At 59.9% G+C, this 56235-nt stretch carries 56 protein-coding genes and 1 tRNA gene (1 of these 57 cut by a window edge); 27 read left to right on the top strand and 30 right to left on the bottom strand.

Annotation, left to right across the window (positions count from 1 at the left end; genetic code table 11):
* The 3 genes from FBZ97_RS13985 to FBZ97_RS13975 all read left to right on the top strand — a co-directional run.
* A protein-coding gene (locus FBZ97_RS13985) for a DUF2339 domain-containing protein (protein ID WP_246661767.1) crosses the window boundary here: on the top strand, positions 1-1372 show its 3' portion. It extends 1391 nt beyond the left edge of the window; 1372 of the gene's 2763 nt are visible here — the last part of the coding sequence; the start codon falls outside the window, past its left edge; its stop codon occupies positions 1370-1372.
* A gap of 85 nt (positions 1373-1457) precedes the next feature.
* Positions 1458-2096: an HD domain-containing protein gene (locus FBZ97_RS13980; RefSeq protein WP_145320960.1), complete on the top strand. Its 639-nt coding sequence runs from the start codon at positions 1458-1460 to the stop codon at positions 2094-2096.
* 9 nt (positions 2097-2105) lie between these two features.
* Positions 2106-2954: an MOSC domain-containing protein gene (locus FBZ97_RS13975; protein WP_145320605.1), complete on the top strand. Its 849-nt coding sequence runs from the start codon at positions 2106-2108 to the stop codon at positions 2952-2954.
* A gap of 30 nt (positions 2955-2984) precedes the next feature.
* Here FBZ97_RS13975 and recO read toward each other — a convergent pair whose 3' ends face one another.
* The 11 genes from recO to rpoZ form a co-directional block, all read right to left on the bottom strand.
* Positions 2985-3764, bottom strand: coding sequence for a DNA repair protein RecO (gene recO / locus FBZ97_RS13970; RefSeq protein WP_145320607.1), 780 nt, complete (start codon positions 3762-3764; stop codon positions 2985-2987).
* A gap of 58 nt (positions 3765-3822) precedes the next feature.
* Positions 3823-4305, bottom strand: coding sequence for a response regulator (locus FBZ97_RS13965; RefSeq protein ID WP_229002074.1), 483 nt, complete (start codon positions 4303-4305; stop codon positions 3823-3825).
* A gap of 219 nt (positions 4306-4524) precedes the next feature.
* Entirely contained in the window at positions 4525-5280 is a 756-nt protein-coding gene (locus FBZ97_RS13960) for a Crp/Fnr family transcriptional regulator (protein ID WP_113351664.1), read from the bottom strand.
* An 84-nt stretch (positions 5281-5364) separates the two neighbouring features.
* Positions 5365-6309 carry a GTPase Era gene (era, locus tag FBZ97_RS13955; RefSeq protein WP_113329122.1) on the bottom strand — a complete coding sequence of 315 codons (945 nt, stop codon included), beginning with the start codon at positions 6307-6309 and terminating at the stop codon, positions 5365-5367.
* Between the two features lie 20 nt (positions 6310-6329).
* On the bottom strand, positions 6330-7049 hold the full coding sequence (gene rnc / locus FBZ97_RS13950; protein WP_113351662.1) for a ribonuclease III: 720 nt from the start codon (positions 7047-7049) through the stop codon (positions 6330-6332).
* Positions 7046-7792 carry a signal peptidase I gene (gene lepB, locus FBZ97_RS13945; protein ID WP_113351661.1) on the bottom strand — a complete coding sequence of 249 codons (747 nt, stop codon included), beginning with the start codon at positions 7790-7792 and terminating at the stop codon, positions 7046-7048. Before lepB ends, rnc begins: the two co-directional genes overlap by 4 nt.
* 114 nt (positions 7793-7906) lie before the next feature.
* The gene (gene acpS / locus FBZ97_RS13940; RefSeq protein WP_145320609.1) at positions 7907-8311 is read right to left on the bottom strand and encodes a holo-ACP synthase; all 405 of its coding nucleotides are present in this window, start codon (positions 8309-8311) and stop codon (positions 7907-7909) included.
* Positions 8312-8350: 39 nt separating this feature from the next.
* The gene (locus FBZ97_RS13935) at positions 8351-8938 is read right to left on the bottom strand and encodes a DUF2062 domain-containing protein (RefSeq protein WP_069616144.1); all 588 of its coding nucleotides are present in this window, start codon (positions 8936-8938) and stop codon (positions 8351-8353) included.
* 221 nt (positions 8939-9159) lie between these two features.
* Positions 9160-9309 carry a DUF3563 family protein gene (locus FBZ97_RS13930; protein ID WP_015339295.1) on the bottom strand — a complete coding sequence of 50 codons (150 nt, stop codon included), beginning with the start codon at positions 9307-9309 and terminating at the stop codon, positions 9160-9162.
* Positions 9310-9501: 192 nt separating this feature from the next.
* On the bottom strand, positions 9502-11724 hold the full coding sequence (locus FBZ97_RS13925; RefSeq protein ID WP_113329125.1) for a bifunctional (p)ppGpp synthetase/guanosine-3',5'-bis(diphosphate) 3'-pyrophosphohydrolase: 2223 nt from the start codon (positions 11722-11724) through the stop codon (positions 9502-9504).
* Positions 11725-11824: 100 nt separating this feature from the next.
* Positions 11825-12223: a DNA-directed RNA polymerase subunit omega gene (gene rpoZ, locus FBZ97_RS13920; protein WP_069616142.1), complete on the bottom strand. Its 399-nt coding sequence runs from the start codon at positions 12221-12223 to the stop codon at positions 11825-11827.
* A gap of 311 nt (positions 12224-12534) precedes the next feature.
* Between rpoZ and FBZ97_RS13915 the strand changes: the two genes are divergently transcribed.
* A complete protein-coding gene (locus FBZ97_RS13915) occupies positions 12535-13119 on the top strand; it encodes an NYN domain-containing protein (RefSeq protein ID WP_069616141.1) in 585 nt (194 codons plus the stop codon).
* Between the two features lie 300 nt (positions 13120-13419).
* Here the strand turns inward: FBZ97_RS13915 and smpB are convergent, their stop codons facing one another.
* The gene (smpB, locus tag FBZ97_RS13910) at positions 13420-13899 is read right to left on the bottom strand and encodes an SsrA-binding protein SmpB (RefSeq protein WP_069616140.1); all 480 of its coding nucleotides are present in this window, start codon (positions 13897-13899) and stop codon (positions 13420-13422) included.
* Positions 13900-14027: 128 nt separating this feature from the next.
* Positions 14028-14912: a 4-hydroxy-tetrahydrodipicolinate synthase gene (gene dapA, locus FBZ97_RS13905; RefSeq protein WP_145320611.1), complete on the bottom strand. Its 885-nt coding sequence runs from the start codon at positions 14910-14912 to the stop codon at positions 14028-14030.
* 217 nt (positions 14913-15129) lie between these two features.
* On the opposite strand from dapA, the gene FBZ97_RS13900 reads away from it, so the two are divergent.
* Both FBZ97_RS13900 and FBZ97_RS13895 read left to right on the top strand, forming a co-directional pair.
* Positions 15130-17181, top strand: coding sequence for a lytic transglycosylase domain-containing protein (locus FBZ97_RS13900; RefSeq protein ID WP_113333820.1), 2052 nt, complete (start codon positions 15130-15132; stop codon positions 17179-17181).
* Between the two features lie 126 nt (positions 17182-17307).
* Entirely contained in the window at positions 17308-18201 is an 894-nt protein-coding gene (locus tag FBZ97_RS13895; RefSeq protein WP_145320613.1) for an alpha/beta hydrolase, read from the top strand.
* 126 nt (positions 18202-18327) lie between these two features.
* Here FBZ97_RS13895 and FBZ97_RS13890 read toward each other — a convergent pair whose 3' ends face one another.
* The 4 genes from FBZ97_RS13890 to FBZ97_RS13875 all read right to left on the bottom strand — a co-directional run bounded on the left by FBZ97_RS13890 (position 18328) and on the right by FBZ97_RS13875 (position 22494).
* Positions 18328-19395: a porin gene (locus FBZ97_RS13890; RefSeq protein WP_145320615.1), complete on the bottom strand. Its 1068-nt coding sequence runs from the start codon at positions 19393-19395 to the stop codon at positions 18328-18330.
* Between the two features lie 447 nt (positions 19396-19842).
* Positions 19843-20904: a porin gene (locus tag FBZ97_RS13885; RefSeq protein ID WP_145320617.1), complete on the bottom strand. Its 1062-nt coding sequence runs from the start codon at positions 20902-20904 to the stop codon at positions 19843-19845.
* A gap of 541 nt (positions 20905-21445) precedes the next feature.
* The gene (locus tag FBZ97_RS13880; RefSeq protein ID WP_246661782.1) at positions 21446-21730 is read right to left on the bottom strand and encodes an Atu4866 domain-containing protein; all 285 of its coding nucleotides are present in this window, start codon (positions 21728-21730) and stop codon (positions 21446-21448) included.
* A gap of 35 nt (positions 21731-21765) precedes the next feature.
* Entirely contained in the window at positions 21766-22494 is a 729-nt protein-coding gene (locus FBZ97_RS13875) for an SDR family oxidoreductase (RefSeq protein WP_145320621.1), read from the bottom strand.
* Positions 22495-22612: 118 nt separating this feature from the next.
* Between FBZ97_RS13875 and FBZ97_RS13870 the strand changes: the two genes are divergently transcribed.
* The gene (locus tag FBZ97_RS13870; protein ID WP_145320624.1) at positions 22613-23527 is read left to right on the top strand and encodes a LysR family transcriptional regulator; all 915 of its coding nucleotides are present in this window, start codon (positions 22613-22615) and stop codon (positions 23525-23527) included.
* Positions 23528-23599: 72 nt separating this feature from the next.
* Here FBZ97_RS13870 and FBZ97_RS13865 read toward each other — a convergent pair.
* The 3 genes from FBZ97_RS13865 to FBZ97_RS13855 all read right to left on the bottom strand — a co-directional run bounded on the left by FBZ97_RS13865 (position 23600) and on the right by FBZ97_RS13855 (position 26291).
* Positions 23600-23689, bottom strand: a tRNA-Ser gene (locus tag FBZ97_RS13865).
* Between the two features lie 129 nt (positions 23690-23818).
* Positions 23819-25036 carry an FAD-dependent oxidoreductase gene (locus tag FBZ97_RS13860; protein ID WP_145320625.1) on the bottom strand — a complete coding sequence of 406 codons (1218 nt, stop codon included), beginning with the start codon at positions 25034-25036 and terminating at the stop codon, positions 23819-23821.
* A gap of 136 nt (positions 25037-25172) precedes the next feature.
* Positions 25173-26291 (bottom strand): Gfo/Idh/MocA family oxidoreductase, encoded by a 1119-nt coding sequence (locus FBZ97_RS13855; protein ID WP_145320626.1) that lies wholly within the window; start codon positions 26289-26291, stop codon positions 25173-25175.
* Between the two features lie 234 nt (positions 26292-26525).
* Here FBZ97_RS13855 and FBZ97_RS13850 point away from each other — a divergent pair, with 234 nt between their 5' ends.
* The 5 genes from FBZ97_RS13850 (at position 26526) to iolB (ending at position 33343) form a co-directional block, all read left to right on the top strand.
* The gene (locus FBZ97_RS13850) at positions 26526-27398 is read left to right on the top strand and encodes a MurR/RpiR family transcriptional regulator (protein WP_145320627.1); all 873 of its coding nucleotides are present in this window, start codon (positions 26526-26528) and stop codon (positions 27396-27398) included.
* Positions 27399-27577: 179 nt separating this feature from the next.
* The gene (iolC, locus tag FBZ97_RS13845) at positions 27578-29512 is read left to right on the top strand and encodes a 5-dehydro-2-deoxygluconokinase (protein ID WP_145320628.1); all 1935 of its coding nucleotides are present in this window, start codon (positions 27578-27580) and stop codon (positions 29510-29512) included.
* Between the two features lie 25 nt (positions 29513-29537).
* Positions 29538-31388 (top strand): 3D-(3,5/4)-trihydroxycyclohexane-1,2-dione acylhydrolase (decyclizing), encoded by a 1851-nt coding sequence (gene iolD, locus FBZ97_RS13840; protein WP_145320629.1) that lies wholly within the window; start codon positions 29538-29540, stop codon positions 31386-31388.
* Between the two features lie 63 nt (positions 31389-31451).
* Positions 31452-32369 (top strand): myo-inosose-2 dehydratase, encoded by a 918-nt coding sequence (gene iolE / locus FBZ97_RS13835; protein ID WP_145320630.1) that lies wholly within the window; start codon positions 31452-31454, stop codon positions 32367-32369.
* Between the two features lie 176 nt (positions 32370-32545).
* The gene (gene iolB / locus FBZ97_RS13825; protein WP_145320632.1) at positions 32546-33343 is read left to right on the top strand and encodes a 5-deoxy-glucuronate isomerase; all 798 of its coding nucleotides are present in this window, start codon (positions 32546-32548) and stop codon (positions 33341-33343) included.
* Between the two features lie 461 nt (positions 33344-33804).
* Here iolB and FBZ97_RS13820 read toward each other — a convergent pair whose 3' ends face one another.
* Both FBZ97_RS13820 and FBZ97_RS13815 read right to left on the bottom strand, forming a co-directional pair.
* A complete protein-coding gene (locus FBZ97_RS13820) occupies positions 33805-35172 on the bottom strand; it encodes an MATE family efflux transporter (RefSeq protein ID WP_145320634.1) in 1368 nt (455 codons plus the stop codon).
* 64 nt (positions 35173-35236) lie between these two features.
* Entirely contained in the window at positions 35237-35671 is a 435-nt protein-coding gene (locus FBZ97_RS13815; RefSeq protein WP_145320636.1) for a glyoxalase superfamily protein, read from the bottom strand.
* A 310-nt stretch (positions 35672-35981) separates the two neighbouring features.
* Between FBZ97_RS13815 and FBZ97_RS13810 the strand changes: the two genes are divergently transcribed.
* Positions 35982-36380 carry a PilZ domain-containing protein gene (locus FBZ97_RS13810; RefSeq protein WP_173002491.1) on the top strand — a complete coding sequence of 133 codons (399 nt, stop codon included), beginning with the start codon at positions 35982-35984 and terminating at the stop codon, positions 36378-36380.
* 16 nt (positions 36381-36396) lie between these two features.
* Here FBZ97_RS13810 and FBZ97_RS13805 read toward each other — a convergent pair whose 3' ends face one another.
* Complete coding sequence (locus FBZ97_RS13805; RefSeq protein WP_145320638.1) at positions 36397-37305, bottom strand: AraC family transcriptional regulator; 909 nt, start codon at positions 37303-37305, stop codon at positions 36397-36399.
* Positions 37306-37402: 97 nt separating this feature from the next.
* Here FBZ97_RS13805 and FBZ97_RS13800 point away from each other — a divergent pair, with 97 nt between their 5' ends.
* Positions 37403-38155, top strand: coding sequence for an SDR family oxidoreductase (locus FBZ97_RS13800; protein WP_145320640.1), 753 nt, complete (start codon positions 37403-37405; stop codon positions 38153-38155).
* A 121-nt stretch (positions 38156-38276) separates the two neighbouring features.
* On the opposite strand, the gene FBZ97_RS13795 is transcribed toward FBZ97_RS13800, so the two are convergent.
* A complete protein-coding gene (locus FBZ97_RS13795; protein ID WP_145320642.1) occupies positions 38277-38867 on the bottom strand; it encodes a formyltransferase family protein in 591 nt (196 codons plus the stop codon).
* 179 nt (positions 38868-39046) lie between these two features.
* Here FBZ97_RS13795 and FBZ97_RS13790 point away from each other — a divergent pair, with 179 nt between their 5' ends.
* A complete protein-coding gene (locus FBZ97_RS13790) occupies positions 39047-40159 on the top strand; it encodes a pyridoxal phosphate-dependent aminotransferase (protein ID WP_145320644.1) in 1113 nt (370 codons plus the stop codon).
* Positions 40160-40289: 130 nt separating this feature from the next.
* On the opposite strand, the gene FBZ97_RS13785 is transcribed toward FBZ97_RS13790, so the two are convergent.
* Positions 40290-40553 (bottom strand): sel1 repeat family protein, encoded by a 264-nt coding sequence (locus tag FBZ97_RS13785; RefSeq protein WP_015339268.1) that lies wholly within the window; start codon positions 40551-40553, stop codon positions 40290-40292.
* 463 nt (positions 40554-41016) lie between these two features.
* Here FBZ97_RS13785 and FBZ97_RS13780 point away from each other — a divergent pair, with 463 nt between their 5' ends.
* The 3 genes from FBZ97_RS13780 to FBZ97_RS13775 all read left to right on the top strand — a co-directional run bounded on the left by FBZ97_RS13780 (position 41017) and on the right by FBZ97_RS13775 (position 43355).
* Complete coding sequence (locus tag FBZ97_RS13780) at positions 41017-41355, top strand: DUF2147 domain-containing protein (RefSeq protein ID WP_113330837.1); 339 nt, start codon at positions 41017-41019, stop codon at positions 41353-41355.
* Between the two features lie 202 nt (positions 41356-41557).
* Entirely contained in the window at positions 41558-41734 is a 177-nt protein-coding gene (locus FBZ97_RS34415; RefSeq protein ID WP_167376563.1) for a hypothetical protein, read from the top strand.
* 118 nt (positions 41735-41852) lie between these two features.
* Entirely contained in the window at positions 41853-43355 is a 1503-nt protein-coding gene (locus FBZ97_RS13775; RefSeq protein WP_145320646.1) for an AMP nucleosidase, read from the top strand.
* A 16-nt stretch (positions 43356-43371) separates the two neighbouring features.
* On the opposite strand, the gene FBZ97_RS13770 is transcribed toward FBZ97_RS13775, so the two are convergent.
* The gene (locus FBZ97_RS13770; RefSeq protein ID WP_246661766.1) at positions 43372-43680 is read right to left on the bottom strand and encodes a hypothetical protein; all 309 of its coding nucleotides are present in this window, start codon (positions 43678-43680) and stop codon (positions 43372-43374) included.
* A 76-nt stretch (positions 43681-43756) separates the two neighbouring features.
* Between FBZ97_RS13770 and FBZ97_RS13765 the strand changes: the two genes are divergently transcribed.
* The 4 genes from FBZ97_RS13765 to FBZ97_RS13750 are packed head-to-tail and all read left to right on the top strand — an operon-like array spanning position 43757 to position 46140.
* Entirely contained in the window at positions 43757-44116 is a 360-nt protein-coding gene (locus tag FBZ97_RS13765; protein WP_145320648.1) for a YciI family protein, read from the top strand.
* A gap of 10 nt (positions 44117-44126) precedes the next feature.
* Positions 44127-44489: a YciI family protein gene (locus FBZ97_RS13760; RefSeq protein WP_113330852.1), complete on the top strand. Its 363-nt coding sequence runs from the start codon at positions 44127-44129 to the stop codon at positions 44487-44489.
* A 17-nt stretch (positions 44490-44506) separates the two neighbouring features.
* The gene (locus FBZ97_RS13755) at positions 44507-44884 is read left to right on the top strand and encodes a YciI family protein (RefSeq protein WP_113330833.1); all 378 of its coding nucleotides are present in this window, start codon (positions 44507-44509) and stop codon (positions 44882-44884) included.
* Between the two features lie 11 nt (positions 44885-44895).
* Positions 44896-46140, top strand: a complete 1245-nt coding sequence (locus FBZ97_RS13750) for an RNA polymerase sigma factor (RefSeq protein ID WP_186449504.1) — start codon at positions 44896-44898, stop codon at positions 46138-46140.
* A gap of 16 nt (positions 46141-46156) precedes the next feature.
* Here FBZ97_RS13750 and FBZ97_RS13745 read toward each other — a convergent pair whose 3' ends face one another.
* Positions 46157-47125 (bottom strand): lysylphosphatidylglycerol synthase domain-containing protein, encoded by a 969-nt coding sequence (locus FBZ97_RS13745; RefSeq protein ID WP_145320653.1) that lies wholly within the window; start codon positions 47123-47125, stop codon positions 46157-46159.
* A gap of 96 nt (positions 47126-47221) precedes the next feature.
* Here FBZ97_RS13745 and FBZ97_RS13740 point away from each other — a divergent pair, with 96 nt between their 5' ends.
* Both FBZ97_RS13740 and FBZ97_RS13735 read left to right on the top strand, forming a co-directional pair.
* Positions 47222-48241: a glycosyltransferase family 2 protein gene (locus FBZ97_RS13740; RefSeq protein ID WP_173002505.1), complete on the top strand. Its 1020-nt coding sequence runs from the start codon at positions 47222-47224 to the stop codon at positions 48239-48241.
* Between the two features lie 50 nt (positions 48242-48291).
* Positions 48292-48912 carry an NUDIX hydrolase gene (locus tag FBZ97_RS13735; RefSeq protein ID WP_246661765.1) on the top strand — a complete coding sequence of 207 codons (621 nt, stop codon included), beginning with the start codon at positions 48292-48294 and terminating at the stop codon, positions 48910-48912.
* Here the strand turns inward: FBZ97_RS13735 and FBZ97_RS13730 are convergent, their stop codons facing one another.
* Positions 48913-50280, bottom strand: a complete 1368-nt coding sequence (locus FBZ97_RS13730; RefSeq protein WP_145320655.1) for an aspartate aminotransferase family protein — start codon at positions 50278-50280, stop codon at positions 48913-48915.
* Between the two features lie 287 nt (positions 50281-50567).
* Between FBZ97_RS13730 and FBZ97_RS13725 the strand changes: the two genes are divergently transcribed.
* Complete coding sequence (locus FBZ97_RS13725; RefSeq protein WP_145320657.1) at positions 50568-51908, top strand: glutamine synthetase family protein; 1341 nt, start codon at positions 50568-50570, stop codon at positions 51906-51908.
* Between the two features lie 5 nt (positions 51909-51913).
* Here FBZ97_RS13725 and FBZ97_RS13720 read toward each other — a convergent pair whose 3' ends face one another.
* A complete protein-coding gene (locus FBZ97_RS13720) occupies positions 51914-52861 on the bottom strand; it encodes a diacylglycerol kinase family protein (RefSeq protein ID WP_145320659.1) in 948 nt (315 codons plus the stop codon).
* A gap of 321 nt (positions 52862-53182) precedes the next feature.
* Between FBZ97_RS13720 and FBZ97_RS13715 the strand changes: the two genes are divergently transcribed.
* Complete coding sequence (locus tag FBZ97_RS13715; protein ID WP_145320661.1) at positions 53183-54400, top strand: MFS transporter; 1218 nt, start codon at positions 53183-53185, stop codon at positions 54398-54400.
* Here the strand turns inward: FBZ97_RS13715 and FBZ97_RS13710 are convergent.
* Complete coding sequence (locus FBZ97_RS13710) at positions 54365-54769, bottom strand: helix-turn-helix domain-containing protein (RefSeq protein WP_069616108.1); 405 nt, start codon at positions 54767-54769, stop codon at positions 54365-54367. The two genes, FBZ97_RS13715 and FBZ97_RS13710, sit on opposite strands and share 36 nt — an antisense overlap.
* A 105-nt stretch (positions 54770-54874) precedes the next feature.
* Here FBZ97_RS13710 and FBZ97_RS13705 point away from each other — a divergent pair, with 105 nt between their 5' ends.
* Entirely contained in the window at positions 54875-55888 is a 1014-nt protein-coding gene (locus tag FBZ97_RS13705; RefSeq protein WP_113330824.1) for a zinc-binding alcohol dehydrogenase family protein, read from the top strand.
* The last annotated feature ends 347 nt before the right edge of the window (positions 55889-56235 follow it).

Here is a 56235-nt window from a genome sequence, read left to right as displayed (position 1 = left end):
GGTGCTCTATGAGGTACTCGGCATCGGCGCCCTCTTCGTACTGATCGGCGCCTTTTTCCTCAGGCGCTTCGCCCGGGCGGAGAAACCCTATGCCGCACTTTGGAGCCTCGTCATGGCCGCCACGCCGCTGGCGATCGCGACGATCAGCTTCGTCAACTTCGGCAACTGGACGCTCGACTGGCTGCATGGGCTTTACGGCTTCGGATTGGCCCTGGTTCTCATCGGGCTTGCGGAATGGCAGGATCGCCGAGACGGAGAAGCGTTTAAGCTGCCGACGAATATCCTGGCGGCCGGCTCTTTTGCCGCCGCAGTCTTCGCCCTGCATACGCTTGCGCATCATGCCACCGCGACGATCCTGCTGCCGGTTCTCGGCATCGTCTATCTGCTGGCGGGACGTCTGCGCAACTGGCCCGTTCTGCCATGGACCATGGTTGCTGCGCTGGTCATCGCCATGGGGCGCATCGCCTGGCAGCCGACGATCGTCGATCCCTCGGAACTTGGCACGACGCCGGTCTTCAATATGCTGCTTGCCGGCTATGGCATTCCGGCCGCCCTTGCCGTCCTTGCGGCGTTCATCACGCGTCATTCGCCAAGCCTGCGGCTGCGCAACGCTTTGCAGGCGCTCGCCTGCTTCCTCGTGCTGCTGACGATCGCTATCCTCGTGCGCCATGCCATGAATGGCGGCGTCCTGAACGATGCGGTTCCGACGCTCGGCGAACAGTCGATCTACACGCTGCTGGCGATCGGTGCCTCGGCGACGCTGATGGCGCTCGACCTCAGCGCCGCAAGCCCTGTCTTCCGCTATGGCGGCATGGCGCTCGGCGTCATTTCGGTCTTCATGATCCTGACCCTGCATCTGCTGGGGCTGAACCCGTTCATGACGGGTGAGAGCACAGGTGGCATCCCGCTCTTCAACCTGCTGCTGCTCGCCTATCTCCTGCCAGCCATCGCTTATGCCGGCCTGGCGCTCTTTGCCCGCAATCGTCGTCCCCTGCCCTATGTTGGCATGCTGGCGGTCGCGGCGGCCGTCATGGCCTTCGCATGGGCGACCCTGTCGGTGCGGCGCTTCTGGCAGGGCGAGTACATTCCCTTCTGGAACGGTTTCATCCAGGGCGAGCTCTATTCCTATTCCGTCGTCTGGCTGCTGATCGGCATCGCGCTTCTCGGGCTCGGGACCCGCCTCGAGGCCCGGAGCCTGCGCATCGCCTCGGCGGTGCTGGTCTTTATCGCCGTCGTGAAGGCCTTCCTGATCGACATGGCGAACCTTGAAGGCTTCCTCCGGGCGCTATCCTTTATTGGCCTCGGCGCTGTCTTGATCGGTATCGGCCTGTTCTACCAGAGAATCCTGACACGCAAGAAAGCGACGGAGTGATTGCGGCGAATCCATTCGCCCGGTAGGAGGAAAGAACCTGCCGACTGATCATCCCGGAGCAAGTGCGACCATGAATACCGACAAGATGGCGCGGGCTTTCGCCCCGTTCGAAGCACTGGCTGCGGATCTCATTCCCCACGCCGCGGATGGCGATGACGGTTCGCACGATATTGCCCATATCCTGCGCGTCTTCCGCAATGCCATGGCCATCCAGGCCGAGGAAGGCGGCAATGCCCGTATTCTCGCCGCCGCCGTGCTGCTGCACGATTGCGTTGCCGTCGAAAAGAATTCGCCTCATCGCGCGCAGGCCTCGCGGCTCGCAGCCGAGAAAGCTTCGGGCATTCTGCGGCAGCTCGGCTGGGCGGACGACGATATTGCGGCTGCCGCGCATGCGATCACCACGCATAGTTTCTCCGCCAACCTGCAGCCGGAAACGCTCGAAGCGAAGATCCTGCAGGATGCCGACCGGCTGGATGCCATCGGCATGATCGGTGCGGCACGTTGCTTCTACATTGCAGGCCGTCTCGGTTCCGGTCTTTACGACCCGTTCGATCCGCTTGCGACAGAGCGGCCGCTTGACGACAAGCGCTTCGCCATTGACCATTTCGAGACAAAGCTGTTCAAACTTGCGGATGGATTCCAGACCGAGACCGGGGCCAGGTTTGCCGAAGCGCGGCATGACCGGCTGAAGACCGTGCTGGCAATGTTCATCGACGAAATCTGAGGGCCACCCATGCGCGTCAGCGATCTTTTCATCTATCCCCTCAAGAGTGCCCGCGGCATCGCCATTCCGTCGGCAGCCATCGATGCCTTCGGTCTCGCGGGCGACCGCCGCGCCATGCTGGTCGATCCCTCGGGCAACTTCATCACCCAGCGCGAATTGCAGGCACTCGCCCGGATCGATATCCAGCCGGCGCCTTCCTATCTGCGTCTGAAGATGGAGGGCAAGGCTGACATCATCGTTCCGCCGCCACACCCCGACAACCGCATGGATATCATCGTCTGGAAATCAGCCGTCAACGCCTCCGTCGCGGATGAAGAAACCAACAAGGCCCTGTCGGCCTGGCTGGATCGCGAGGTCAGGATGGTGTTCTTCGACAGGCTCGCGAAGCGCATCGCCAACCCGGAATGGGCCGGCGAGGATACGCCTGTTACGTTTTCCGATGGCTACCAGATTCTGGTCACCACCACCGGCTCGCTGAAGGCGCTCAACGCCAATCTTGCCGCGCACGGCGAAGGCGCAGTCGGCATGGAGCGCTTCCGCCCCAACATCGTCATCGATATCGACGAGGAATGGCCGGAGGATCACTGGGCCGCCATCGAAATCGGGGGTATCCGCCTCGATCTCGTCAAGCCCTGTTCGCGCTGCATCATGACGACGCAGGATCAGCAGACCGGTTCGCGCGACGTGCCGAACCCGATGCCCGCCATGGGCCGTATCCGCATGTCCGCCGACCGGCGCGTGCCCGGCCCGCTCTTCGGCTGGAATGCCGTGCCGCGTGGCGAAGGCGCTGTGAAGATCGGCGATACGGTGACGGTGCTCGAGGAACGGCCGGAAGGCTGGGCACTCAAGCGGCGCTAAAACTGACCCTCTGTGCAGGCCTTTTACTGCTCAGCCTTTGACGACAAGGCCCGGGGATGCCATGCCCTCGTTCAGCGAAGCGACGGCAACCGCCTTCAGCGCGGCTTGCATAAAGCCGTCGCGCGCCGCGGCGATCTCTATGCCGCGCGGTTCGTAGACGTGTCGATGCAGAAAGAAGCCAGTGAGACGGAAAGCGGCGGAAAGGCTTTCCCTATCTGCGGCGATCATGGCCCCTGTCGCCAGAAACGGCGGCAATGCCAACATCTTGTCCGCCCAGGGCATGCCGGCTGCCCGGCAGACGGCACGCCCGGACTTCGGCGAAACGAAAGCCAGATCCTCACGCACGCCAGTTGCCGCGCATTCCGTCAAATCGAGGCCGAAACCAAGATCATTCAACACGGCAAGCTCGAAGCGCACGAAGAGTTCACCCGCGTCGGCGGGATTCTGCAGGTTTTCAAGGATGACATCGAGGGCATCGTAGAGGTGCGGGTGCGGATCGCGCTCCGGCAGCAGCCGCAGCAAAGCGGCCATCGCCTGCACGCCATAGACAGCGGTCGCTGTCTCCATCAGCCGCGCAGCCCTCAGTGTCACCGGCTCCATGCGAAATTCGCCGAGATGCTCATGCAGTCTTGCCCGCCAGGTGACTTCGACGAGATTGCCGGCCTGCAGCACCGGCTGCATGGCGCGCGAGCGGCCGGATCGTACCAATCCCATATGGCGACCGCGGGTACGCGTCATCACCTCGGCGACGACGCTGGTCTCGCCGAGACGTTTGACGCCCAGAATGATCGCATGGTCCTGCCATTGCATCGGCCGGTTGCCCCGAAAGATTTCTGCGATTCGAGTTTAGGACAAATGACTGCCGCTGTCACATGGCGAGCGGGGAACTGCCGGCCAGCGTCTCGACGAAGAGGCGCATGGATTGCTCGTCGAAAGGCTTGTTCAAAAGCGGCACATGCCGCAGATCTGCCGGAAAATCGAGTGTATCGGAATAGCCGCTGACGAAGCCGAAGGAAATGCCGCGTTCCATCAGCAATCGGGCAAAGCCGAAACTGGTCGACTCCCCAAGATTCACGTCGAGCATTGCAAAATCATAATGTTCCGAATGAATGGCGTTGACCGCCTGCTCCAGATTCGAAGCAATCTCAATTTGTTGAATTCCGACGAGGTGAAGAATTTCCTCCGCCTCCATGGCAATGATAAGATTATCTTCCAGTATAAGGACGCGCTGAAACGTCATATCAGCGCCATCCTTGCACGTACGCGCCAATTGGCGCACCCCGTAAAAAGTCCCGCATCTATCCCTCCGGCGCCAATCATCGGCCCGTCTTGAATGGATGGCTTTGCCCATCCGTTTTGGCTTAGTCTCTTGTGACATGACTTCGCCTCCAATCCGCTTCGCACTTTTTGCACTGCGGGACTATGGGCTCGTCACCATGCTCCAATCGCTTTTGCCGCCGCGGTTAGTAAAAGGTGAAACTGGTCGAAAAGTGACGATAACAATAATCTATGCTGATACAGTTGTCGTCAGCATTTAAAAAAGACATGTCGTTTGTGCAAAAGGCTGCCCTCAAATGAAGGGGCGCCTGACCGAATCAAGGCCGTCCCAACCGGCGAGCTCAGCAAGACCTTCGCTGTCTAAAACCTCACAGCCTCGCTCGTTCCAGAGCAGCAGCTTCCGCGCCGCCAACTTTTTCAATGTCTTGTTGGTATGAACCACCGAAAGACCAAGCGTGTCGGCGACGTGCTGCTGCCGGATGGGGATGGTCTTGCTGCCATTGAACAAGCGGAGTGCGCGGGCGCGCTGATGCAGATACGCGATCAGATAGGCTGCACGCTCGAGCGCGGAGCGGCGACCTATGCTTAGGAGATGTTCATCCAGTATCCGCTCCTCCCGCGATGCGATCCAGGTCAGATCATAGGCCAGCGAAGGATGGGAATTGTAGAGCGTCATCAATTCCGTGCGCTCGAAGACGCAAAGCGATATCGGCGAAAGCGCCTCCGTCGAGTGCTGCATCTCGCCCATGATCGAACCTTGCAATCCGATGAGGTCGCCGGGCATCACATAGTTCAGAATCTGGCGGCGCCCATCCTCCAGCGTCTTGTAGCGGAAGCCCCAACCGGAGAGGATGGTGAAAAGGTGGGCGCTATGCGCGCCTTCAAGAAAGATCGTGGCACCGGCGTCGACGAGAAGTTCGCCCTTCTTGAAACCGCTGATGAAATTCAGCTCGTCGCGCTCGAATTCTCGGAAATGCGGCAGGGATCTTAGTGGACATTGCTGGCAGGGCGTGCGTTGTCCATGCACAGTCGCAGCTGCCTTCGTCATGAAATGCTCCCCTCAGTTGCAGCGGCAAAGCGACATGCCCGATAAACCGCTGCAATATAAAGCGCTCAGGGAAGCAAAGTTCCATCAATGCGGGAAATCGAGCCCCATCTCCCGGAAACGCTCGGGATCGTCTCCCCAGTTTTCGCGGACCTTGATGAAGAGGAAAAGGTGCACGGGCTGTTCCAGAATTTCGGAGAGTTCCTTGCGCGACGCGGTCGAGATCGCCTTGATCGTCTCGCCACCCTTGCCGAGCGCGATCTTCTTCTGGCTCTCGCGCTCGACATAGATCACCTGTTCGATGCGCACCGAGCCATCCTTGCGCTCCTCCCATTTCTCGGTCTCGACATGCGAGGAATAGGGAAGCTCCTGGTGCAGGCGCAGGAACAGCTTTTCCCGGGTAATTTCGGCGGCGAGCTGGCGCATCGGCAGGTCCGAAATCTGATCCTCGGGATAGTACCAGGGGCCTTCCGGCAAGGTCTTTGCCAGATAATCCATCACGTCGTCGCAGCCGGAGCCGTTCTCCGCCGAGATCATGAAGGTCTGCTCGAAGGCGATCTTCTCGTTGGCGGCGGCGGCAAGTGCCAGCAGATCCTCGCGGCGGACGCGGTCGATCTTGTTCAAAACCAGGATCTTCGGCTGGGAAACGTCCTTCAAACCTTCCAGAATGGCCTCGGCATCGCCGCGCAAGCCGCGCTCGCTGTCGATCAACAGCATGATGAGGTCGGCATCCTTGGCTCCGCCCCAGGCAGACGTCACCATGGCGCGATCCAGCCGGCGGCGCGGCTTGAAGATGCCCGGCGTGTCCATGAAGACGATCTGCGCATTGTTGTGAATGGCAATGCCGCGCACGATGGCGCGCGTCGTCTGCACCTTGTGGCTGACGATCGAAACCTTGGCGCCCACAAGCCGGTTGACCAGCGTCGACTTGCCGGCATTGGTGGGGCCGATAAGGGCGACGAAGCCTGAATGCGTCGGACCGATATGTTCAGCCGCGCCGTCTTCGGCTGAGGTATCCTGCTGATTGCTCATTTGTCACTATTCCCCGGCAGTCACTTCTCAGTCAACTGAGGCTGCCATACACCTTCGCGCTCCAGGATCCGTGTCGCCGCCATCTGTTCGGCCGCACGTTTGGAGCGCTCTATTCCCGTTTCGGGCGCTGTACCCTTGACTTCCACGGTCACCGTGAAGCGCGGATCATGATCCGGTCCGCTGCGATCATCAACCCTATAGACCGGAGTGACGCCGAATTTCGCATGCGCCCATTCCTGCAATTCCGTCTTTGCATCGCGCCTTGCGCCTTCCGGCCGAATAGCCCGGCGCTCCCAGAAACGCAGGATGAACGCGCGGGCGACTTCAAGGCCGCCATCCAGATAAAGCGCGGCAATCAGGCTTTCGACGACATCGGCGCGCACGTTGAGCATGCGCTTGCCCGTGAGCTTCTTCACGTCGGCGCCAGTGCGGATGTAAAGATGCAACTCCATCTCATCGGCAACTTCGGCGCAGGTCTCTGCACTCACCAGCTGGTTGAGACGTACCGAAAGCTCGCCTTCCGTCGCCGCGCCGAAGGTCTTGAAAAGCAATTCTGCAATGCACAGGCCGAGAACACGGTCGCCGAGAAATTCCAGCCGTTCATAGTTGCCCGTCTTGTGCGTCCGCGCGCTGGCATGGGTCAGCGCGCGATCGAGACGCTCCTTTTCGGCGAATTCATGGCCTATAACGACCTCAAGCTTGGCACGATCCGCCTGGGAGAGCGTCTGCGCCTTCGTCATTCGACAACCTTGAAAATACGGTCCCAACGCATGTTGGTCGGCCATTTCCAGACTTCGCGAAACGAGGTGTCGTGGCCCAGCGAGAAGAAGATGATGCTGGCGCGGCCGATCAGGTTCTCGGCAGGGACATAGCCGACATCGAAACGGCTATCGTCGGAATTGTCGCGATTGTCGCCCATCATGAAGTAATGGCCCGGCGGAACGACATATTCCTGGGTATTGTCGCCACGCGAATTCGGCGAAAGATCCAGCGTGTCATAGACCTTGCCGGTATCAGGCAGGCGCTCGCTGTAGACGGCGATGTTGTCGCCCGGCTCCTGACTGTAGTCCGAGGAGAAGGTGCCATGCGGCTCGCGCGGAACGGCCTGACCGTTGATGTAGAGGATATCGCTCTTCACCTGGATGCGGTCGCCCGGCAGACCGATCACGCGCTTGATGTAGTCTACATCCGGATTCGGCGGGAAGCGGAAAACCACGACGTCGCCACGCTTCGGTTCGCTGCCCAGGATGCGGCCGCTAAACAGATCCGGCGAGAACGGCATCGAATACTTGGAATAGCCGTAGGCGAACTTGTTGACGAAGATGTAATCGCCGACAAGAAGCGTCGGCATCATCGAGCCTGACGGGATGGTGAATGGCTGAAAGAGAAACGTGCGGATGATCATGGCCAGGACGAGCGCCTGTACGATGACCTTGATGTTCTCCCACAGGGCGTTCTGCTGTTTTACGGCTTTCTCGGACACGCAGTCTTATTCCTTTTTCGCACCCCACCGGCGCACTTGCATTCAGGCACTGTCTACTCGCTTCACATCATCGCGGCAATGGCGCGGTTGCCAAAAGCGACATACAGTCGTGATTCAGGCATCCACCGGCAGCGCTTCGATGATCACAAAAGCCTGAGCAAGAGGAAAATCATCCGTTATAGTCAAATGAATGGCGGCGCGATGATTTGGTGGCAGCATGGCCGCCACTCTTTCGGCGGCACCGCCGGTCAATTGCATCGTCGGCTTGCCGCTTGGCAGATTGACGACCCCCATGTCGCGCCAGAAAACACCCTGCGCCAACCCCGTGCCCAAAGCCTTGGAGCAGGCTTCCTTGGCAGCAAAACGCTTGGCATAGGAGGCCGCCTTGTTCTTGCGGCGCTCGGACTTGGCGCGCTCAATATCGGTAAAGCAGCGCTCGGTGAACCGGGCGCCGAAACGTTCGATCGTCTTCTCGACCCGGCGGATGTCGATAAGGTCGCTGCCTATGCCGATAATCATGGGAAGGCCCTCCTGGCGGCCCGGACACGGTCAGGCACGTCAGACGCTCGATGCGTTTTCGGCGAGCGCGAGCCGCTCGCGCGCACGTTCCATCAGACGCTCCTTGCGGCGCGTCTTGAAGGTCTTCACACCATAATAGGTAAGCGCATAGACGATCACACCCGTCACGATGGCGGGCGGAATGCCGCCGATCAGCATCGGCTTCAAAACCGGGTCCCAGATTTGCGTGAGATCGCCCTTGTGCCACAGCGCCGGCAGATCGATGCTGCCGCCCTGGCCGCCACTGTCGCGCGCCAGGATCAGATGACCGATTTCCCAGGTCAAAGCCCAGATGAAAGGGTAGGTAATCGGATTGCCGGCAGCCAGACAGCCGAGCGCGGAGGCAATGACATTGCCGCCGACGAGATAGGCTATGATGATCGCCATGACGAAATGTACACCGATGAACGGCGTCCAGGACACGACAATGCCCGCCGCAAAGCCGGCCGCAACCGAATGCGGCGAGGCGGCGAGGCGAACGAGGCGCTTACCGAAATATTGGAACGAACGGACGAAACCCTTGCGGGGCCAAAGGTGTTCCCGCAGTTTTTCCTTGAATGTCAGTGGTTTTCGGCGACGAAACAGCATGCGGCTTATCTAGTGCAATGGAGGCCGTCGTGACAAGAGCGGCCGAACGTATCCTGCACTGATTAAGAACCGAAAGTGCGGCTCTTTTTGGGAACGTCATCTGCACGGCACGCACAAAATGGACGCTCTCCTCATTTGCAGGAAGCGATCCTGCAAGATCGGGATGCTCCAAGGGCGCAACAACGACGCGCCCCTTCTGGTCTTTCAAGTATTAACAGCGATTAACGCGTGCGGAACAGACCGCGGTCGACCTGACGCTGACGATACTCAAGGTCAAAACGGTCATGCGAACCATTCAGGTAAGCCATTTCGCGTTCTTCAACACTCGGAACACGCAGGGCACGGGCGATTTTCTTGATCGGGCTAAACATTGTCTTCTCTCATCTCAGTTTCGTTTCTTCGATGATCAGAAGATAGGCGTGACAAAGGTTAATTACCACCGCTCTAAAATATACACAGCCATGCGCTCAATGCATATCTATCCAAAAAGGCGCTCGGATTTGGTCATAAAATGATCACAAAATATGCAGCCTGCCTCGGATCGACAGCAATCCCGGTGGATCTCATTCGTAGAGGCGCTTTACTGTCGCGATGCAGTCGAGTTCCTTGAGCTGCACCAGAAGCTGATTGAGCTGGCGCAGATCCCAAACTTCGACGTCGAGGGCCATTTCGGTGAAATCGGCTGCAACCCGAACGGTGTTGAGCACCCGGATATTGACGTCCACGTCCGCCACGGTTTGCGCCACCTTCGCCAGGGTGCCCGGCTCATTGAGGGCATTGATCAGGATGCGGGCGGCAAAGCGGGACTTGTTGGCCTCGTCCAGATCCCAACGCACATCGATCCAGCGCTCCGGCTCGTCATCGAACCGCTGCAGAACAGGCGACTGGATCGGATATATGGTGATGCCCTTGCCTTTTTCCATGATGCCGACGATGCGGTCGCCGGGGACAGCGCCGGTCGGCGCGAAATGCACCTCGACATTCGAGGAGATGCCGCGGATCGGCGGCGCATCGAGATCGGCACCGTCGGAAACCTCGGCCTTGTTCTTGCCGGGGATCTTGAAGATCATGCCCGAGGCGCTGCGAACGTTGAACCAGCCCTCGTCGCCGGCGGGCTTCACGGTCACGCGTTCGTCCTGATGATCCGGGTAGACGGCGCGTAAGACATCAAGCGACGACATCTCCCCTCGCCCGACTGCGGCAATCGCATCCTCGACGTCCTTCTGGCCGAGACGATGCAGGGCCGGCTTCAGGGCATCGCGCGAGAAGACCTTGCCGGCGCGCTCGAAGGTACGCTCCAGAATGCGATGGCCGAGGCCGGCATATTGCTTGCGGATGGCAAGGCGGGTGGCGCGGCGAATGGCGGCGCGCGCCTTGCCGGTGACCACGATCTCTTCCCAGGCGGCCGGCGGCACCTGCACGCCCGAGCGGATGATCTCGACCTCATCGCCATTGTTCAGCCGCGTGACGAGCGGCATGATGCGGCCGTTGATCTTGGCGCCGACCGTGGTGTCACCGATATTGGTGTGGACGGCATAGGCAAAGTCGATCGGCGTCGCGCCGCGCGGCAGGGCGATCAGCTTGCCCTTGGGCGTGAAACAGAAGACCTGGTCCTGGAACAGTTCGAGCTTCGTGTGCTCTAGGAACTCTTCAGGGCTATCGCCCTCGGCCAACGCCTCGATCGTATGACGCAGCCAGGAATAGGCGTTGCTTTCCCTCGACAGGAGCTCGCTATCGCCATTGGTGTTGGCGCCATCCTTATAAAGCGTGTGGGCGGCAATGCCGAATTCGGCGATCTCATGCATGCGCTTGGTGCGGATCTGCAGTTCGATGCGCTGGCTCGAAGGGCCGACGATCGTCGTGTGCAGCGAGCGGTAATCATTCTGCTTTGGCGTCGAGATATAATCCTTGAAGCGGCCGGGAACGACGCGCCAGCGGGTATGGACGATGCCGAGCGCCCGATAGCAGGAGGGAATATCGTCGACCAGAAGGCGGAAGCCGTAGACATCGGAGAGCTGCTCGAAGGAGAGCGACTTCGACTGCATCTTGCGAAAGACCGAATAGGGCTTTTTCAGCCGGCCCTTGACCATGGCGTTGGCAAGGCCATTGGCGACAAGCAGATCGCGCAACTCGGTCTCGATCTTCTTGACCAGGCCCTCGTTACGGCGCGACAGTTCCTCAAGGCGCTTGGTGACGGTATCATGCGCTTCGGGATTGATATGGCGGAAGGAAAGCTCCTCCAGCTCCTCGCGCATGTCCTGCATACCCATGCGGCCGGCAAGCGGCGCATAGATTTCCATCGTCTCCTCGGAAATGCGCGCGCGCTTTTCCGGCGACATGTGATCGAGCGTGCGCATATTGTGCAGGCGGTCGGCAAGCTTCACCAGAAGCACGCGCACATCGTCGGAAATGGCGAGCAGCAGTTTGCGCAGATTTTCGGCCTGCTTGGCCTTCTTGGTGACGAGATCCAGCTTCTTGATCTTCGTCAGACCCTCGACCAAGCGACCGATGTCTTCGCCGAACATCTCATCGATTTCGGCGCGCGTCGCCGTCGTATCCTCGATCGTGTCGTGGAGAAGAGCGACCGCGATGGTCGATTCATCCAGGCGCATATCCGTCAGGATCGCAGCAACTTCGAGAGGATGGGAAATATAGGGGTCGCCGCTGGCACGTTTCTGCTGGCCATGCTTCTGCATCGCATAAACATAGGCTTTGTTGAGGAGAGCTTCGTTGGCATCGGGCTTGTATTTCTGCACGCGCTCAACAAGCTCGTATTGCCGCATCATTCCAAAGCTACTCCAGCAAAAACAAAAGCGCGCCAGTCATATGACCGGCGCACGCATTTTCCCATCATATCGCTCCTGCCCGGAGCATCAAGATCGACGATCAGTAATCGTCGCTTTTTTCCGGCGGAACCAGACCTTCGATACCGGCCAGAAGCTCTTCTTCCGACATCTGATCGAACGTAACAGTTTCCGGCAGATCTTCCTCCTCGTCGCTGGAGGCGGAAGCGCCGGCGGCGAGCAGGCTTGCGGGATCGGGCTCAGGCTCATCCACTTCGACATGCTTCTGCAGCGAATGGATGAGATCTTCCTTGAGATCGTCCGGCGACAGCGTCTCGTCGGCGATTTCGCGCAGAGCAACAACCGGGTTCTTGTCGTTGTCGCGATCGATGGTGATCGACGAGCCCTGCGAAATCAGGCGGGCGCGATGGCTGGCGAGCAGCACGAGCTCGAACCGGTTCTCTACTTTATCAATGCAATCTTCTACTGTGACACGGGCCATTGCCTGTCCTTTGCGGTCGTGATGTCGTCATCATGTCTCGGAGTAGCACGCCGATACAAGCAAACGATGGCAAATTCAAGTTTTTCCTGTTTCAGCGCCTTTGCACCCTTCCGGAAAGTGCTAAAATTCTCCCAGACAAACAACGATTTCTACCTTGGATTGCTTGGAATATCGCATTGCGTGCCCTAAATCTGGGTTATATGAATAATTCATAAAGTAATACGAATTATTCTGCAACGCCCTACAAGGCATTGTTTTAGCTTGTGTTTGAATGAAGTGATTACGTTTTTATAACAGTGGATATGTAAGAGATGTTTGACCCACGCGAAAAAATTGCACTCTTTATAGATGGCGCCAATCTCTACGCTGCATCCAAGAGCCTCGGCTTCGATATCGACTACCGGAAGCTCCTGAAAGCATTTCAGAAACGCGGCTATCTGCTGCGCGCTTATTATTACACCGCCCTCATCGAAGACCAGGAATATTCCTCCATCCGGCCGCTGATCGATTGGCTCGATTACAATGGCTACAAGGTCATTACCAAGCCGGCCAAGGAATTCACCGATTCCATGGGACGCCGAAAGATCAAGGGCAATATGGACATCGAGCTGGCGATTGACGCCATGGAGCAGTCCGAAACCGTCGATCATCTGGTGATCTTTTCCGGCGACGGCGATTTCACGACCCTCGTTGAAGCTCTCCAGCGTCGCGGACGCAAGGTATCGGTCATCTCGACCATGGCGACCCAGCCGCCGATGATCGCCGACGATCTGCGCCGCCAGGCCGATCATTTCATCGATCTCGTATCGCTGAAGGCCGAAATCGGCCGCGAGGCTTCCGAGCGTCCACAACGTCCCGCCGAACCGACACCGGCCGCTTCGGATGACGAAGAATAATTGGGACTGGCTGCATCTGACAGGTTCGCTGGCCGCCGGAGAGTAGTTGCGCGCAGCGGAAGCGTTTGCAGTTGCCGCGGCAGTTGGCCCTTCGCTAGGGCATCCTGAGCTCGCCGAAGGGGCGTTCGTCGCTGCAATCGACTGACGCGCAGCTGTGGTTGCGCAGGGGATGGTTGTGGACGCCGGGAAGCGTTTCGTATTTGCCGCGACAGCCGGCCCTTCGCTAGGGCTCAGGGCGTTCGTCGCTGCAATCGATTCACTGGATCGATTGCTCGGGCTTTGCCCGACCGCTCCTCACCCTCACCCATTGTCCTTGAGCAGGCGGCTCTTCTGCCTGTTCCAATCGCGCTCCTTCTCGGACTCGCGCTTGTCATGCAGCTTCTTGCCCTTGGCGAGGGCCAGTTCCAACTTGGCGCGGCCGCTGTCGTTGAAGTAGATTTTCAGCGGCACGAGCGTCATGCCTTCGCGATTGATGGCCGAGCGCAGCCGGCCGATTTCGCGGCTGGAAAGCAGCAGTTTGCGGCGGCGGCGCGGCTCGTGATTGAAGCGGTTCGCCTGCAGGTATTCCGGCAGATAGGAGTTGATCAGCCAGATCTCGCCATCCTCGTCCGAAGCGTAGGACTCTGCAATATTCGCCTTGCCTTCGCGCAGCGACTTGACCTCGGTGCCCTTCAGCACGAGCCCTGCTTCGTAAGTGTCGATGATCTCGTAGTTGAAGCGTGCCTTGCGGTTCTCCGCCACAATCTTCTTCACCACACGCTGGCTGCCTTTGGGTGCCATGATTCTTCTTCTTTTCTTGCGTCATTCCGGCAGCGGCCGAACGCGCGCCTGTCCCCTAAATAAGCGAGACCGCCCTCCTTGTGAAGAGAGCGGCCCGGCAGAGTTTCGGCAGCGCGCCTGTGACGCCGTTAGTTCAGGAGACCGGCATGGCGCATGGCCGCGTTGATCGCTGCCTCCGTGCCCGGCTCCAGGGTCGACAGGAGCGGCGAGCGCACGTTGCGGCTCATGCGGCCAAGACGCGAAAGACCGTATTTGGCGCCGCAGAGACCGGGTTCGAGGAAGATCGCCTTGTGCAGAGGCATCAGGCGATCCTGATATTCGAGAGCCTTGGCATAATCGCCTGCAAGGGTGGCCGCCTGGAATTCGGCGCAAAGGCGCGGCGCGACATTGGCGGTGACCGAGATGCAGCCGACGCCGCCATGGGCATTGAAACCGAGCGCCGTCGCATCCTCACCGGAAAGCTGGCGGAAATCGCGGCCGCAGCTGATGCGCTGTTCGGAGACGCGTTCGATCTTGCCGGTCGCATCCTTTACACCGACGATATTGGCGTAGGCCTTGGCAAGCGCGCCCATCGTCTCCGGCGTCATATCGACCACCGAGCGGCCGGGAATGTTGTAGATATAGATCGGCAACTTCACCGCTTCCGCGATCGCAGCGAAATGCGCGTAGAGGCCCTTCTGCGTCGGCTTGTTGTAATAGGGTGTCACGACCAGCACCGCATCGGCGCCGACCTTTTCGGCATGTTGCGCCAGCTCGATCGCCTCGCGCGTGTTGTTCGAGCCAGCGCCCGCCATCACCGGGACGCGCTTGTTGGCGATCTCGATGCAGAGCTCGACGACGCGCTTGTGTTCATCATGCGAGAGGGTGGGCGATTCACCCGTCGTTCCAACGGGCACCAGTCCCTTGCTGCCCTCTTTTATCTGCCAATCCACATGCGAGGCGAAGGATGCCTCGTCCACCTTGCCGGCGTCAGTAAAGGGCGTAACGAGAGCGGGAATGGATCCCTGGAACATGCAAGTCTCCTAGCGGCGCGGCATTCATGCTTCAGCCGCAATCCATGGTTATGAATCCGCGCACCATAAAGCGCCGGCTTGACGGCGACAAGCACGCTTTGAATGGTAAAGGGCAGTTTCCGATATCATAATTGATTGAAATTCGGACCACCGGTAAGGTTTCGTTAATATAGCATTTGGCAAATGGAAGGGGCCTGTTTGTTTTGTGAGTAGCCGGATGAAGAGACCTGTCATGATCTGGACCGCCGTGGGCTTGGCGGTCGCCTGGGGCGCGGTTGCCTCGCAACTTCCCGGCCAGCAGATACCAACGAGCGCCAACGCCTATGTCGCCATGGCGCCGGACCCCATGAGCACGGCCGCGATCCCGCGTGGCGGCACCATCGCGCCGGTGAGCGGAGACCTGAAGGCAGGCCTCGACGCCCTTTCCAACAAGAACCCGATGCAGGCGCTCGCCATCCGCAACGGCATGGGTGAAGGCACGCTCGATCGCCATATCCTGACCTGGGCAATTGCGACTTCGGGCCAACCAGGCATTCCCTCCGGCGAGATTGCCGCCGCCGCCCGCGAGCTTCAAGGCTGGCCGGGCCTCGGCAGCCTGCGCGCCAATTCCGAGCGGGCGCTCTACATAGAAAATCCGGCAACGGATCAAGTCCTTGCCGCCTTCGGCAGCTCGCAGCCGGAGACTGTGGAGGGCAGCATCATCCTCTCGCGTGCTCTTATGGCACGCGGCGCGTCGGCACAGGCCGGAAAGCTGATCCGCAAGATCTGGCGCGATGAGCCATTGGACAAGCCTCTCGAGGACAAGATCCTTGCGGAATTCCCCAGCCTGCTTTCGCCTGCCGATCACAAGGCGCGCATGGATTATCTGCTTTACCGCGACCGGACCGCGCAGGCCAAACGCTTCGGCGATCTCGGCAAAGCGCAATCGCTCTATAAGGCGTGGGCGGCGGTCAATGATCGCTCGCCGAAGGCCGATGCGCTGATCGCAGCCATCGACGCGCAGTGGCGCAAGGACCCCGCCTATCTCTTCATGCGGATCGAAAACCTGCGTCGTCAGAACAAATATGACGATGCCGCCAATCTTCTGGCGCAAATGCCCAAAGACCGCAGCGTGCTTGTCAGCCCCGGCGCATGGTGGGCCGAGCAGCGCATCGTCAGCCGTGGCTTGGTGGATCAGGGTGAGTTCAAGGCCGCCTACCGCGTCGTCGATGCCAGCGTCGCAGAAAGCCCGCAGGATGTCGGCGAGGCCGAGTTCCATGCCGGCTGGTACGCTCTGCGCGGCCTGCAGGACGGCGCAAACGCGTCAGCCCATTTCCGCAAGATCCTGCAGGTCTCGAACGGCCCGATCTCGCAATCGCGCGGCTGGTATTGGCTCGGCCGTGCCGCCGAAGCGGGCGGACCGGGCAAGGCTGCCGATTTCTACGCGAAGGCCGCCTCCTATCCGAGCACCTTCTACGGCCAGCTTGCCGCCGAGAAGCTTGGCCGCCGCACCCTCAACGTCACCTATCCCTCGCCCTCGGCTACGGATCGCCAGCGCTTCCAGGGGCGTGAGGCGGTACAGGCGATTTCGCGGCTTGAGGCCGCAGGGCACGGATGGCGTGCCGATGCGCTCTATCGTGCGCTCGCGAAACAGCTGGATAGTCCCGGCGAAGTCGCCATGCTGGCTGCCCGCGCGGAGCGTTCCGGCAATCACCAGCTTTCGCTGCAGATCGGCAAGATCGCCTATGGGCGCGGCATCGACGTCGCTGCACTCGCCTTCCCGATCGGCGTCATTCCGGACAATGCGAATATTTCCGGCTCCGGCAAAGCGCTAGCCTATGCCATTGCCCGGCAGGAGAGCGCCTTCAATCCGGCCGCCGTTTCCTCTGCCAATGCCCGAGGCCTGCTGCAGCTGCTGCCGAAGACGGCAAAGGCGGTTGCCGGCCGGCACGGCATGGCCTTTTCCGCCGACAAGCTGACGCAGGATGCGGGCTACAATGCCACGCTTGGCGCTCATTACCTCGGCGAGCAGATCGACACTTTCGGCGGCTCCTACATCCTGACCTTCATCGCTTACAACGCAGGGCCGAACAAGGTGCCGGAATGGATCAGCCGCTATGGCGACCCGCGCGGCAAATCGCTCGACGATGTGATCGACTGGATCGAGCGCATCCCCTTCCCCGAGACCCGCAACTACGTGCAGCGCGTGATGGAAAACTATCAGGTCTACAAGGCCCGGCTGGGACAGAAGACCGACATCGTACACGATCTGGTTGACGGCCGCGGCTAAGCCCCAGCACTATCGCAAAGCAGCCGTCCGGCCTTGCGCGATATGCTTCAGTCAACAACCGCAGTTGTGAAGGCTAAGAAAATGACGTTACATCCCTCGTGATAGCCAGAGCACGAGGGATGGCGCATGCGCAGCGACGACGAAAGCGGTTTTCTTGTCAGAACGATCGCAGCGGAAGATGGCCTGAAGCTCCATGTGCGGGACTATGCCGGTGACGAGACGACCACGAAGGCCAGAATACCCGTCTTCTGTCTGCCCGGCTTGACGCGAAACTCGCGGGACTTTCATCAACTGGCGCTGCTTCTGTCACAGGACCCGGTGGCCCCGCGCAGGGTGATCACGCTCGATGCCCGCGGGCGCGGGGCATCCGAATGGGATGAGGACAAATCCCACTACAATCTCATCGTGGAAGGGCAAGATGTCCTCGCGGTTTGCGCTGCGCTCGGGATTCATCAGGCCATCTTCATTGGCACCTCGCGCGGAGGCCTGGTCCTTCATATGCTAGCGGCCAGTCGGCCCGATATCCTCAAGGCGGTGATTCTCAACGATATCGGTCCAGTCCTCGAGAAGATCGGATTGGCGGATATCCGCGATTATCTCAACCGGGACAAGAAACCCGCCGATTGGGACGAGGCGATCGAGATCCTTCGGGAGAACCATGGCGGCGCCTTTGGCGGACTCGACGAGAAGGATTGGCACGACATGGCACGGGCAATCTATGCCTTTCGTGACGGCAAGCCGATTGCCGATTACGATCCCGCCATCGCAGCGCAGATGCAGGCACTCGACCTGAAGGCGCCGATTCCAGACCTCTGGCCGCAATTCCAAGCGTTTCAAGATATTCCGCTGATGGTGATTCGCGGGGAGAATTCGAAGCTTCTGACACAGACCACAACAGACGAGATGGCAAGCCGCCATCCTGGAATGGTCATCAAGATCGCGAGAGGACAAGGACATGCCCCGATTTTACATTTGGGCGATGTACCGGATGCGATCCGGCATTTCATCTCGGGATTTTGACAACAGGTACCTGCGCACGATTGGACATCCGCCCAAGGCAAAAGGCCCGGTTGGGAAACCGGGCCTTCCCTCTTCCGATCGGAGGTCTGATCGGAAGATCTGTCGAATTCGATTCGGCGAACCGAATTAGAACGTACGCTGGAAGCGCAGGATACCTGCCCAGGTGTCCTTGTTGACGGCGTCGTAGTTGACGTAGGTGACTTCCGGCTCGATCAGCAGATCCTTCACCGGGTTCCACTTGACGTTCGTCGTTGCGGCGAAAGTCTTCAGGTCGTCGTAGGAAAGCTGGAGGTTCCACTTCAGCTTGTCGTTGACCGGAACGCCAACGCCGCCCCATACGGCCCAGTCACCCCAACCGAGGCCAGCACCGCCGGCACCGGCATACTTGTTGAGCTTGTCGCCATCGGTGTTCCAGCCGCCCATAACGAAAGCGGTGAGAACGCCGAAGTCGGCATCGATACGGGCCTTGACAGCGCCTTCTTCGACGATCGAGTCATAACCACCGACGACGCGGAACTGCCAGGCGCCGGCCTTGTAACCAACACCGGCGACAACGTCAGGCAGGTAGTGGTTCGTGCTATCTTCGCCGTTTGCACCAGTCGCGCCCGTACCGGAATTGGAATCTTCCAGCGAGATCACAGCCGTGAAGCCATTGCCGGCGTCATACTTGTAGGTGATCTGGTTCAGTTCGTCGGTGTTATTGATGCCGTATTCGATCACGTCGTCGTTGATGACGTCGCCGGCATAGCCGAGGAAGGTCGAGTAGACCGAATCGGCCTTACCGACGAGGAAACCACCCAGGCTGATATTAGCCCAAAGCAGCTTGGTCGTGGTGGCGTTGCCGTCATTCCAGTCCCAACGAACAACGGTATTGGTCTTCAGCGGGCCGTATTCGGTGTCGGTGGCAGTGTCGAGAGAGAGTTCGGCGCGGGTATGCCAGTAGGTACCACGGGCACCTGCGTCCTGGCCAGCCTTGTAGGCGTTGTACCAGCCGCCTTCGGTACGGACGCGGCCGCCGATCTTGAGGCAGGTTTCCGTGCCCGGGATGAAGAAGTAGCCAGCGCCATAGGCATCGCAGATGCGGACGTATTCCAGCGGCTCCGGCTCAGCAGCGACGATCGCGTCAGCAGCATGAGCACCGGATACTGCTGCCAGCGCAGCAGCGGAGCCGAGAAGAAGGCTCTTGATGTTCATAGTAACTCCAGTTCCAATATCGATTAGGTATGACAATTCACGCCGAGAAAATCGACGCGCCCTACCCCACCTGGTTTTAAAGTTGACCCCTGATCTGGGAGAACCAAGACGCTAAGTCTCGCTTCCGATTTGGAACCTACAGATCGTTTTTTTCAGAGCAATATCAGAGATAAACTATGAACAATTGTGACGGCGGTTTCAAACGCGTGCGTTGCACAAAAATCACGTCGCAAAACTGTCATACTATCGACACGTTAGCAGCCGAAAACTACTTCAGATTACTTGAAAGAGATGCGCAACCACGGGTCGATCGCGCCGAAAAAGAGCATAGAGCGCTCTCAAGACTGAACTCTAATTGTCGATATTCTCAAATAAAGAAAGCCCAGCTATTCGCCGGGCTTTCCATCATCGTAGTGAACAATCTTAAATGACCGAGGTCAGATCAGATTAGAAAGTGCGCTCGAAGCGCAGGATACCAGCCCACTGGTCCTGATTGATGGAGTCCCAGTTGGTGTAGGAGACTTCCGGCTCGATAAGCAGGTTCTTGACCGGGTTCCACTTGACGTTCGTGGTAGCGGCAAAGATCTTCGAGTCGGTGTAGGCGAGCTGGAGGTTCCACTTCAGCTTTTCGTTGATCGGAACGCCAACGCCGCCCCAAACAGCCCAGTCACCCCAGCCGATACCGGCAGCATCGCCAGCGCCGTTCGAACCAGCGTACTTGTTGAGCTTGTCGCCATCGGTGTTCCAGCCGCCCATCAAGAAGGCCGAGAATGCGCCGAAGTCGGCGTCAACACGAGCCTTAACGGCGCCTTCTTCGACGATCGAGTCGTAACCGCCGACGACCTTGAAGCCCCATGCGCCAGCCTTGTAGCCAACACCTGCGACAACGTCAGGAGCGTAGTGGTCGGAGCTGTCTTCGCCGTTGGAACCGGTAGCACCAACGCCCGAGTTGCTGTCTTCGAGCGAGATCACAGCCGTGAAGCCGTTGCCGGCGTCGTAGTTGTAGGTGATCTGGTTCAGTTCGTACGGGCCGTCATAGACCACGTCGTCGTTGATGACGTCGCCGGCATAGCCGGTGAAGACGTTGAACTGCGAGTCCGTCTTACCAACCGTGAAGCCGCCGAGGCTGATGTAAGCCCACAGCAGGTTGGTCTTGGTGGCGTTGCCGTCGTTCCAGTCCCAACGGATGATGGTTTCAGTCTTCAGCGGACCGTATTCGGTGTCGGTCGCGGTGTTGACGTTCAACTCAGCGCGGGTATGCCAGAGCGTGCCCAGACGAGAATTCGGGTTGTAGGCGTCGTACCACTGACCTTCGGTACGAACCTTACCGCCGATCTTGAGGCAGGTTTCCGTGCCCGGAATGAAGAAATAACCAGCACCGAATGCATCGCAGATACGGACGTATTCGAGCGGCTCCGGCTCAGCAGCGACGATAGCGTCAGCCGCATGAGCACCGGATACTGCTACGAGTGCAGCAGCGGAGCCGAGAAGAAGGCTCTTGATGTTCATATTGACCTCCAGTCAAAGTTTTATCTCGAGAATGAGAACTACCCGAAGGTATTCCCTGTCCCATCCTCGTGTTTCAAGAAGTGGACGATCAATCGCCCTCGCTTCCGAGAGTGAAAATACAAGACGTGCACTGTCACGCAATCGACATTTTCGCGGAACAGGGGATTTGCGTAAGCCTTCCGCAAGTCCTGTTGCCGAAAGGACACAAGTCAGCAACACGGCGGCCGCAATTATTTAGACTTCATTAAGAAACTCCTTAATCTACCGGCACTTACGCGCGCAGTGAAAATGGTCCCCGCTGATTGGAAAAAGGCATTGGAATGGCCTTTCCATGGCTAACCGGCGGATTTTGCTGGGTTTGGTAAGCTCTGTATGACGCTTGCCTCGCCGACCCACCCGGGATCGACAGCCACTGGCGGGTCTGGCCCTCGTCCCAAAACGACGCAAGGACGGGGAGATTCCTTGAAATGGCCGATTCGACTGCGACGTGTAGGCATTGAGCAAGGCCGAGCCGCCAATGACCAGATATCGCCTCACACCGTCATTTCCTTCGATAGAGGATCATTCCGGCGTGATGAAGCACGCCATCGATGAAATCGCCATCGGCAGTGAAACCGGTATCGTCCCAATAGTCGATATGATCGCCCCTCACCACGTAGCGCCCCTGATAGGCACGCTCGCGGCTTCCCCGCGCTTCGATATATCGGCCATTTGGCAGGAGTTCATGACGGATATGATTGTCGGCCGTCGTCCACATGCCGACGTAAGCATGTATCGGTGTCTTCATTTCGATTCGATCCTCGGAAAGGGCAGGCAGCGCGAACACGACGCCGGACAGGGTGAGAGCAAAGAGAGCGCGAATCAATGTGCCGCCCGCGTCGGGCGAACGACGATCTCATTGACATCCACATCATCGGGCTGCTCGACGGCGAAGCGTACCGCGCGACCGATGGCATCGGGCGTTAGCGCGACGGCCCGATAGGACTTCATCGCTTCGGCGGCCACTGGGTCGGTGATCGTCTCGGCCAGCTCGCTCTCGACGACGCCCGGATGGATGCAGGTGACCCGGATATCGCGGCATTCCTGGCGTAGCCCATCGGAGATAGCCCGAACGGCGAACTTGGTTGCGCAATAGACGGCGGCAGTCGGTGAGACAGCCAGCGCGCCGATCGAAGCGATATTGATGATGTGGCCGGTGCCGCGTGCCGCCATTTCCGGCAGCACCGCCGCAATGCCGTAAAGCACGCCCTTGATATTGACGTCGACCATTCTGTCCCATTCCTCGACTTTCATCGAAGCCATCAAGGAAAGCGGCATGATGCCGGCATTGTTGACGATCACATCGACGCGTCCCCAGACCAGGCGTGCCGCCTCTGCAAAGGCGGCTACGTCAGCCCTATCTGTGACGTCGAGCCGGCGGGTCATGACCGTGCCGCCCATTTCCCGAATCTCGGCCGCCAATGCTTCCAATCTATCGATGCGCCTGGCGCCCAACATGACCTTTGCGCCGGCGGAAGCGAGTTCGCGGGCGATGCCCGCACCGATGCCGCTGGAGGCACCCGTGACGAGGATGACTTTATCGATAGGCATACGATCACTCCTTGCTATGTGAACGGTTCTCTCCTGGAATCGCTATAGGGAGGATACAGAGTCTCATTGTCGTGATAAGCGATCCATTCAGTGACAGCTTGGAAAGTAATAATTACCAATGTGGCCTGATCTCAATGCTCTCTCCGTCTTCATTCTCGTCGCTCAAGAGCGCAATTTTCGCGCTGCTGCCGATAGGCTCGGCGTCACCCGGTCGGCGGTCAGCCAGACGATCCGGCGATTGGAGGAGAGCATGGGCATCGCGCTGCTGCAGCGCACAACCCGCAGCGTCAGCCTGACAGAGGCTGGCGAACGGCTTTATGCGGACATAGAGCCGGCGGTATCGGACATACGCACCGCGATGGAAAAGACGGACGCATTGCGGACGCGGCCCCGCGGCCAATTACGGCTCGCCGTTTCATCGATCGCGGAGCGATTTCTCTCCGGCGATTTTCTAGCGGGCTTTGCGGCCGCCAATCCCGAGATCCAGCTCGACATCACCGTCACGGACGAGGAATTCGACATCGTCTCGGAAGGCTATGACGCCGGCGTCCGGCTTGGTGAAGTCATCGATCAGGATATGATTGCCGTACCCGTCGCCGGAGACGAACGGCAATTGGCCGTCTGTTCGCCGGCCTATCGCGACCGATTCGGCATCCCCGCGCATCCGAAAGAACTCTCCCTGCATCGATGCATAGGCTGGCGCCCCTCGCCAAAGGCTGTCCCCTACCGCTGGGAGTTTACGGAAGAAGGCAAGGAATTCCGGATGGAAGTCGCGCCGGAGGTGACGACGAATGACATGGGCGTAATGATCAAGCTGGCTGTCGCCGGAGCGGGAATCACATTCGGCATGGAGGAAAGCTTTCGTGCTTTCATCGAGAGGGACGAGCTAGTGCCGATCCTGGAGGAATATTGCCCCTATTTCCCTGGCTTCTACCTCTATTATCCCAATCGACGGAACATGGCTCCGAAGCTGCGGGCGCTCATAGCATACCTGAAGCGCTACGAAGGCTTTGCAGGCCGAAATTCCCGATAACAACTGGCCTTGATCGGTTTGGCAGCGCCAAGATCGCGGGCCGTCGTCTATAGGGTACGAAAATCGGGAAAATGGCGGAGAAGATGGGATTCGAACCCACGATACCATTTCTGGTATACTCCCTTAGCAGGGGAGCGCCTTCGACCACTCGGCCACCTCTCCGGTGCGGCCCTGATAGGGCCATTCATTTATCGACGCAAGCGCTTTTTCGCGCTTGTGTACGTTCTTTCTGTGATTCAGCAACAGGCGATTGTCGCCCGAAGCATACTGCGGCCGGCTCGAAAATTCACATCAAGCCAGCAGCTGCTTCAAATCCGCGGCCGGGTCGGCGAGGATCTCCCTGGACGGATTGGCGCCGATTTCCAGCAGCTTTTTGCCGGTCACATAGGCCTTTGCGTCGTTTATCGCGTCGACGGCTATGAAACGGCCCTGCTTGAAATACCAGACGGAAGCCGCGCCCTCGCGGGCGCCCGGACGCAGCAGCGTCTCGTCGTAACCCAGATTGAAACCGGCGATCTGCAGCTTGACGTCATATTGATCCGACCAGAACCACGGCTTCGGGTCATAGGCCTTTTCGTTGCCGGCTATGATTCCCGCCGCGGCTTCCGCCTGGTCGACGGCATTCTGCACGGATTCGAGCCTGATACGGCCACCCTCCCATGGCAACTCCACGCAATCACCCATGGCGAAAATTGCGGGATCGGAGGTGCGGGCAAACGAATCGACGACGATGCCGTTGCCAACCTCAAGGCCGGCCTCCTTGGCAAGCCTATCATTGGGAGCTACGCCGATGCCGACGACGACGAAATCGACATCGATGGTAGACCCGTCGGACAATTCGGCGGCGGCAATATGGCCGTTGCGGCCGATGAGCTGCTTCAGGCCGGTCTTCTCGCGAATGACCACATCGTGCTTTTGATGGATGGCCCGGAAAATATCGGCCGTTTCCTTGGCCGCCACCCGCTGCAATATCCGGTCGCCCATCTCGATGAGCGTGACCTCAAGGCCGCGATGGCGCGCGACAGCGGCTGCCTCGAGCCCGATATAGCCGCCGCCGATGATAAGCACCCGGCGTCCAGGGCGCATCTCGCCGGCAAGAAGATCGGCATCGCGCTTGTCGCGGGCGAGATAGACGCCTTCGAGCGCGCCGCCGACGGAGGGCGGCAGGCGGCGGGGCGTCGAGCCCGTCGCAAGCGCCAGCGTCTCATAATCCAGCCTGGAGCCGTCCTGCATGACGATCTGCTTTGCGGCACGATCGATCTGCTCGACCCAGGTGGACACACGAATCTCGACATTATTGTCGGCATACCAATGTTCAGGCCGGAACAGCAGGCGATCAAAAGTCATTTCGCCGAGCAGATACTTCTTGGTCAGTGGCGGTCGCTGATAGGGAAGATTCTCTTCAGCACCGACGATGGTGATCGGCCGCGAATCACCCAACCCGCGCAATTTGGCAGCGAGCGCGAAACCCGCCTGCCCGGCCCCGATAATGACCAATCTGCCCGTCACGATCCGTACTCCATTGTTATTATGGCGAGCCCCAGTATGGACGCGCTCGTAGGATTCAGGGGTAACGCCTGCATCCGCAAGCGTCAATCACGACTGACCCTGCGCCCCGGATCGGGAGAAAGTTAGGCCGACAGGCTCAGCCTGATATTTCGACCCAGCGGCGCTCGTGGAAGGATTGCGCCATGGCGTGCACCGATTTCTCGATTCGCAGCCCATCCTTGAAAGCCACGACTGACGCAGCTTCGCCCCCTATGGCTCGGATCAGCTCGCGGCATTCGATGATCTTCAGATCGTTGAAGCCAAGGCCGTGGCCAGGCGCCGGGATGAAGCGGTCATAGGGTTTGTGCGCGGGTGCGGCCAGCACCTTGCGGAAGCCCTGTTCGCTGTCCCTGCCCTCGGCCTGATAGAGCTCGAATTCGTTCATGCGCTCCTGGTCATAGGAGATCGAGCCCTTGGAGCCGAAGATCTGCAACGCGATCCGTCCCTTGCGGCCCCAGGCGGAGCGGTTGGCCATGAGAACCACGGAAATGCCGCCGCCAAGCCGCATCAGCACATTGGCAAGATCGTGATTTTCGACCGCGCGGCTGCCACCATCCTTCAACGGCCGTTCGGCATAGGGCTTCACCATGTCGGTAATGACAGCTTCCACATGGCCGAACAGGAACCAGAGCAGCGAAAGCGGATGCACGGCGAAATCATCGAGAGCGCCATAGCCGGAAGCAAGTTCGCTCTTCCAATAGAATAGCCCGTTCGGATCGGCCATGAAGTCCTCGTCCATCTCGACGCGGACGTGATTGACCGCTCCGATCGCGCCTTCCGCAATCAGCGCCTTGATGTGCCGCATAACCGGGTTCTGGATATAATTGTAGCCGAGAATGGCAACCTTGCCCGAGGCCTTGGCCGCAGCCAGCATGCGTTCGGCATCGCCATAGGATGGCGCCATCGGCTTTTCGCACCAGACATGCTTGCCGGCTTCAAGGGCTGCGATCGCCATTTCCGGGTGGAACTGGTTGGGGGTCGTGACCGAGACAACGTCGACATCCGGGTCTGCAATCAGATCTCGCCAGTCGGCCGTTGCCTTTTCGAAGCCGAATTCGTCGCCGCGCGCCTTTGCCAGATCGGCATTGGCTTCGGCAAGATGCACCAGGCGCGGCCGCGCGACATCGCCGAATACTGTTTTGACCGCATTCCATGCCAGTGCATGGCATTTGCCCATATAACCGGTGCCGATCAATCCAACGCCCAACGGCTTCATTTACCCTTCCTCCTCAAATCCGCTCCCGAAGTTGCGCGATTTTTGGAATATTTAGACCGTTTTGACAAGCACACTCATGGCATCGGCATCTCTTCCGCAGGCAGAAATTCATATTTACACGTTTAAAATCATGAACTTAAAATTATTCGTGCCGAACGATTCAAAATCCGGTATCGTTGGAAATATGGAACGTTTGTTTCATTACGGGGCATTGGGGGAGCTAAAGGACGGTGCATGGACAACAATATTGAGACGCAGACCAAGGTACCACGCGACTTCGAAAGCCTGCGCAGCACCATTATAGAGCGCAAGAATGCCATGCCGAAGCGGTTGGCCCAGGTTGCCGCCTTTGCGCTCGGCAATCCCGATGAGATCGCCTTCGGCACGACGGCCAGCATCGCCGCTGCCGCCGAAGTTCAGCCTTCCACATTGGTGCGCCTTGCTCATCACCTCGGCTATGAGGGCTTTTCCGATCTTCAGAGCATCTTTCGTGAACGGCTGCGCGACCGGACGCTGAGCTATGAGGAGCGGCTGGTAACGCTCGAACGCTCCGGCATCGAGAACGAAGAGGCCAGCATTCTCTCGGGCTTCCTCTCTGCGGCGAGCCAATCCGTCAACAAGCTCGCCGCAACCATCGAGACCGACACCTTCGCCAAAGCCGTCGACGTGCTTGCAGCGGCCGAGACGATCTATCTCATCGCCAAGCGCCGCTCCTATCCGCTGACGGCACATATGACCTATGCCTTCTCCAAGCTGAACATTCGTCACCAGATCGTCGCCTCGCCGAACGGCATCGACGGCGAGATCACCCGCTTCGCAACGGAGAAGGACGCCGCCATCGCCGCGAGCTTTTCGCCCTATGCCGCCGATAGCCTGGCGCAGGCACAGGATCTCGCCTCGCGCAACGTCCCGGTCATCGCCATTACCGATTCGGCATTTTCGCCGCTTACCGCCTGCGCCGACTACTGGCTTGAAGTGGCGGAAGCCGATTTTGCGGGTTTCCGCTCGCTATCGGCATCGATGGCGCTGATCATGGCCTTTCCTGTCGCCATCGCCGAGCGCCGTCGAAAAGGTGCGACAAAAGCCGATAAAACGAAAATGGAATAAACATTCCGAATTGACAAAATCTCGGAACCAATGTTTCACTACAACCAAGATCACGGCCGCGGGAGATGGCTGCCAGATCCATAGCAACCGGGACGAAACGAACACCGGCACTTTCAATAACGCATGATCTCGGCGCAGGCTGAAAAGCAAAAGAGGTCATGCTCCGACGGGAGGACATCATGGCACACGACAATTCTGGCGCTGGGCCGGACGCAAAACTCGATGTGATCACCATCGGCCGCTCCTCCGTCGACCTTTATGGTCAGCAGATCGGCTCGAAGCTCGAAGACATCGCCTCTTTCGCCAAATCGGTCGGCGGCTGCCCGGCCAATATCGCCATCGGCACGGCGCGGCTCGGCCTGAAATCCGGCCTTATCACCCGTGTCGGCGACGAGCAGATGGGCCGCTTCATCCGCGAGCAGACCGCCCGCGAAGGTGTGGCCGTCGACGGGATCGCAACAGACAAGGAACGGCTGACGGCGCTGGTGCTGCTGGCGGTCGAGGCCGAAGGCGTCTCGCCGATGATCTTCTATCGGTCAGATTGCGCCGACATGGCGCTGAACGAAGAGGATATCGACGAAGGCTTCATCAAGTCCTCGGGCGCCGTTCTGGTCTCCGGCACGCATTTCTCCAAGCCCAATACCGAAGCGGCCCAACGCAAGGCGATCCGTATCGCCAAGGCGAACGGCCGCAAGGTGATCTTCGATATCGATTACCGGCCGAACCTCTGGGGCCTCGCCGGCCATGCCGAAGGCTTCGAGCGCTATGTGAAGTCGGATCGCGTGTCCTCCAAAATGAAAGAGACCTTGCCGGATTGCGACCTGATCGTCGGCACGGAAGAAGAGATCATGATCGCCTCTGGCGCCGACGACGTGCTCGGCGCCTTGAAGGAAATTCGCCGTCTCTCGTCCGCCGTCATCGTGCTGAAGCGCGGCGCCATGGGCTGCATCGTCTATGAAGGCCCGATTTCGGACGATCTCGAAGCCGGTATCGTCGGCCAGGGTTTCCCGATCGAGGTCTTCAACGTCCTCGGAGCGGGCGATGCCTTCATGTCCGGCTTCCTGCGCGGCTATCTGCGCGGCGAGCCCTTGAAGACCTGTGCCACCTGGGCGAATGCCTGCGGCGCCTTCGCCGTCTCGCGCTTGCTCTGCTCGCCGGAATATCCGACCTGGGCTGAGCTCGATTTCTTCCTGAAAACGGGCAGCAAGCATAGGGCGCTGCGCAAGGACGAGGCAATCAACCACATTCATTGGGCGACGACCCGCCGCGCCGATGAAATCCCGCTGCTGATGGCGCTTGCGATCGACCATCGCTCGCAGCTCGTCAGCGTCTGCGATGAACTCGGCATCGGCCATGATAAGATCGTCGCCTTCAAGCGACTGGCCGTCGAGGCGGCAGCTCGTGTGGCCGACGGCCGCCCCGGCTACGGCATGCTGATCGATGAGCGCTTCGGGCGCGACGCCTTCTTCGATGCGGCAACCAAGAATTTCTCCTGGATCGGCCGTCCTGTCGAACTGCCGGGATCGAAGCCGCTGAAATTCGAATTCAGCCAGGACATCGGCTCCCAGCTCGTCGAATGGCCGCTCAATCATTGCATCAAATGCCTATGCTTCTACCATCCGGACGATCCGCAAGAATTGAAGGCGGAGCAGCAGGAGAAGCTGCGGACCCTGTTCGAGGCCGCGCGCAAGGTAGGACGCGAACTGCTGGTGGAAATCATCGCCAGCAAGAACGGACCACTGACCGACGATACGATTCCGAGGGCAATGGAAGAGCTCTATGCACTCGGCATCAAGCCGGACTGGTGGAAGCTGGAGCCGCAGGAATCGACGGCTGCCTGGAAAAAAATCGATGCCGTGATCGCCAAAAATGATCCATGGTGCCGTGGTATCGTCCTGCTCGGCCTGGAGGCGCCGGCGGAAGAACTGATCCGCAGCTTCGAGGCGACGCTGGCGGCTCCCTCGGTCAAGGGCTTCGCCGTTGGGCGGACCATCTTCTCCGACGCGGCCCGTGCGTGGCTCTCGGGTGGCATGAACGACGAGGAAGCGATTGCCGACATGGCCGGCCGTTTCCGGCAACTGACGGACGCGTGGCTCAAGACTCGCGGCCTGTGAGAATCTAGCATTTGGGAGGCGCCCGATGGGCAAGACGATCCGATTGACGATGGCACAGGCCGTCGCACATTTCCTCAAGAAGCAGATGACCATCATCGACGGACAGAAGCAGCCGATCTTCGGCGGCGTCTGGGCAATCTTCGGTCACGGCAATGTCGCGGGCATCGGCGAGGCGCTCTATCAGGTGCGCGAGGAACTGCCGACCTTCCGCGCCCACAATGAGCAGGGCATGGCCCATGCCGCCATCGCCTATGCCAAGGCGAGCTTCCGTCAGCGCTTCATGGCCTGCACGACCTCCATCGGCCCCGGCGCGCTGAATATGGTGACGGCCGCCGGCGTTGCGCATGTCAATCGTATTCCGGTTCTCTTCCTGCCGGGCGACGTCTTTGCCAACCGCGCGCCCGATCCGGTGCTGCAGCAGATCGAGGATTTCGGCGACGGCACCGTTTCGGCCAATGATGCATTCCGCCCGGTCTCCCGTTATTTCGACCGCATCACCCGCCCGGAACAGATCATAACGGCGCTGAAGCGCGCCATGCAGGTGCTGACCGATCCCCTCGATTGCGGCCCGGTGACGCTTTCGCTCTGCCAGGACGTGCAGGCGGAAGCCTATGATTATCCCGAAAGCTTCTTCGAAGAGCATGTCTGGACGCAGCGCCGACCGCAGCCGGATGCCGACGAACTTGCCAATGCCATCTCGCTGATCCGCCGCTCGGAAAAGCCGGTCATTCTCGCTGGTGGCGGCGTGCTCTATTCGCAGGCGACGAAGGAACTCGCCGCTTTCGCCGAAGCCCATGATATTCCCGTCGTTGTCACGCAGGCCGGCAAATCGGCCATCGACGAGACGCATCCCCTCGCGCTCGGCTCCGTCGGCGTGACGGGCACGTCCGCTGCCAATGCTATTGCCGAGGATACCGATCTGGTGATTGCGGTCGGCACGCGCTGCCAGGACTTCACGACAGGCTCCTGGGCGCTGTTCAAGAATGAAAAGCTGGCCATGATCGGCCTCAATATTGCGGCTTATGACGCGCTGAAACACAACGGTCACCCGTTGGTGACGGATGCGCGCGAAGGGTTGAAGGCGCTTTCCGCGGGCCTGACCGGCTGGCGCGCACCGGCATCGCTTGCCGAAAAGGCGACGAAAGAAAAGCAGATCTGGATGGAAGCCGCCGCAAAGGCCATGGCGACCACCAATGCCGCCCTGCCCTCCGACGCCCAGGTCATCGGCGCCGTCACCCGCACGCTCGGTGGCGAAAACAGCATTCTGGTCTGCGCAGCTGGCGGCCTGCCCGGCGAGCTGCACAAGCTCTGGCCGGCAACGGCTCCGGGCAGCTATCATATGGAATATGGCTTCTCCTGCATGGGCTATGAGATTGCCGGTGGCCTTGGCGTCAAGATGGCGCGCCCCGAAAAGGATGTCGTCGTCATGGTCGGCGACGGCTCCTATATGATGCTGAATTCCGAACTGGCGACCTCCGTCATGCTCGGCCTGAAGATCACCGTCGTCCTGCTCGACAACCGTGGCTATGGCTGCATCAATCGCCTGCAGATGGCGACCGGCGGCGCGAACTTCAACAATCTCTTGAAGGATGCGCGCTTCGAGGTGATGCCGGAGATCGACTTCCGGGCGCATGCGGCCAGCATGGGCGCGATAGCCGTGAAGGTCTCGTCCATCACCGAGCTGGAACAGGCCATCGAGGCATCGAAGAAGAACGACCGCAGCTCGGTCATCGTCATCGACACCGACCCGCTGATCACCACGAATGAAGGCGGCCACTGGTGGGATGTCGCCGTTCCCGAAGTCAGCCCGCGTGCCGAAGTCAACAAGGCTCGCGCCGCTTACGAACAAGCCCGCGCCGCCCAGCGCATCGGCTGATTATTTCCGTCATTTTTCTGGAGGAGCTTCGGCTCCTCCAATAGCTTTTCAAGGAGACCATTGATGAAGGCCAAACTCGGCATGTCGCCCATCGCCTGGTGGAACGACGATCTTCCGGAGCTCAGCGACGACGTATCTTTGGAAGAATGCCTCCGCCAGTCGCGCGGCGCCGGCTTCACCGGCATGGAACAGGGCCGGCGCTTCCCGAGCAATCCCGATGAGATGCTGCCGATCCTGCGCGCCGCCGACGTGACGCTCTGTGGAGGCTGGTTCTCGGGTACGCTCGTCAATGAGGAGCTCGCCGCCAACAAGGATCGCATCGCGCCGATGATCGAGCTGTTCAAGGCCGTCGATGCGCCTTGCATCGTCTATGGTGAGGTCGGCCGTTCCATCCAGGGCGACCGCTCCAAGCCGCTCGCCACCAAGCCACGCCTTTCGGATGACGAGATGAAGGCCTATGCCCGCCGCGTCACCGAATTCGGCGAATGGTGCGCCGAGCAAGGCATGCCGCTTTCCTATCATCATCATATGGCAGCCGTGGTCGAAACTGAGCCGGAACTCGATGCCTTCATGCGCAATTCCGGCGAAGGCATTCCGCTGCTGCTCGATGCCGGTCACCTGGCCTTTGCCGGCGGCGACGTGCTGCGCGCCATCGACAACCACCACGCCCGCATCAACCACGTTCACGTCAAGGATATCCGCAAGTCCATCGTCGACGGGCTGGATCGCAGCCGGCAGTCCTTCCTCGATGCCGTCGCGCTCGGCGCGTTCACGGTGCCGGGCGATGGCTCGCTCGATTTCGGCGCCATCGTCCAGCGCTTCGCCGATTACGGCTATGAAGGCTGGTTCGTCGTTGAAGCCGAACAAGACCCACGCAAGGCGCCGCCACAAAAAATGGCCGAGATCGGCCATGCCGAGCTGATGCGTGTCATGACGGCCGCAGGCTACACGGTGGAAACCGAAGGCTTTCCCAAGGGATAGCTAGAGCGCTTCCGCTTTTCTTCGAATCGCGAAAACGCTCTAGCTCTTTGTTTTCATGCAATTCCGGACGGAAAACCGCTGCGCACTTTTCCTGGAATTGCTCGAGAGATGAGCGCCTCCTCGCCCACATCGAAGGCAGCGAGGAGCGTTTTCCCAAGCAATGGAGGAACAGACCCATGCCCAATCTCAAGGTCAAACCTGACGGTTCCCATGGCCGCGTCACCCATGTCACGCCCGAAAGCGCCGGCTGGACCTATGTCGGCTTCGATCTCCACCGCCTGAAGCCGGGCGAAACCGCTTCGGCCGAGACCGGTGATCGCGAGGTCTGCCTCGTCTGGGTTAGCGGCAAGGGCAGCGCCAAGGCGGGTACGAAGGATTTCGGCTCGCTCGGCGGCCGCATGAGCCCCTTCGAGGGCGCGCCGCATGCGCTCTATATCCCAGCAAGCTCGAGCTGGTCGGTGACCGCCGAGACGGATCTGGAACTGGCTGTCTGCTCGGCACCGGGCGGCGGCTCCTATGAGGCCCGTGCCATTCCGCCAGGCACCCATCCCGCGCTCACGCGCGGCAAGGGCACCAATGTTCGCTACGTCAACAATATCATGCCCGAAGATGATGGGGCGGCACATTCGCTGCTGGTCGTGGAAGTGATCACGCCCGGCGGACACACCTCCTCCTATCCTCCGCACAAGCACGATCAGGACAATCTTCCCAACGAGAGCTTCCTGGAGGAGACCTATTACCACCGCCTCAACCCGCCGCAGGGTTTTGGCTTCCAGCGGGTCTATACCGACGACCGGTCGCTCGATGAGGTGATGGTGCTGGAGGATGGCGATGTGACGCTGGTGCCAAAGGGATATCACCCTTGCGCTGCCTGCCATGGCTACGATCTCTATTACCTGAACGTTATGGCCGGGCCGAAGCGCATCTGGAAATTCCATAATGCCGTGGAACACGAATGGCTGCTGAAGTCCTGAGCTGGTGGCGCTGTTCTCAACCATCCGCCCTCGTGCTTCGAGACGGCCCTTCGGACCTCCTCAGCATGAGGGCTAATCTTTGCACCCAGCCGCTACGGGCTCATTTCTTCATTGCCTCTGCATTGCGATAGCGACGAGCCTGCTTCATCCTCACCCTGGCAGGTCTATCGCATACGAGCTGAAATTGTTGCCACCTCCCCTTCTCCCCTCGGGGAGAAGGTGCCGACAGGCGGATGAGGGGGTGCCTGCCAAACGCACGAAAATCCATGAATTCAAATCGATAGCCCCCTCATTCGACCCTTCGGGCCACCTTCTCCCCGAGGGGAGAAGGAGCTTACGGTGCTCATCCGCTCCATATGCGATAGCCCTGCTCACCCTGAGGAGCGAAGCCTCGAAGGGCGAGGATGGCCCCGAGCTTTCAGCAAAAGGAGGCCGCGCCCGAAAGCGCGGCCTTTCTCATGTCATGCGGGCAACAAGCCGTAGCGCCATTTCCGATCCCTGGCATTGCGCGACAGCACCAGCCAGGTCAGCAGAATCATCCCCATTTCTGCAAAGATCGGTGTCATCCAGATCCCGCGTTCGCCGAAGACAAGCGGCAGGAGGAAAGTCAGCGGCAGGGTGAACAGATAGGATCGTGACAGGCCGAAGATCGCGCCGCGTTTCGCATCACCGATCGACTGGAAATAAGACGACAGGATGATCGCCTGGCCGAAGAGGAAATAGGCGCCGATCGTCCAGGGCAGGATGCGGCCGACCTCCTCGACGATCACGGGATCGCCGACGAAAATCGAGCCCAGATGCCCCGCCAGCAGCTCGACGACGAGTTCGACGGCGGCACAATAGACCAGCGCCGAGATCAGGGCGATGACAACGCTATGACCGACTCGCGCCGGAAGGGCCGCGCCGTGATTATGGCCCGATATGGTCTGGAGAGCGATGCTCAAGCCCAGCAGCGGCAGATAGGCGAAGGTCATGACACGGGTCACGATGCCATAGGCGCCGACGGTTGCGACATAATCGCCCTGATGCCAGATCGACACATTGAAGAGGATGGCGGCCGAGCTTAGCGAAATGCCGATGAAGCCGAGGCTCATCGGCGCGCCGAAGGCAAAGATGCCGCACCACTCGCGAACATGCAGCGCCATATCGACCCAGAGCCCGTTCGGCCGACGCAGGCGATAGATGACGACGAGCGCCAGGCAGATGAATTGTGCCAGGATCGAGCCACCGGCGGAGCCGACCACGCCCCAGTGAAAGACGGCCATCAGCAGCCAGTTTGCCAGGATGTTAAGCAGCGTCGAGGTAAGCGTCACCAGCGTCATGAAGCCGAGCTTTCCTTCGCAGCGCAGCCCATCGAGATGGATCGAAAGAAAGAAGCTGATCGGCGCGAAGGCGATCATGGTGCCCATGAAGGCCTCGGCGTTGCGGGCAACATCGACATTTCCCGCCGCAGCCACGGCAATGAACTGCCGGCCCGCGAGCCAGTAGACGAGGTTGATTGCGACCACGACAGCGAGTGCCAGCGTATGGGCGCCGGTGAACACCGATCTCGCCCCATCGCGATCTCCGGCGCCGAGGCGGCGGGCGAGAATGCTCGCCATGCCGTTCGAAACCAGCGTCTGCAGCGCGATCAGCAGCATGAGCGCGGGAAAGATGAGGCTGACGGCGGACAGTGCATCGGCGCCGACATAGACGCCAAGAAAATAGGCGTCGACGACGGCGAAAAGGCCGCTGACCGTGGTGATGACGATGATCGGCGCGGCCGTCCTGGCAAAGACGCCAGGCAGCCAGCCGGTGAGGAACATGTTGTTTTCGTTCGTGTGCGCCATGGTGGTGTCCGGACGGAATCGCTCGCAGGCGGCGAGGATAATGGTCTAGTGATGAAGGATGAAATCAGATGTCGAGAACGAGGTGCGGTATGCCGTTCGATGTCTGTCGCGGCGAAATGCCATCGGCGTCGACCTGGGCATTGATGCGCTGGCGGAATGCCGAGAAGCTCTCGAACTCCACCACATCGACAGGCTCGTCAAAATGGATCGTTATCTTGTAGAGCCCGCCCGACTTCGCCGACATCGCCAGAACCTTGCCCGTGAAGGGCTTGTTCAGATAGCGCCCACGCACGGCGGAACCGACATCGAAGGGCGCATCCGGCCCGTCATTCGGTTTTGCGGCAAGCGCCGACAGCGTGTTCCAGTCACGCAGCCCGTGTTGCTTGGCGATGAGTTCCAGCGCCGTCGAGTGGCTCATGTCGTCGCCGCGTTCGGCCATCGCCTGACGTAGACGCCGGGCCTGAGCCTTCAATTCATCTATGGACGGATACGTCGTCATAGGATCAGCCTTTGCTAAGGCACGCACTTACGACCGTGAAACGGGGCTCGCATTACCGTCAGTCAGCATGCCCTGAATGGCTGTGACTTAAAACAGCGAAGACTTCACCTTGGATTTTCATCCGCGAGCGGCAGGCGCCTCGAACCGAGCCCTCGTATGATCGAAGCCGCTCTCGCTGTCAAGATGCGCCCAAATCGGCACAAAAGACGAACCCGTTAAAATTCTACCAATGCAATTGACGCTTCCGCAAAATCTCCGTGCAAGGTTTGTAGTGTAACCGAGATGAATTCGGTCTGTTCTTCAACAGGGAATGACAATGCTTCGCGCAACCCATCTGGCGAAAGTCAAATCCGAAGTCTACGAACGCAGCTGGGAACGGTTCTACGTCCAGAGGCCGGCGCGTCTCGTAGCGGTTCGTCCCTGTCTGACGGGTATTTCCGTACGCAGCGCCGAGATTACCGACATTTCGCGCGGCGGCGCGAGCTTCACCGTCGCCACGACCGTCGGCCTGCCGACCCACTACTATCTGAACATCCTCGGCCTCGCCTACCGCATCGCCTGCGCTGAAACGAGCCGCAACGGCAACCGCGTCCATGTGCGCTTCATCAACCTGATCGAACCGGAGACGCTGCGCCGCGTCGTGCGCGCCGATTTCATGATCGGCAATGTTGAAGCCCTGGCTGCGCGCGGCAAGAGGCGGCCGGTATAAATTCGGCTTCACATTCTCAATCGCTTCGCACCTCCCCGCGGGCATATCGTGCAGGCGGCATACCTGTGTAGCGCGCAAAGGCAACGCTGAAAGTGCTTGCCGATCCGTAGCCAACGCGTTCAGCTACCTGATCCATCCGTAATTCGCGGCTGCGCAATAGCTGCTTTGCAAGAGCCATGCGCCAAGCCATTAGATATTCCATTGGCGGCAGGCCAACGACGCGGCTGAAACGCGCAAAGAAAGCCGATCGGGACAAGGCCGCTTCGGTCGCAAGATCCGCGACGGTCCAAGGATGGGAAGGACGCGCATGCATCGCGTGAAGTGCTGCGGCCAGGCGTTCATCGGCAAGGCCGCGGCCCAAGCTAGACGTGACGGTTGGTTCCGTGCCGGATCGCAATGCCTCGATCAACAACACCTCCAGCAGCCGTTCCAGCACGAGTTCGCGTGCCGGCCGGCGCTCGCGCGTTTCCTCACCGACCAATTGCATCAGCGTCGCGAGCCGAGGCTCGTCACGAACGATAACTACATCAGGCAAGAGGGAAACGAGCAAGGCCGCATCCGGCGCACCGAAGCTGCAATGCCCTATGCGCATGCGCATATCCGCCGGCCCTTCGAGGCGTCCGACACGGAAATGGCCGCCACTCAGCTGCGTTGGAACCATGGCGGACAGACCGGCCGGTGCGTCGACACTCTCGTTGATGAGGTCGCGCATGGCCGGCACGAGCACGAAATCGCCGGCTCGGAGGATGAAAGGCTGATGTCCTCCAAACGTTACGCGGCAACGCCCCTCAAGGATTGCGCAGTAGAATGGCTCGCCTGTGGCCTCGCGATGAATTCGCCAGGCGCCGGCGCATTCCACCAGCTTCGAAAAGCGTGCGGCCGGCTGCAGCAGTGTGACGATTTCGGCAAGGGGATCGACGGTCATAATCAGGACTAACGCTAAAGAAAGGGAGACTATAGCGTATATAAAGTCTCTCACGCGGTCACTACCATGGCATCATTCCTTTTGTTTGGAGAGGCTCATGTCCACGATATTGATTACTGGTTGCTCGTCTGGTTTCGGCTTAGAGACTGCGAAACTGTTTTTTGAACGAGGGTGGGATGTCATCGCAACGATGCGCACGCCCAAACCCGAGCTGCTACCGGTTTCCGGACGCTTGCGTATTCTCGCGCTCGACGTCACCAATCCGGCAAGCATCGCGGACGCCGTGAAGGCTGCCGGTCCGATAGACGTATTGGTCAACAATGCCGGTTTCGGCGCGCCCTCACCAATCGAGCTGACTGCGCCGGAGACGGTGCAGTCGCTGTTCCAGACAAATACGATCGGCACATTGGCGATGATTCAGGCCGTATTACCCCAGATGCGTCAACGTCGGGCCGGAGTCATCGTCAACGTCACCTCCACGGTGACGGTCAAGACTCTGCCTGTGATTGGGATCTACCGGGCGAGCAAGGCAGCGGTGAACGCGTTCACCGAGTCCTTATCGGTGGAGATGGAGCCATTTGGCGTGCGGGTGCATATTGTCCTGCCAGGCCGGTCGCCGGAAACTCGCTTTGGGGAGAATGCGCGTCCACATTTGCGTGGTCTGGACGATCCGGATTATGCGCCCTTGATCCAGCAATTCATAAAGAATGTACAGGACGATACCAGCCCTGTGACCTATGCTCCCGATGTAGCGAAGGCAGTGTGGCGGGCAGCCACCGATCCATCCGCCCCGCTGCGAATTCCGGGCGGTGCGGATGCTGAACTCTGGATGGCTGAGGCAGGTTTGTAACCGGAATCGGTGGCAGCCAAAAAGCTGCTGCCGTCCCGACTCGGCCGTGCATTAGAGGGAACACGCAGCCATCGGCACCGGGAGCGCGGACCGGCGGCTGCGTTCGGCCCTTTGCGTCGTTCTATAACGGCAGGCGTAGTCCGCCCATTGATATGCGGCGTATGAGATCGGTGAAAAGATCGCATTCCGCAGCCATGACTCTTTGTTCCAGCGAAACTACGCTATCGTCGGGATGGATCCGAACGGTCGTTGTGGCCACAGTTCTTCCGTGGTCATATTCTCCGTCTATGAGGTGGATGGTTGCACCTGTTTCTGTCTCCCGATTGTCGAGCACGGCTTGGTGGACTCTTCGCCCATACATTCCCAATCCGCCGTACAGCCCCGGATGAACATTCAATATTCGCCCCTCAAAAGCGGCTAGCGTAAGCGGGCCAAGTCTCTTGAGATAGCCAGATAAGACAACGAGTTCAGCGCCATAGGCGATTAGCGTGTCGCGAAGCTGTTTGTCCGCATCAGCTTCCCTATCCTTCGTCGGAATATGGCACGAGGGAATGCCGTTAGCCTCAGCATAGGCGAGCGCTGGGGACGAAGCCCTATTGCTAACCAGTACGACAGCGGTGGCGTTCATTGTGTTCGCTCGAATGGCCTCGTTGATCGTCCGAAATGAGGTTCCATTGTTGGATGCAAGAAACGCTATTGCGAGCTTATCCATCAGGGGCCTCGTTAATCGATGCTCTCGCGATGACCGAGACTCCCTTTAATGGCAACTGACGATGATTTTCAATGAGTGTCACGGCGCAATCCGAAAGCCACGTCTTTCCGCCCTTGCAACCACCCGCCAAGCGCCTATTCTGCCGCACCCAGCAACCGAATTCAGGAAACAAAGCCAGCATGTCCGCCTTCTCGCGCTTCACGCCGCTGATCAGCGCCCTTCCCTCCACGGTTCCTTTCGTCGGCCCCGAGGCGCTGGAGCGTCAGCGCGGGCTGACGGTCAAAGCCCGTATCGGCGCCAATGAGAACGGCTTCGGGCCGGCGCCCTCCGTCATTGCGGCCATGCGCGAAAACGCCGGCGATATCTGGATGTATAACGATCCGGAAAATTTCGAGCTGAAGCAGGCGCTGGCGGCCCATCTCGGCGTCCAGCCGGCCAATATCGCTGTCGGCGAAGGCATCGACACTCTGCTCGGCCTGATCGCGCGCATGGTCATCGAGCCCGGTACACCCGTCGTCACCTCGCTCGGGGGCTATCCCACCTTCAATTTCCACGTCGCGGGGTTCGGCGGCCGCCTCGTCACCGTGCCCTATGTCGATGATCGCGAAGACCTCGATGGGCTGTTCGAAGCAGTGAAGCGCGAAAACGCGCCGCTCGTCTATTTCGCCAATCCCGACAATCCGATGGGCAGCTGGTGGGATGCCGACAAGATCGTTGCCTTTGCCCGTGAATTGCCTGACAATTGCCTGCTGATCCTCGACGAAGCCTATAGCGAAACCGGGCCTGCCAGCTCGCTCCCGGCTATCTCAACTCTGATTGATCTGCCGAATGTCTTGCGCACCCGCACCTTTTCCAAGGCCTATGGGCTTGCCGGTGCCCGCGTCGGCTATGTCATCGGCGCGCCCGAGACGGTGCTGACCTTCGACAAGATCCGCAACCATTTTGGCATGAACAGGCTTGCGACCGTGGCCGCGCTCGCCGCGCTGAAGGATCAGACCTATCTTGCCGAAGTGGTCGGCAAGATCCGAGCCGCACGCGAAGAGATCGGTACGATCGCCCGCGACAATGGCTTGCTGCCGCTCGCCTCAGCCACCAACTTCGTCGCTATCGATTGCGGCCGCGACGGCACCTATGCCCGCGCGATCGTCGACGGGCTGATCCAGCACGGCGTCTTCATCCGCATGCCGGGTGTCGCGCCCCTCAACCGCTGCATCCGCGTCAGCGTCGGCCCGAAGCAGGATCTCGATCTCCTGGCCGAGGCGTTGCCGAAGGTCCTGAAGGCGATCGGTTAAGCTCAAAACGACGAAACCGCGCCTGCCTTGTCCCGGCCGGTCGCGGTTTTCATCATTTCGGCTGGCGTCTCCGTCAGCCGCCGACATCCCCTCTTGAGAGGTCAGGAAGTCTTACTGCTTGCGGCACGCTTCAGTGCGTCGTCATCCATTCGCGGGCGGCGCGCAGCGCGGCTGCGAGCTGCATCTTGGTCAAGGTCGCGGCAACGTCGGCGCGAAGCTCGGCGGCGCGCTCGCTGCCACGGATGGCGGCGATATTCAACCATTTGTGGGCGGCAACGAGGTCTGCATTGCAGCCCCTGCCGGTCGCGTAGTTCACGCCCAGTTCGCAAAGGGCATCGGCGCTGTTACCACCCATCATGGCATTTCCAGACATCGGCGTTTCGAAGCGTGCCATTGCTATTATCCCTGTTTGACTTCTGTTCGTATCTGCCCTGTTTTCCGTCCGAACCTTGCCGTCGTTCGCGGCTTTCCGGTTCTTCCGGCCGGCGGGTTTGCCCCGCTCGTTTGATGGCTTCACTATCGCAGACGGCTTTCAAAAAACGCCTAAAATGCATGATTAATTCGATGCAAACAAAGTGCAAATGCTTGGTAAACTTGGGATTTTGTTAAACATCGCTTCCCTTGCAAATTAAGGATTTTCGCGCAGCCTTAACCTTTCGTTAGGATTTTGATTTAAACCCTTCGTTCACCACAAAAAGAGCGCAGTTGAATTCGATGTCGTGTTTCGACGACGCGTGGATACCCGGCAAAACGGAGATTTGAGCTCCGAAAGCCATATTTACCTTTACGTTCGCGTTAGATAATCTCGCCACGTTTCCGGCCATGGAGCCGGATGGCGCCCGGGGAGGAATAAGAACATGATCCGTGCCACCATTCTTGCTGCCGCGATGCTGTTGAGCGCGAGCGCGGCCTTTGCCGAAGAGCCGATCGTCGGCAACTGGAAGACCGTCGCTGGCGATACCGCCGCCATCGCGCCCTGCGGCGACAGCTACTGCGTGACGCTGAAGACCGGCAAATATGCCGGCAAACAGATCGGCAAGATGCAGGGCAAGGGCAACAGCTATACGGGCGAACTGACCGACCCCTCCGAAGACAAGACCTATAGCGGCTCCGGCACGGTCAACGGCAACAAGATCAAGATGCAAGGCTGCGTGCTGAAAGTATTCTGCAAGTCGCAGACCTGGACAAAGCTTTAAGACGGCTCCTGCTTATTTCAGAAAGCGCTGTTGCGCCTGCCCGCCCCGGTTGGCAGGCGGCCTTTATTTGCCTGCGGAAGATTCATTCGACCATTCGAATCCGGTAATATTTATGAACGCTGGATGAACCGGTATCTCAGCACCTGTTCAGCATGACCATGGCAAAACAGTGTCCAGTATAGGGCACGGGTAGGCCAAGGACATGGACTCGATCATCATCGCGCGGCGCTTCGTTGTTATCATGCTGTTTGCCGCCATCTTTGCATTCAGCTTCTCGGTTGCGGTCGAGCATGGCGGTCGCAGCGGCGCACAATCGCACTTCGGTGCAAGCTTCACCTGCGTGCAAACTGGTGCGCCTTACTGCACGACAGTGCAATAAAGAACGCCTGCGCGCGATCCTCGCGCAGGCCCTTGGCCGGCTCTAAAATAGCTGCGAGAATCCGAGCCGCCAATTACAACGTCGTTTGCTTGTAACCAACGACACTCTATAATGGCGCATGAGCAACAGAATCTCTCCCTTTTCACCCCTCGACATCTCCTCCCCCAGCCCGTTCCAGCCGCGGACCTTCGATGATCCGGGCAAGGCCGTCGAAGCGCTGACGGAGCTTTACGATCGCAACACCGCGTTCCTGATCGACAATTTCACCAAGCTTGCCAAGGGCGCGCCGATCACCGCACGCTACCGCGCTTTCTATCCGCAGGTCAGCATCGAAACGACGAGCTTCGGCCATGTCGACTCGCGTCTCTCCTACGGCCACGTGACGGCGCCCGGCGTCTATACGACGACGATCACCCGCCCGCAGCTCTTCAAGCATTATCTCAAGGAACAGCTGACGCTGCTGATGCGCAGCCACAATGTTCCGGTCGTCGTATCGGAATCGACGACGCCCATCCCGATTCATTTCGCCTTCGGTGAAGGCGCTCATGTGGAAGCAACCGCGAGCATTTTCGAAGACATTCCGCTGCGCGACCTCTTCGACACACCGGACTTGAACACCACGGACGATGAAATCGCCAACGGCGAATATATCCCGCCGCCGGGAGAGCCCTCGCCGCTTGCGCCATTTACCGCGCAGCGCATCGACTATTCGCTGGCCCGCCTCGTCCACTACACGGCGACGAGTGCGGCGCATTTCCAGAATTTCGTGCTGTTCACGAACTACCAGTTCTATATCGACGAATTCTGCAAATGGGCGCGGGAGCTTATGGCAAACGGCGGCGACGGCTATACCGAGTTCGTCGAACCGGGCAACATCATCACCAAGGCTGGCTCCAGCCAGCCCGAAGGCGATGTGACCGCGCCGCGGCTGCCGCAGATGCCGGCCTACCATCTGAAGAAGAAGGGCCATGCCGGGATCACCATGATCAATATCGGCGTCGGTCCTTCCAACGCCAAGACGATCACCGACCACGTGGCCGTCCTGCGCCCGCATGCCTGGCTGATGCTCGGCCACTGCGCCGGCCTGCGTAACAGCCAGCGGCTCGGCGACTACGTGCTCGCCCATGCCTATATGCGCGAGGACCATGTTCTTGACGACGACCTGCCGGTCTGGGTGCCGATCCCGGCTCTCGCCGAAGTGCAGGTGGCGCTTGAAGCGGCTGTTGCCGAAATCACCGGCTATGAAGGCTTCGAACTGAAGCGCATCATGCGCACGGGCACAGTCGGCACCATCGACAACCGCAACTGGGAACTGCGCGATCAGGCAGGCCCGGTGAAGCGGCTCTCGCAGGCCCGCGCTGTCGCGCTCGATATGGAATCGGCCACGATCGCCGCCAACGGTTTCCGCTTCCGCGTTCCCTACGGCACGCTGCTCTGCGTTTCCGACAAGCCGCTGCATGGCGAATTGAAGCTGCCGGGTATGGCAACCGCCTTCTACCGCACGCAGGTCAATCAGCATTTGCAGATTGGCATCCGCGCCATCCAGAAGCTGGCCGCCATGCCGCCGGAAGCGCTGCATTCGCGCAAGCTGCGCAGCTTCTTCGAAACGGCGTTTCAGTAAGCAATAGGGTTTCGCCCTATTGCCCATCTGAAGACAACGACTGCGCCTGGTAAGCGGCCGCGACTTGCGGCCGTTCGTCGTTTGGCGCTGCCCACAAATTCAGTCCAAGGATCATCACGGCAAAAATGGCAAATCCGATTGCCGTGCGAGCAATCACTTCGCCGGGATTTGACATTTGAAAGATCTCTTCGTCCGACAGGGTCTTCTTCTGCCAATGGTAGATGAGAGCTGCTTCGAGGTTGTACATGTCCGTTTCTCCTTTTGAGATGACGGAACTGGTCGAGCGGACCTGAGCTTTTTCGACAGCATCGAAAATTTTTGTCATGCTGCTGATCGGGATGTCGATTTGCTTGGCGGCCGCTCGTCTATGGCTGTCAGCAAATTGAAGAGGAGACGCTGCGATGAAATATCTCTGCCAGGTCTGGTTCGATGGCACGAGGCTCGACCTCATGACCAAGGAGGAAAAGCAAAAGCTCGATGCCGATTCGCTGGGCTATGATCGCGATCTGATGGCGAGCGGCAATATGATCCAGGCTAAAGCGCTGCAGTCGCCAAAGTCTGCGGTAACGGTGCGGGTCCGCAATGGGGAGACGGCGGTGACGGACGGCCCCTTCATCGAAACCAAGGAACATCTTGGCGGCTTCATCCTGATTGAGGCGAAGGATCTGAACGATGCGATCCGGATTGCGGCGGGCATTCCGCTCGCCAAGCTCGGCGCGATCGAAGTGCGGCCGATCCATAACTTCGGCCCGGATGCTTGAGGAGGTTCAGATGAAATTTCTTTGCCAGGTATGGTTCGAGAGCGCGGAAATCGCCAAGCTTTCCGAGGAGGAAGGGCGCAAGCTGACCCAGGATTCGGTCGATAGCGACAACCGGCTGCGCGAGAGCGGGCACCTCATCGTCGCCAATGCACTGCGCGAACCGGAAACTGCGAAAACCGTTCGCGTGCGCAGGGGCGAAACCGCCGTGACGGACGGCCCTTTCACTGAAATGAAAGAGCATCTCGGCGGCTTCGTTCTGATCGAGGCCCGGGACATGGAGGAAGCGACGGCGATCGCCGCCACCTTCCCGGTTGCGCGCTACGGCATGATCGAGGTTCGCGCCGCCTTCGACATCCGCTTTCCGAACGAATAGCAGCGAGAGGAGAAGACATGCGGTTTCTATGCCTGATCTACACGACGGTCGATGTCGACGGACGATTGACGCCAAACGAGATGAACCATCTGATCGCCGAGCACTTCATCTTTGATGAGGGCTTGCGGCGGGACGGCACCATGATCGTTTCCGATGCGCTGGCGCTTCGAGACAAATCGATCGTCATCCGTCCGGACGGTGACACATTTTCGGTAACGGACGGGCCGTTCGCGGAGACGAAGGAGCATCTGGCCGGCTTCTACCTCATCGAAGCTCCCGATCTTGAGGAAGCAGTCGGGATCGCCAAGCGCATTCCCTCGGCGCGTTACGGCGCCGTCGAAATCCGCCCTGTGCGTATCTTGACCCTGCGGGGGGACTTGGCGGAGACATCCTGACATCCATGTCGCTGAACCGAACCATCGAAAGCATCTACCGCAGCCACTCGCGCCGCGTGCTGGCAACGCTGATCCGTCTGCTCGGTGATTTCGACCGCGCCGAGGAAGCGCTCCACGATGCTTTCGCGGCGGCGGCGCAGCAGTGGACTAACGAGACGATCCCGGCCAATCCCTATGCTTGGCTCGTTTCCGCCGGACGCTTTCGCGCCATCGACCATATCAGGCGGCGCGCGCGCTTTGACACCGCCCGCTCCGATATTGCCGAGAGCCTTTATCCGGAGGGCGAGGCGATGGAGATCGCCGAACATGAAGAGATCGAGGACGACATGCTGCGGCTGATCTTCACCTGCTGCCATCCGCTTATTCCTGCCGAGGCACGGATGGCGATGGCGTTGCGGGAGGTATGCGGGCTGACCACGGAAGAGATCGCCCATGCCTTTCTGATTCCGGCCCCGACAGTCGCCCAGCGCATCGTCCGCGCCAAGAACCGCATACGCACCGCCAACATTCCCTACGAGGTGCCTGATAAGACCGAACTGCCGGAGCGGCTGGCGCAGGTGCTGCATGTCATCTACCTCGTTTTCAACGAGGGCTACTCGGCCTCCTCCGGCTCTGCGATCGTGCGCGCCGATCTGGCCGCGGAGGCCATACGGCTCGGCAGGCTTTTGCTGCAGCTATTGCCGGATTCGGAAGTCGAGGGGCTACTGGCAATCATGCTGCTGCAGGATTCGCGGCGGCATGCGCGTACCGATACCTCCGGCGATCTCGTTCTGCTCGTCGATCAGGATCGTGCGCTGTGGGATCATGGCCAGATACGCGAGGGCCTGCAGCTGTCGGCGCGGGCCATGTCAGCGGAGAGCGTCGGCAGCTATGCCCTGCAGGCCGCGATCGCGGCGGAACATGCACGCGCCGTAACCGCCGACGACACCGACTGGCGACAGTTGGTGACACTTTACGACCTGCTGCTGATCGCAAGCCCATCCCCTGTGATCGAGCTCAATCGGGCGGTGGCCATCTCCATGCGCGACGGGCCTGCGATGGCATTGTCGATCGTCGACGGGCTGTTGCGGGAGGAGCGTATGGCACGGTATCATCTCACCCATGCGGCGAAGGCGGATTTCCTGCGCCAGCTTGGCCGGACGGACGAGGCGCGGCAATCCTACCAAACGGCGCTATCGCTCTGTCAGCAGGCGCCGGAGCAGGCCTTCTTGCGCAGGCGATTGACCGAGCTTGACGATAAGACGACCCGGCATTAAGGCGCGTCGTGATCTTTCAGGGCGCAGTTGCGCGCTTGCGTGAGACCAGCAATCCGATCGCGGTTCCTGTTAGCGCCGATACCACGATCAGAAGGTGAGCATTGATGCTGGCCTGCGCGAGATTTTCGATTGCCTCTTTTGCACTCGAAGCACCAAAGGCCATGGCACCGGCGGTAATGCCGGCCGGATAGGTGCCTACGCCTCCGGGTGCATGCACGGGCAGGACTGAGGATAGTTCGCCGCCGAGTGCGCCACCGAAGCTTGCCGAAAGTGGCGTGACGTTCATGAGGCCGAGCGCCCAAGCGAGCACCACGACCTTGACGAGCCAGTTGACGATGGTCGTCAGCCAGGCGCGCGCAAAGGCGCTGGCATCAACCGGCAGACCGCGTTCCAGCTCATGCACAAGCCCTTGCGCCTTCTTCGGCAGGATGCGGGCGGCAAGGCGGATTAGCGGTCGCCGGGAAGCGAAACCCGCGACCGGCAGCAGCAGGAAAGCCGCCCATACGATCCAGGCCAGGACATGATAGGGCGAAGCAAGTGCAAGGCCGACGCCGGCCGCGGCCAGCAGCGCATGCAGGTCGAGCAGCCGCATGACGAACAGCGCCGAGGTGCCGCGGGCCAGTGGAATTCCGAATTCGGAGCGCATCAGCACCGGGAAGCTGGTTTCCCCCGTTCGGAACGGCATCATGATATTCAGCAGATTATGAACCTGCGTCACGCGAAACAGCGCCGCAAAACGGCCCGAGGTTTCCTTCGGGAAGTAATCGTAGATGCGCCATGTGCGCAGGAAATAGGTGCTTGTCAGAAGTGCTAGCGCCAGAAGGATCGGCAGCGCGCCGACCTTGCTCCATTGCGCCAGGATCGAGCTCCAGCCCCAAAACCATTCGATGAAGGCGGCGTAGGCAAGGACGACCGCGAGCGTCAAGAGCGTCATTCGGTTGCGAATAAACCAATTCTGTCGGCTGGCAACCGTCGGAGTCTTCATGTAGTTAGGGCACCCAAATGCGAGCGGAAGGCTGAAACCGGACTTTTCGCTCGTTCCGTCCGGCAGGTACTGCCGGTCTTTTAGGAGAAAGAAGTGTTGCAGACAACGGCAGAGTCGACCCTCCCCCAGGCCGATCCGGCAAGCCCTCTCGAGCTTTCGCTGGTCGTGCCCGTCTTCAACGAGGAAGAAAGCGTCGGACCGCTGATCGAGCGCATCTGTTCCGCCATGGCAGGATTTGCCAAATCCTGGGAACTGATCCTGGTCGACGACGGCAGCACGGACGCGACGCTCGTCAATGCCCGCCGGTCGCTTTCGCAGGAAGGGCTGACGCTGCGCATTGTCGAGCTTCAGCGCAATTTCGGCCAGACGGCCGCCATGCAGGCCGGCATCGATGCGGCGAACGGCCGCCTCATCGCCACCATGGATGGGGACCTGCAGAATGACCCGAAGGACATTCCTTCCATGGTCGAGGAACTGGAGCGACGCCAGCTCGATCTGCTCGTCGGCTGGCGCAAGAACCGCCAGGACGGCCTGCTACTGCGCAAGATCCCCTCCTGGTGCGCCAACTACCTGATCGGCCGCATCACCGGCGTCAAGCTGCACGACTATGGCTGCAGCCTGAAGATCTATCGCTCCTCCATCATCAAGCAGGTGAAGCTGATGGGCGAAATGCATCGCTTCATCCCCGCCTGGGTCGCCGGCGTCGTGCCGAGCTCACGGATCGGCGAAGTCCCGGTCACTCACCATGCCCGCCAGCACGGCACGTCGAAATACGGGATCTCCCGCACCTTCCGCGTCATCCTCGATCTGCTGTCCGTAATGTTTTTCATGCGCTACAAGGCGCGGCCAGGGCATTTCTTCGGCTCGCTCGGCCTCGGCCTCGGTGCGCTTGCCGGCTTGATCCTGCTCTGGCTCTTCATCGACAAGTTCATCTTCGGCGATGATATCGGCAGCCGCCCGCTGCTGATGGTCGGTGTCGTGCTGCTCCTGTCGTCGGTGCAGATGATCACGACAGGCATCCTCGCCGAAATGATCGCCCGCATCTATTATCGCGACGATCTCTCGCCGAACTATATCGTGCGCAAGATCTTCGATCGAGATCATCAAGATGCCTAGGCATCCTTTGCCTGAGTATGGGCCTATCTGAAACAGGGACTGAACCACGCGTGAGCCAGAAAGACGATATCGTAAGCTTGGTGTCGGACACGGTGGATCTTCCGCCCTGGCAGACGACGAGCTCGACGCATCTGTTTCATGATCGCTGGCTGAAGGTTCGCGCCGACAACTGCGTGACGGCGGAGGGCGTGGAAATTGCGCCCTACTACGTATTGGAATATCCCGATTGGGTCGAGATCATCGCGCTCGATGCCGAGGATCACATCTATCTCGTCCAGCAGTATCGTCACGGGCTCGGCGTCGTGGCGCTCGAGCTCCCCGGCGGAGCGGTGGATGCGAGCGATGCAAGCCCAGTCGAGGCGGCCGCGCGCGAATTGCGGGAGGAAACAGGGCTCTCGTCGACTGACTGGGACTATGTCGGCAAGCTCGCGCCCAATCCGGCGACGCATACCAACCTCGCGCATATCGTCATCGCCCGCAATGTCGAGCTTACCACCAGGCCGGCGGACGACCCGACCGAGCGCATTCGCCTGATCCGCCTGCCGATCCGGCAGGCGATCGAACTGGCACTGGAAGGCAAGATGATCCAGGTCATCCATGTTGCGGCACTGACCCTTGCCCTTCACAAGGCAGGCAAATGGGACGTGCCTGCGCCATCAGGCAAGCTCTAGTTACGACTTCACTTCTGCCCAGACGGCATCGAGCGCGCCGCGCGTGATGCGCACCATGGCATCCACTTCCTCGTGGCTGATGACGAGCGGCGGCGAGGCCAGCATGCGGTCGCCCGTGGCGCGCAGCACCAGGCCGTTCGCCAAAGCATGGTTGCGAACAGCGGAGCCGATTGCATCCGGCTTTTCAAAGCGGCGGCGTGTCGATTTCTCCGCCGCAAGCTGCAGGCCGCCCATGAGGCCAATGCTGACGGCTTCGCCGACCATGTCGTGATCGGCAAGGCTGCCCCAAGCCTTGGCGAAGTAAGGGCCGATATCGTCGCGCACACGCTCGATCAGCTTTTCTTCTTCGATGATCCGTAGATTTTCGAGGGCGGCGGCCGCACAAACGGGGTGGCCGGAATAGGTGAAGCCATGATTGAATTCGCCGACTTCGTTGATCAGCACATCGGCGATGCGATCGCTGACGAGCACGCCGCCGATCGGCAAGTAGCCTGATGACAATCCCTTGGCGATCGGGGCCAGATCCGGCTCGACGCCGAAATGCTGATGGCCGAACCATGCGCCGAGACGACCGAAGCCGCAGATCACTTCATCGCAGACGAGCAGGATGTTCCTTACCTTGCAGATGCGGGCAATCTCGGGCCAATAGGTCAAAGGCGGAATGATAACGCCGCCGGCACCCTGAACCGGCTCGGCGACGAAAGCCGCGACATTATCCTCACCCAACTCATCGATCTTGGCTTCAAGCTCGCGAGCCATCTTCAGGCCGAATTCCTCCGGCGAGAGATCGCCGCCCTCGGCATACCAATAGGGCTGGCCGATATGAACGACGCCTGGGATCGGCAAATCGCCCTGCTCGTGCATGTATTTCATGCCGCCCATGCTGGCGCCGGCGACCGTGGAGCCGTGATAGCCGTTCTTACGGGCAATGATGGTCTTCTTCGTCGGCTTGCCTACAGCCCCCCAATAGACCCTCGCCATGCGGAACCAGGTATCGTTAGCCTCGGAGCCGGAATTGGTGAAGAAGACATGGTTGAACTGCGGCCCGGCATGGGCGCAGACCTTTTCGGCAAGCAGCGTCGCGGGTGTCGTGGTGGTGCCGAAGAAGGTATTGTAATAGGGCAGCTCGTTCATCTGCCTGGCGACGGCATCGGCGATTTCGGTGCGGCCGTAGCCGATGTTCACGCACCAGAGACCGGCAAAGCCATCCAGGTACTTCCGTCCTTCCGCATCGAAAATATAGACGCCATCACCGCGCTGGATGACGCGCGCACCTTCGGCATTGAGCTTGCGCATATCCGCGAAGGGATGGAGGTGATGGGCGGCATCGAGGGCGGCGAGATTGGAGCGGCTTGGCGTGTCGGACATGGTTGAATGGAACCCTGTTTGAATTTCGGCTGGTCAGGCAAATCTACGGACGCTGAGATTATGTGCATGGTCCCTCATCCCAGCCCTCTCCCCGTCAAACGGGGAGAGGGGGTTATCCTGCCCATGCCGCTACGTGCGAGGCTGAGCATCAGAAAGTCCCCTCTCCCCGCACATGCGGGGAGAGGGCTAGGGTGAGGGACCGGGCACGAAACCGCTACGCAGCCACACTTGACTGAAAGCTATCTTGGTTTACGACCATGCCGTGAGCATGGGGGATTTACAAGAGCATGGCGGCCGACAACGCAACCGAAGGTAACGCGCGCATCGAAGTGCTGATTTCGGACATGAACGGCCGGCTGCGCGGCAAGCAGATACCGATTTCAGCCGAAAAGAAGGTCTGGTCCGGTGCCGTACGGCTGCCGACTTCGACACAATCGCTCGATATCTGGGGCTATGACAATGACGAATTTACCGGCCTTTCAATGACGATCGGAGATCCCGACGGAACCTGCGTTGCCGACCAGCGTACGCTCGCCGACATGCCTTGGGCACCAGCGGGATCGAAGCAGGTGCTCGCCACCATGCATGAGCTCGATGGCCGCCCGAGCTTCCAGGACCCGCGTGCCATTCTTGCCGCCGTCGTTGATCGCTACAAGGCGCTTGGCCTGACGCCCGTCATCGCGACCGAGCTGGAATTCTACCTTCTGGCCGGAGACTGGCGCGACAAAGGCATCCCGTCGCCGCCGCCGGCCCTGACCTACCGGGGCGAACCGAACGGCTTTCAGCTTTACGACATGGATGCCGTCGATCTCCTTGATGGCTATCTTGAAACCTTGCGTGCCTATGCGCGGGCTCAAGAGTTGCCGGCGGACGCAACGACGGCGGAATTCGGCCCCGGCCAGTTCGAAGTGAACCTTCTGCATCGCCCGGATGCGCTGGCCGCTGCAGATGATTGCATCATGCTGAAGCGCGTGGCCGAGCAGGCGGCGCGCAAGCACGGCTTGAAATCGACCTGCATGGCCAAGCCCTATACAGACCATGCCGGCTCGGGACTGCACGTGCATGCGAGTATAATCGACGCTCAAGGGCGCAATGTCCTCGATGCAGCTGGCGGCGAGCCGAAGAGACTGAAGTCGATCTGCGCAGGGCTGCTGCAGACGCTGCAGGACGCGCAGCTGATCTTTGCGCCCTATGCCAATTCCTACCGCCGCTTCCAACCAGGCTCCTTTGCCCCCGTCGATCTCACCTGGGGCTTCGGCCATCGCGGCACGGCTGTGCGCATTCCCGAAAAGGACGGGCCGGGTGCACGCATCGAGCACCGTGTCGCCGGTGCGGATGCCAATCCCTATCTCATGCTGGCGGCAATCCTCGGCGGCATGCTGCTCGGCGTGCAGAACGACCTCGATCCCGGTGAGGAGACGACGCCGGCTTATGTGCCGGCCGACGCGCCCAAGCTGACGCATGATTTCCTGACGGCCGTCGAGTGCTTCCGAGCATCAGCCTTCATCGCCGACATTTTCGGTGAGCGATATCAGAAGCTCTACGGCGAGACGAAGCATAAGGAAGCGCTCGGCTATCTGCGCACGGTTTCCGATTTTGATTACAGGACCTACCTGCCGCGCCTCTGAATCCGTCAAAGGGCTAGGCTATCGACGGCACCCTCGCTCTGGACACGCGCGGCGGTCCCTTCACGGACCATCACCTTGAGCTCGCCCGGATGCACCTTGAGCGTCACATCACGCTCGAGGGGCAGCAACTCGCCATCCATGACGCAGTGAGCAAGCTGGCGCAGCTTCGGAAAGTGCAGATGCACTTCCGGCGCATGCATGACCATAACATCGGCGTTCTCGCGAACCCGGCCGCGCAGCATGTCGATGGCAAGACGGGCGACACCGAGCGGCCGCAGGGGCTTTGCCGTGTAAAAGCCCAGTTCGCCGCTGCGCAGGCTGTCGGCGTAAAGCAGCGCATTGGCGCCAAAGGGATTGTTCGAAACCGAGATCGCCGAGACATGCCGGCGCTCACGAATGCCGCCGGCCTCGAAGTCGACGTCGAATTCCGGGGGATTGGCAATGACGCCGAAAGCAGCCCGCGTGCTGGCCGACATCTTTCCGATGCGCGAGCGATAGGTGTAGCCATTGCGATAGCGCACCATGCGCGCATGCAGGCCTGCCGAGAACTGATGCACGAAGGCGCGTCCGTTAGCGCTGCCGATATCGACATTGTCGACCTCGCCTGTCGCCAGCACGCTCAACGTCTGCCAGATGTCCAGCGGCAGCCGTAACGAACGGGCAAAGAGGTTCATGGTGCCGGCCGGAATCACGCCGAGCGCGACGCCATTCTTCCAGGCGATGGCGGCAGCGGTCGAAATCGTGCCATCGCCGCCGCCGGCGACAATGCCGTCAATATCGTCACGGCGCGCCGCGCGTTCCATCGCCGCCACGATGTTGCGTCCCTCCACGACCACGGCTTCGAAATCATGACCGGCGTCGCGGAAGACCTGTTCCGCTTTCCTTTCATAGGCAGCCATGTCGGTCGTGCGGAACGTTCCGCCATCGCGATTGAAAAAGCCGATCAACTTCATCGGGGGGCTCTCGGTCTTCCCGCAAACTATATTTCTGAAGGGCTAAGGCCCCGTGCGCTTCTTCTCAGATGGTTTTGGATGGAATGATTTCAAGCACTGCGGCCGTTTCGCCCGGTCGCCGCGGCGCACTTATGCACGATCGGACATGCTGCACTGCGAAAAATGCACGCGACAGGAACATTGCTCTCATTGATAGTATCAACGAGGGTGTGTCCATACCCGCCTGTCCCTTATTCCATTTTGATGCACTGAGCGCCGAATGCCGGGATTTGCCGCCTGATTCGCGGCGCTTGACCTTCGTGTGCCGCCCAAGGAGTTTTCGTGAGCGATATTACCGCCGAGGTCCTCGATACCCAAACCACCCTCGAAGCACCGTCGCGCACCGCGATCGCGCTGGTGACTTTGGCGCTGGCCGTCGGCAGCTTCGGTATCGGCACGGGCGAATTCGTCATCATGGGACTCTTACCGAATGTAGCCGACACCTTCGGCGTTACCACTCCGGAAGCAGGTCATGTGATCAGCGCCTATGCGCTCGGCGTCGTCGTCGGTGCACCAATCATCGCCGTGCTCGCCGCAAAGATGGCGCGCCGCACGCTGCTCCTCCTGATGATGGCGATCTTTGCCGCCGGCAATATTTCCAGCGCCTTCGCACCCACTTTCGAAAGCTTCACGGCACTGCGCTTCATCACCGGCCTGCCGCATGGCGCCTATTTCGGCGTTGCCGCGCTCGTAGCTGCCTCCATGGTGCCGGTCCATCGCCGCGTGCGCGCCGTCGGGCAGGTGATGCTCGGCCTCACGATCGCGACGCTGATCGGCACACCGATCGCGACTTTCCTCGGGCAGCTTCTGAATTGGCGCGCAGCCTTCATGATGGTCGGCGCTATCGGCCTTGCCACCATGTTGCTGATCGCCCTCTTCCTCCCAAAGGACAAGGTTGAGGAAGGCGCCAGCATTACGCGCGAGCTCGGCGCGCTGAAGCGCATTCAGGTCTGGCTTTCGCTTGGAGTCGCCGCTGTCGGCTTCGGCGGCATGTTCTCGATCTTCAGCTATGTGGCTACGACGACCACAGAGGTCGCCGGCCTCGGCTCCGCCATGGTGCCGGTCGTGCTGGCTCTCTTCGGCATCGGCATGAATGTCGGTAACATCGTCGGCTCTCGCCTTGGCGATATATCGATCAAAGGAACGATCGGCGGCATGATGATCTTCAACATCGTCATCATGACGCTCTTCTCGCTGACGGCGGCCAACCCGATCATGCTCTGCATTTGCGTTTTCCTGATCGGCTGCGGCTTTGCTGCCTGCCCCGCCGTACAGACCCGGCTGATGGATGTGGCTGCCGACGCACAGACGCTGGCCGCCGCCTCCAATCATTCCGCCTTCAATATCGCCAATGCGCTCGGCGCCTGGCTTGGCGGGCTGGTGATCTCCTGGGGCTTTACGGCGGCTGCAACTGGCTATGTCGGCGCGGTACTTTCCGTTGCAGGCCTCGCCGTCTTCGCCGTTTCAGTTGGCCTGGAGCGCCGCACCGGGCGTGCATGACATGCCAGGGGCGCCCAGCTGCTGGCGCCCGTCGCGGCAAAATACATTCTCCTCGCCCCAAACGGCCATTGCCTTGATGATCGGCCCAAGGCTGGCGCCAAGCGGCGTCAGCGCATAATCGACGCGCGGCGGCACGACCGGAAAGACAGTGCGTGATAGCAGCCCGGATTCTTCCAATTCCCGTAATTGCTTGGTCAACATGCGCTGCGTTACCGACGGCAGCTTGCGGCGGATTTCGTTGAAGCGCAGCGTTCCATCCATCAGGTGAAACAGGATCACGCCCTTCCATTTGCCGTCGAGCACGCTCAGCGTCGCCTCGACCGGGCATCCGGGGAAATTGCCGACAAGCTTGGAGCGGGGAACCGACATTTGACAGTATCCTTTTTGTATCTACGTACAGAAAATGTGCATTCTTGCGCCTTTTCAGGATAATGCGCATCTAGCCTCTGTGCAACCAACCCAGGAGCTTCTCCCATGCGCGCAGTCGCCTACAAGCAGCCACAACCTATCTCCGCAGAAACATCCCTGATCGACATCGAACTGCCGATGCCCGAGGCAGAGGGTCATGATCTGCTCGTCGAAGTGAAGGCCGTTTCCGTCAATCCGGTCGATGTCAAGGTCCGCGCCAGCGTCGCCCCGCCCGAGGGTGAATACAAGGTCGTCGGCTGGGATGCTGCCGGCATCGTCAAGGCGGTTGGCCCCGATGTCACCATGTTCAAGCCGGGAGACGAAGTCTTCTATGCGGGCGCCATCAATCGCGGCGGCTCCAATGCCGAATTCCATCTGGTCGACGAGCGCATCGTCGGCGCCAAGCCAAAGAGTCTCGATTTTCCGGCGGCCGCCGCGCTGCCGCTGACCTCGATCACGGCCTACGAGACACTCTTCGATCGGCTGAAGGTGCAGGATCCGGTTCCCGGCGCCGCCAATGCCATCCTTATCATCGGCGGAGCCGGCGGGGTTGGATCGATCGCCATCCAGATTGCACGCGCGCTGACCGATCTCACCATCATCGCTACGGCATCCCGGCCGGAAACACAGGCTTGGGTGAAGGAATTGGGCGCGCACCATGTCATCGACCACTCGAAACCACTTGCGCCGCAGATCGAAGCGCTCGGCATCGGTGCTCCGGCCTTCGTCTTCTCTACGACCAACACGTCTGATCATGTCGACTCGATCGTCGAAGCCATTGCGCCGCAAGGCCGCTTCGCCCTGATCGATGACCCGAAAACCCTTGATGTCGTGCCCTTCAAGCGCAAGGCGGTATCAACCCATTGGGAGCTGATGTTCACTCGTCCGCTCTTCAACACCGCCGACATGATCGAGCAGCACAAGCTGCTGACGAAGATCGCCGAACTGGTGGATTCCGGCAAGATTCGCTCGACCCTGACGGAGACCGCAGGCGCGATCAACGCCGCCAATCTCAAGAAGGCGCATGCCCTCGTCGAGACCGGCAAGATGAAGGGCAAGGTCGTTCTGGCGGGCTTCTGAGCAGCCAATATCCGCGACAGATCAGGCCGGGCGAATGTCGTCCGGCCGCTTTGTTTTAACGCATTTGCATCAGGTTTTGTTGCATCGCAAAAATTTGCAGCCGCCTAAACAAATTTTTATCGCAGGATCGAGCATTTAGGCGTGTCCGCCTCTTGACTTTTCATGCCTTCGGCGCGACTTCTCCGCACGTGGGGAACAGCGTTTTCCATACCGATTAACCGGAGCCATCTTTCGATGCCTAGCGACAGTAGTAGTCGATTGCCTTTGCCGTCAGTAGCATTCGTGCACTAACCGACTCCTGTCGGCTCGCCACGATCCGCTACGACGGCGGATCGACCGGAAAGGCG

The sequence above is a fragment of the Rhizobium sp. ERR 942 genome (assembly GCF_007828395.1).
Classification (GTDB): Bacteria; Pseudomonadota; Alphaproteobacteria; order Rhizobiales; family Rhizobiaceae; genus Rhizobium; species Rhizobium dioscoreae.
This window is presented reverse-complemented; position numbering and strand designations above follow the sequence as displayed.

Excerpts from the sequence above, each read along its gene's own strand:
- FBZ97_RS13980 (WP_145320960.1), top strand. The coding sequence starts at position 1,458 with ATGGCGCGGGCTTTCGCCCCGTTCGAAGCACTGGCTGCGGATCTCATT.
- FBZ97_RS13975 (WP_145320605.1), top strand. The coding sequence starts at position 2,106 with ATGCGCGTCAGCGATCTTTTCATCTATCCCCTCAAGAGTGCCCGCGGC.
- recO (WP_145320607.1), bottom strand. The coding sequence starts at position 3,764 with ATGCAATGGCAGGACCATGCGATCATTCTGGGCGTCAAACGTCTCGGC.
- FBZ97_RS13965 (WP_229002074.1), bottom strand. The coding sequence starts at position 4,305 with ATGGGCAAAGCCATCCATTCAAGACGGGCCGATGATTGGCGCCGGAGG.
- FBZ97_RS13960 (WP_113351664.1), bottom strand. The coding sequence starts at position 5,280 with ATGACGAAGGCAGCTGCGACTGTGCATGGACAACGCACGCCCTGCCAG.
- era (WP_113329122.1), bottom strand. The coding sequence starts at position 6,309 with ATGAGCAATCAGCAGGATACCTCAGCCGAAGACGGCGCGGCTGAACAT.
- rnc (WP_113351662.1), bottom strand. The coding sequence starts at position 7,049 with ATGACGAAGGCGCAGACGCTCTCCCAGGCGGATCGTGCCAAGCTTGAG.
- acpS (WP_145320609.1), bottom strand. The coding sequence starts at position 8,311 with ATGATTATCGGCATAGGCAGCGACCTTATCGACATCCGCCGGGTCGAG.
- FBZ97_RS13935 (WP_069616144.1), bottom strand. The coding sequence starts at position 8,938 with ATGCTGTTTCGTCGCCGAAAACCACTGACATTCAAGGAAAAACTGCGG.
- FBZ97_RS13930 (WP_015339295.1), bottom strand. The coding sequence starts at position 9,309 with ATGTTTAGCCCGATCAAGAAAATCGCCCGTGCCCTGCGTGTTCCGAGT.
- FBZ97_RS13925 (WP_113329125.1), bottom strand. The coding sequence starts at position 11,724 with ATGATGCGGCAATACGAGCTTGTTGAGCGCGTGCAGAAATACAAGCCC.
- rpoZ (WP_069616142.1), bottom strand. The coding sequence starts at position 12,223 with ATGGCCCGTGTCACAGTAGAAGATTGCATTGATAAAGTAGAGAACCGG.
- FBZ97_RS13915 (WP_069616141.1), top strand. The coding sequence starts at position 12,535 with ATGTTTGACCCACGCGAAAAAATTGCACTCTTTATAGATGGCGCCAAT.
- smpB (WP_069616140.1), bottom strand. The coding sequence starts at position 13,899 with ATGGCACCCAAAGGCAGCCAGCGTGTGGTGAAGAAGATTGTGGCGGAG.
- dapA (WP_145320611.1), bottom strand. The coding sequence starts at position 14,912 with ATGTTCCAGGGATCCATTCCCGCTCTCGTTACGCCCTTTACTGACGCC.
- FBZ97_RS13900 (WP_113333820.1), top strand. The coding sequence starts at position 15,130 with ATGAAGAGACCTGTCATGATCTGGACCGCCGTGGGCTTGGCGGTCGCC.
- FBZ97_RS13895 (WP_145320613.1), top strand. The coding sequence starts at position 17,308 with ATGCGCAGCGACGACGAAAGCGGTTTTCTTGTCAGAACGATCGCAGCG.
- FBZ97_RS13890 (WP_145320615.1), bottom strand. The coding sequence starts at position 19,395 with ATGAACATCAAGAGCCTTCTTCTCGGCTCCGCTGCTGCGCTGGCAGCA.
- FBZ97_RS13885 (WP_145320617.1), bottom strand. The coding sequence starts at position 20,904 with ATGAACATCAAGAGCCTTCTTCTCGGCTCCGCTGCTGCACTCGTAGCA.
- FBZ97_RS13875 (WP_145320621.1), bottom strand. The coding sequence starts at position 22,494 with ATGCCTATCGATAAAGTCATCCTCGTCACGGGTGCCTCCAGCGGCATC.
- FBZ97_RS13870 (WP_145320624.1), top strand. The coding sequence starts at position 22,613 with ATGTGGCCTGATCTCAATGCTCTCTCCGTCTTCATTCTCGTCGCTCAA.
- FBZ97_RS13855 (WP_145320626.1), bottom strand. The coding sequence starts at position 26,291 with ATGAAGCCGTTGGGCGTTGGATTGATCGGCACCGGTTATATGGGCAAA.
- FBZ97_RS13850 (WP_145320627.1), top strand. The coding sequence starts at position 26,526 with ATGGACAACAATATTGAGACGCAGACCAAGGTACCACGCGACTTCGAA.
- iolC (WP_145320628.1), top strand. The coding sequence starts at position 27,578 with ATGGCACACGACAATTCTGGCGCTGGGCCGGACGCAAAACTCGATGTG.
- iolD (WP_145320629.1), top strand. The coding sequence starts at position 29,538 with ATGGGCAAGACGATCCGATTGACGATGGCACAGGCCGTCGCACATTTC.
- iolE (WP_145320630.1), top strand. The coding sequence starts at position 31,452 with ATGAAGGCCAAACTCGGCATGTCGCCCATCGCCTGGTGGAACGACGAT.
- iolB (WP_145320632.1), top strand. The coding sequence starts at position 32,546 with ATGCCCAATCTCAAGGTCAAACCTGACGGTTCCCATGGCCGCGTCACC.
- FBZ97_RS13820 (WP_145320634.1), bottom strand. The coding sequence starts at position 35,172 with ATGGCGCACACGAACGAAAACAACATGTTCCTCACCGGCTGGCTGCCT.
- FBZ97_RS13815 (WP_145320636.1), bottom strand. The coding sequence starts at position 35,671 with ATGACGACGTATCCGTCCATAGATGAATTGAAGGCTCAGGCCCGGCGT.
- FBZ97_RS13810 (WP_173002491.1), top strand. The coding sequence starts at position 35,982 with ATGACAATGCTTCGCGCAACCCATCTGGCGAAAGTCAAATCCGAAGTC.
- FBZ97_RS13805 (WP_145320638.1), bottom strand. The coding sequence starts at position 37,305 with ATGACCGTCGATCCCCTTGCCGAAATCGTCACACTGCTGCAGCCGGCC.
- FBZ97_RS13800 (WP_145320640.1), top strand. The coding sequence starts at position 37,403 with ATGTCCACGATATTGATTACTGGTTGCTCGTCTGGTTTCGGCTTAGAG.
- FBZ97_RS13795 (WP_145320642.1), bottom strand. The coding sequence starts at position 38,867 with ATGGATAAGCTCGCAATAGCGTTTCTTGCATCCAACAATGGAACCTCA.
- FBZ97_RS13790 (WP_145320644.1), top strand. The coding sequence starts at position 39,047 with ATGTCCGCCTTCTCGCGCTTCACGCCGCTGATCAGCGCCCTTCCCTCC.
- FBZ97_RS13785 (WP_015339268.1), bottom strand. The coding sequence starts at position 40,553 with ATGGCACGCTTCGAAACGCCGATGTCTGGAAATGCCATGATGGGTGGT.
- FBZ97_RS13780 (WP_113330837.1), top strand. The coding sequence starts at position 41,017 with ATGATCCGTGCCACCATTCTTGCTGCCGCGATGCTGTTGAGCGCGAGC.
- FBZ97_RS34415 (WP_167376563.1), top strand. The coding sequence starts at position 41,558 with ATGGACTCGATCATCATCGCGCGGCGCTTCGTTGTTATCATGCTGTTT.
- FBZ97_RS13775 (WP_145320646.1), top strand. The coding sequence starts at position 41,853 with ATGAGCAACAGAATCTCTCCCTTTTCACCCCTCGACATCTCCTCCCCC.
- FBZ97_RS13770 (WP_246661766.1), bottom strand. The coding sequence starts at position 43,680 with ATGACAAAAATTTTCGATGCTGTCGAAAAAGCTCAGGTCCGCTCGACC.
- FBZ97_RS13765 (WP_145320648.1), top strand. The coding sequence starts at position 43,757 with ATGAAATATCTCTGCCAGGTCTGGTTCGATGGCACGAGGCTCGACCTC.
- FBZ97_RS13760 (WP_113330852.1), top strand. The coding sequence starts at position 44,127 with ATGAAATTTCTTTGCCAGGTATGGTTCGAGAGCGCGGAAATCGCCAAG.
- FBZ97_RS13755 (WP_113330833.1), top strand. The coding sequence starts at position 44,507 with ATGCGGTTTCTATGCCTGATCTACACGACGGTCGATGTCGACGGACGA.
- FBZ97_RS13745 (WP_145320653.1), bottom strand. The coding sequence starts at position 47,125 with ATGAAGACTCCGACGGTTGCCAGCCGACAGAATTGGTTTATTCGCAAC.
- FBZ97_RS13730 (WP_145320655.1), bottom strand. The coding sequence starts at position 50,280 with ATGTCCGACACGCCAAGCCGCTCCAATCTCGCCGCCCTCGATGCCGCC.
- FBZ97_RS13725 (WP_145320657.1), top strand. The coding sequence starts at position 50,568 with ATGGCGGCCGACAACGCAACCGAAGGTAACGCGCGCATCGAAGTGCTG.
- FBZ97_RS13720 (WP_145320659.1), bottom strand. The coding sequence starts at position 52,861 with ATGAAGTTGATCGGCTTTTTCAATCGCGATGGCGGAACGTTCCGCACG.
- FBZ97_RS13710 (WP_069616108.1), bottom strand. The coding sequence starts at position 54,769 with ATGTCGGTTCCCCGCTCCAAGCTTGTCGGCAATTTCCCCGGATGCCCG.
- FBZ97_RS13705 (WP_113330824.1), top strand. The coding sequence starts at position 54,875 with ATGCGCGCAGTCGCCTACAAGCAGCCACAACCTATCTCCGCAGAAACA.